The 57,671-nt window shown below is 41.9% G+C and carries 54 protein-coding genes (2 of these 54 cut by a window edge); 22 read left to right on the forward strand and 32 right to left on the reverse strand.

What is annotated here, in order from left to right; all coding sequences use genetic code 11:
* Position 1, forward strand: partial view of a hypothetical protein gene (locus SFU91_07490; protein ID MDX2128860.1) — a 1-nt sliver only. Its footprint begins 1,982 nt before the window's first position; only 1 of the gene's 1,983 nt is visible here; its start codon lies off the left edge, out of view; its stop codon straddles the left edge of the window (only 1 of its three bases is visible, at position 1).
* Between the two features lie 160 nt (positions 2-161).
* Here the strand turns inward: SFU91_07490 and SFU91_07495 are convergent, their stop codons facing one another.
* Together SFU91_07495 and dnaG are read right to left on the reverse strand one after the other, a co-directional pair.
* Entirely contained in the window at positions 162-2,258 is a 2,097-nt protein-coding gene (locus tag SFU91_07495; protein MDX2128861.1) for a tetratricopeptide repeat-containing sensor histidine kinase, read from the reverse strand.
* Between the two features lie 84 nt (positions 2,259-2,342).
* Entirely contained in the window at positions 2,343-4,334 is a 1,992-nt protein-coding gene (gene dnaG / locus SFU91_07500; protein ID MDX2128862.1) for a DNA primase, read from the reverse strand.
* Between the two features lie 191 nt (positions 4,335-4,525).
* Here dnaG and SFU91_07505 point away from each other — a divergent pair, with 191 nt between their 5' ends.
* The 7 genes from SFU91_07505 to SFU91_07535 all read left to right on the forward strand — a co-directional run bounded on the left by SFU91_07505 (position 4,526) and on the right by SFU91_07535 (position 13,087).
* Complete coding sequence (locus tag SFU91_07505; GenBank protein ID MDX2128863.1) at positions 4,526-5,008, forward strand: hypothetical protein; 483 nt, start codon at positions 4,526-4,528, stop codon at positions 5,006-5,008.
* Positions 5,009-5,059: 51 nt separating this feature from the next.
* Positions 5,060-5,305: a hypothetical protein gene (locus SFU91_07510; protein MDX2128864.1), complete on the forward strand. Its 246-nt coding sequence runs from the start codon at positions 5,060-5,062 to the stop codon at positions 5,303-5,305.
* A complete protein-coding gene (locus SFU91_07515; GenBank protein MDX2128865.1) occupies positions 5,302-6,108 on the forward strand; it encodes a phosphatidate cytidylyltransferase in 807 nt (268 codons plus the stop codon). Before SFU91_07510 ends, SFU91_07515 begins: the two co-directional genes overlap by 4 nt.
* Entirely contained in the window at positions 6,108-7,145 is a 1,038-nt protein-coding gene (locus tag SFU91_07520) for a small ribosomal subunit Rsm22 family protein (protein ID MDX2128866.1), read from the forward strand. The genes SFU91_07515 and SFU91_07520 overlap by 1 nt, the downstream gene beginning before the upstream one ends.
* A gap of 27 nt (positions 7,146-7,172) precedes the next feature.
* The gene (locus SFU91_07525; GenBank protein MDX2128867.1) at positions 7,173-8,513 is read left to right on the forward strand and encodes an RsmB/NOP family class I SAM-dependent RNA methyltransferase; all 1,341 of its coding nucleotides are present in this window, start codon (positions 7,173-7,175) and stop codon (positions 8,511-8,513) included.
* 55 nt (positions 8,514-8,568) lie between these two features.
* Positions 8,569-11,667 (forward strand): efflux RND transporter permease subunit, encoded by a 3,099-nt coding sequence (locus tag SFU91_07530; protein MDX2128868.1) that lies wholly within the window; start codon positions 8,569-8,571, stop codon positions 11,665-11,667.
* Between the two features lie 112 nt (positions 11,668-11,779).
* Positions 11,780-13,087, forward strand: a complete 1,308-nt coding sequence (locus SFU91_07535; protein MDX2128869.1) for an AAA family ATPase — start codon at positions 11,780-11,782, stop codon at positions 13,085-13,087.
* Positions 13,088-13,103: 16 nt separating this feature from the next.
* Here SFU91_07535 and SFU91_07540 read toward each other — a convergent pair whose 3' ends face one another.
* The 10 genes from SFU91_07540 to SFU91_07585 all read right to left on the reverse strand — a co-directional run bounded on the left by SFU91_07540 (position 13,104) and on the right by SFU91_07585 (position 23,706).
* The gene (locus SFU91_07540; GenBank protein ID MDX2128870.1) at positions 13,104-16,418 is read right to left on the reverse strand and encodes a two-component regulator propeller domain-containing protein; all 3,315 of its coding nucleotides are present in this window, start codon (positions 16,416-16,418) and stop codon (positions 13,104-13,106) included.
* Position 16,419: 1 nt separating this feature from the next.
* Positions 16,420-17,433, reverse strand: coding sequence for a zinc-binding dehydrogenase (locus tag SFU91_07545; protein ID MDX2128871.1), 1,014 nt, complete (start codon positions 17,431-17,433; stop codon positions 16,420-16,422).
* Between the two features lie 18 nt (positions 17,434-17,451).
* A complete protein-coding gene (locus SFU91_07550) occupies positions 17,452-17,985 on the reverse strand; it encodes a peroxiredoxin (GenBank protein MDX2128872.1) in 534 nt (177 codons plus the stop codon).
* A gap of 35 nt (positions 17,986-18,020) precedes the next feature.
* The gene (locus SFU91_07555) at positions 18,021-19,118 is read right to left on the reverse strand and encodes a hypothetical protein (protein ID MDX2128873.1); all 1,098 of its coding nucleotides are present in this window, start codon (positions 19,116-19,118) and stop codon (positions 18,021-18,023) included.
* A gap of 21 nt (positions 19,119-19,139) precedes the next feature.
* Complete coding sequence (gene rnhA, locus SFU91_07560; GenBank protein ID MDX2128874.1) at positions 19,140-19,601, reverse strand: ribonuclease HI; 462 nt, start codon at positions 19,599-19,601, stop codon at positions 19,140-19,142.
* 116 nt (positions 19,602-19,717) lie between these two features.
* A complete protein-coding gene (gene rpmB, locus SFU91_07565) occupies positions 19,718-19,951 on the reverse strand; it encodes a 50S ribosomal protein L28 (GenBank protein MDX2128875.1) in 234 nt (77 codons plus the stop codon).
* A 244-nt stretch (positions 19,952-20,195) separates the two neighbouring features.
* A complete protein-coding gene (locus tag SFU91_07570) occupies positions 20,196-20,492 on the reverse strand; it encodes a YfhL family 4Fe-4S dicluster ferredoxin (protein ID MDX2128876.1) in 297 nt (98 codons plus the stop codon).
* Positions 20,493-20,742: 250 nt separating this feature from the next.
* Positions 20,743-21,453, reverse strand: coding sequence for an alpha/beta hydrolase-fold protein (locus SFU91_07575; GenBank protein MDX2128877.1), 711 nt, complete (start codon positions 21,451-21,453; stop codon positions 20,743-20,745).
* 114 nt (positions 21,454-21,567) lie between these two features.
* The gene (ugpC, locus tag SFU91_07580; GenBank protein ID MDX2128878.1) at positions 21,568-22,686 is read right to left on the reverse strand and encodes a sn-glycerol-3-phosphate ABC transporter ATP-binding protein UgpC; all 1,119 of its coding nucleotides are present in this window, start codon (positions 22,684-22,686) and stop codon (positions 21,568-21,570) included.
* 162 nt (positions 22,687-22,848) lie between these two features.
* Positions 22,849-23,706: a PHP domain-containing protein gene (locus SFU91_07585; GenBank protein MDX2128879.1), complete on the reverse strand. Its 858-nt coding sequence runs from the start codon at positions 23,704-23,706 to the stop codon at positions 22,849-22,851.
* Between the two features lie 307 nt (positions 23,707-24,013).
* Here SFU91_07585 and SFU91_07590 point away from each other — a divergent pair, with 307 nt between their 5' ends.
* The 9 genes from SFU91_07590 (at position 24,014) to SFU91_07630 (ending at position 31,595) form a co-directional block, all read left to right on the forward strand.
* Positions 24,014-25,510, forward strand: coding sequence for a 6-phosphofructokinase (locus SFU91_07590; protein ID MDX2128880.1), 1,497 nt, complete (start codon positions 24,014-24,016; stop codon positions 25,508-25,510).
* 139 nt (positions 25,511-25,649) lie between these two features.
* Entirely contained in the window at positions 25,650-26,192 is a 543-nt protein-coding gene (locus SFU91_07595; GenBank protein MDX2128881.1) for an SRPBCC family protein, read from the forward strand.
* A gap of 38 nt (positions 26,193-26,230) precedes the next feature.
* Positions 26,231-26,593 (forward strand): YciI family protein, encoded by a 363-nt coding sequence (locus tag SFU91_07600; GenBank protein MDX2128882.1) that lies wholly within the window; start codon positions 26,231-26,233, stop codon positions 26,591-26,593.
* Between the two features lie 5 nt (positions 26,594-26,598).
* Positions 26,599-27,900 carry a sigma-70 family RNA polymerase sigma factor gene (locus SFU91_07605; protein MDX2128883.1) on the forward strand — a complete coding sequence of 434 codons (1,302 nt, stop codon included), beginning with the start codon at positions 26,599-26,601 and terminating at the stop codon, positions 27,898-27,900.
* 3 nt (positions 27,901-27,903) lie between these two features.
* Positions 27,904-29,079 (forward strand): acyltransferase, encoded by a 1,176-nt coding sequence (locus SFU91_07610; protein ID MDX2128884.1) that lies wholly within the window; start codon positions 27,904-27,906, stop codon positions 29,077-29,079.
* Positions 29,080-29,084: 5 nt separating this feature from the next.
* Positions 29,085-29,675, forward strand: coding sequence for a hypothetical protein (locus SFU91_07615; GenBank protein ID MDX2128885.1), 591 nt, complete (start codon positions 29,085-29,087; stop codon positions 29,673-29,675).
* Positions 29,676-29,779: 104 nt separating this feature from the next.
* Positions 29,780-30,391, forward strand: a complete 612-nt coding sequence (locus SFU91_07620; GenBank protein MDX2128886.1) for a hypothetical protein — start codon at positions 29,780-29,782, stop codon at positions 30,389-30,391.
* Positions 30,392-30,400: 9 nt separating this feature from the next.
* Complete coding sequence (locus SFU91_07625) at positions 30,401-30,745, forward strand: SnoaL-like domain-containing protein (GenBank protein ID MDX2128887.1); 345 nt, start codon at positions 30,401-30,403, stop codon at positions 30,743-30,745.
* A 4-nt stretch (positions 30,746-30,749) separates the two neighbouring features.
* On the forward strand, positions 30,750-31,595 hold the full coding sequence (locus tag SFU91_07630; protein MDX2128888.1) for an RNA polymerase sigma factor: 846 nt from the start codon (positions 30,750-30,752) through the stop codon (positions 31,593-31,595).
* Between the two features lie 17 nt (positions 31,596-31,612).
* On the opposite strand, the gene SFU91_07635 is transcribed toward SFU91_07630, so the two are convergent.
* From SFU91_07635 to SFU91_07655, 5 genes are all read right to left on the reverse strand, one after another.
* Positions 31,613-32,092 carry a DUF1801 domain-containing protein gene (locus SFU91_07635; GenBank protein ID MDX2128889.1) on the reverse strand — a complete coding sequence of 160 codons (480 nt, stop codon included), beginning with the start codon at positions 32,090-32,092 and terminating at the stop codon, positions 31,613-31,615.
* Positions 32,082-32,510, reverse strand: a complete 429-nt coding sequence (locus SFU91_07640) for a hypothetical protein (GenBank protein MDX2128890.1) — start codon at positions 32,508-32,510, stop codon at positions 32,082-32,084. The genes SFU91_07635 and SFU91_07640 overlap by 11 nt, the downstream gene beginning before the upstream one ends.
* A 32-nt stretch (positions 32,511-32,542) precedes the next feature.
* Complete coding sequence (locus SFU91_07645) at positions 32,543-33,604, reverse strand: acyltransferase (protein MDX2128891.1); 1,062 nt, start codon at positions 33,602-33,604, stop codon at positions 32,543-32,545.
* Positions 33,605-33,690: 86 nt separating this feature from the next.
* Positions 33,691-34,455 carry a hypothetical protein gene (locus tag SFU91_07650; GenBank protein ID MDX2128892.1) on the reverse strand — a complete coding sequence of 255 codons (765 nt, stop codon included), beginning with the start codon at positions 34,453-34,455 and terminating at the stop codon, positions 33,691-33,693.
* 344 nt (positions 34,456-34,799) lie between these two features.
* Positions 34,800-35,924 (reverse strand): saccharopine dehydrogenase NADP-binding domain-containing protein, encoded by a 1,125-nt coding sequence (locus SFU91_07655; protein ID MDX2128893.1) that lies wholly within the window; start codon positions 35,922-35,924, stop codon positions 34,800-34,802.
* Positions 35,925-36,630: 706 nt separating this feature from the next.
* On the opposite strand from SFU91_07655, the gene SFU91_07660 reads away from it, so the two are divergent.
* Positions 36,631-36,879 (forward strand): hypothetical protein, encoded by a 249-nt coding sequence (locus SFU91_07660; GenBank protein ID MDX2128894.1) that lies wholly within the window; start codon positions 36,631-36,633, stop codon positions 36,877-36,879.
* Positions 36,879-37,262 carry a type II toxin-antitoxin system VapC family toxin gene (locus tag SFU91_07665; GenBank protein ID MDX2128895.1) on the forward strand — a complete coding sequence of 128 codons (384 nt, stop codon included), beginning with the start codon at positions 36,879-36,881 and terminating at the stop codon, positions 37,260-37,262. The genes SFU91_07660 and SFU91_07665 overlap by 1 nt, the downstream gene beginning before the upstream one ends.
* 85 nt (positions 37,263-37,347) lie before the next feature.
* Here SFU91_07665 and SFU91_07670 read toward each other — a convergent pair whose 3' ends face one another.
* Positions 37,348-37,533: a hypothetical protein gene (locus SFU91_07670; protein MDX2128896.1), complete on the reverse strand. Its 186-nt coding sequence runs from the start codon at positions 37,531-37,533 to the stop codon at positions 37,348-37,350.
* 102 nt (positions 37,534-37,635) lie between these two features.
* On the opposite strand from SFU91_07670, the gene nadB reads away from it, so the two are divergent.
* Both nadB and SFU91_07680 read left to right on the forward strand, forming a co-directional pair.
* A complete protein-coding gene (gene nadB, locus SFU91_07675) occupies positions 37,636-39,228 on the forward strand; it encodes an L-aspartate oxidase (GenBank protein MDX2128897.1) in 1,593 nt (530 codons plus the stop codon).
* Positions 39,228-39,608 carry a group II truncated hemoglobin gene (locus SFU91_07680; protein ID MDX2128898.1) on the forward strand — a complete coding sequence of 127 codons (381 nt, stop codon included), beginning with the start codon at positions 39,228-39,230 and terminating at the stop codon, positions 39,606-39,608. Before nadB ends, SFU91_07680 begins: the two co-directional genes overlap by 1 nt.
* A gap of 57 nt (positions 39,609-39,665) precedes the next feature.
* Here the strand turns inward: SFU91_07680 and SFU91_07685 are convergent, their stop codons facing one another.
* From SFU91_07685 to SFU91_07730, 10 genes are all read right to left on the reverse strand, one after another.
* Complete coding sequence (locus tag SFU91_07685; GenBank protein MDX2128899.1) at positions 39,666-40,598, reverse strand: hypothetical protein; 933 nt, start codon at positions 40,596-40,598, stop codon at positions 39,666-39,668.
* A 15-nt stretch (positions 40,599-40,613) separates the two neighbouring features.
* Positions 40,614-41,228 carry a phosphatase PAP2 family protein gene (locus SFU91_07690; GenBank protein MDX2128900.1) on the reverse strand — a complete coding sequence of 205 codons (615 nt, stop codon included), beginning with the start codon at positions 41,226-41,228 and terminating at the stop codon, positions 40,614-40,616.
* Complete coding sequence (locus SFU91_07695; GenBank protein MDX2128901.1) at positions 41,225-41,803, reverse strand: helix-turn-helix domain-containing protein; 579 nt, start codon at positions 41,801-41,803, stop codon at positions 41,225-41,227. Before SFU91_07695 ends, SFU91_07690 begins: the two co-directional genes overlap by 4 nt.
* A 138-nt stretch (positions 41,804-41,941) precedes the next feature.
* Entirely contained in the window at positions 41,942-42,244 is a 303-nt protein-coding gene (locus SFU91_07700; protein ID MDX2128902.1) for a hypothetical protein, read from the reverse strand.
* 8 nt (positions 42,245-42,252) lie between these two features.
* A complete protein-coding gene (locus SFU91_07705; GenBank protein ID MDX2128903.1) occupies positions 42,253-43,299 on the reverse strand; it encodes a sodium-dependent bicarbonate transport family permease in 1,047 nt (348 codons plus the stop codon).
* A 17-nt stretch (positions 43,300-43,316) separates the two neighbouring features.
* Positions 43,317-44,003: a carbonic anhydrase gene (locus tag SFU91_07710; GenBank protein MDX2128904.1), complete on the reverse strand. Its 687-nt coding sequence runs from the start codon at positions 44,001-44,003 to the stop codon at positions 43,317-43,319.
* A gap of 225 nt (positions 44,004-44,228) precedes the next feature.
* Positions 44,229-45,371, reverse strand: coding sequence for an ATP-dependent 6-phosphofructokinase (locus SFU91_07715; protein ID MDX2128905.1), 1,143 nt, complete (start codon positions 45,369-45,371; stop codon positions 44,229-44,231).
* Between the two features lie 124 nt (positions 45,372-45,495).
* Positions 45,496-47,673, reverse strand: coding sequence for a M1 family metallopeptidase (locus SFU91_07720; protein ID MDX2128906.1), 2,178 nt, complete (start codon positions 47,671-47,673; stop codon positions 45,496-45,498).
* A gap of 76 nt (positions 47,674-47,749) precedes the next feature.
* Entirely contained in the window at positions 47,750-51,805 is a 4,056-nt protein-coding gene (locus SFU91_07725; protein ID MDX2128907.1) for an alpha-amylase family glycosyl hydrolase, read from the reverse strand.
* 96 nt (positions 51,806-51,901) lie between these two features.
* The gene (locus tag SFU91_07730; GenBank protein MDX2128908.1) at positions 51,902-53,143 is read right to left on the reverse strand and encodes a DUF4386 family protein; all 1,242 of its coding nucleotides are present in this window, start codon (positions 53,141-53,143) and stop codon (positions 51,902-51,904) included.
* A gap of 113 nt (positions 53,144-53,256) precedes the next feature.
* Here SFU91_07730 and SFU91_07735 point away from each other — a divergent pair, with 113 nt between their 5' ends.
* Complete coding sequence (locus SFU91_07735; protein ID MDX2128909.1) at positions 53,257-54,261, forward strand: AraC family transcriptional regulator; 1,005 nt, start codon at positions 53,257-53,259, stop codon at positions 54,259-54,261.
* A gap of 90 nt (positions 54,262-54,351) precedes the next feature.
* On the opposite strand, the gene SFU91_07740 is transcribed toward SFU91_07735, so the two are convergent.
* The 4 genes from SFU91_07740 to SFU91_07755 form a co-directional block, all read right to left on the reverse strand.
* Positions 54,352-54,651, reverse strand: coding sequence for a YfhL family 4Fe-4S dicluster ferredoxin (locus tag SFU91_07740; protein ID MDX2128910.1), 300 nt, complete (start codon positions 54,649-54,651; stop codon positions 54,352-54,354).
* A 210-nt stretch (positions 54,652-54,861) separates the two neighbouring features.
* The gene (locus tag SFU91_07745; protein ID MDX2128911.1) at positions 54,862-56,037 is read right to left on the reverse strand and encodes a thiolase family protein; all 1,176 of its coding nucleotides are present in this window, start codon (positions 56,035-56,037) and stop codon (positions 54,862-54,864) included.
* Positions 56,038-56,169: 132 nt separating this feature from the next.
* Positions 56,170-56,616 (reverse strand): tudor domain-containing protein, encoded by a 447-nt coding sequence (locus tag SFU91_07750; protein ID MDX2128912.1) that lies wholly within the window; start codon positions 56,614-56,616, stop codon positions 56,170-56,172.
* 153 nt (positions 56,617-56,769) lie between these two features.
* A protein-coding gene (locus SFU91_07755; GenBank protein MDX2128913.1) for an OmpA family protein crosses the window boundary here: on the reverse strand, positions 56,770-57,671 show its 3' portion. 706 nt of this gene lie beyond the right edge of the window; 902 of the gene's 1,608 nt are visible here — the last part of the coding sequence; the start codon falls outside the window, past its right edge; its stop codon occupies positions 56,770-56,772.

The raw sequence follows: 57,671 nt of genomic DNA on the forward strand, positions 1-57,671 counted from the left end.
ATTTTCATTTCCGCCTTTTATTTTTTTTCTAAAAATTGTAAAGTGATTGGGAACTCTATCATACCTTGAAAGTGATAAGTATTGTTTTCATTTTAGAGATTGTAGAGGTTCATTTTTTAGATTTTGCTTTTTATTTTCTTTGAATTTTTTTTTGGGATCATTTAAGAATTCACCGGGAAGTAAATGGTGAATTCCGCGCCTTTGTCCTTTCCTGCCGATGTCGATTCTATTAATCCTCCCATTCTCTCGACCAATTGTTTGACAATCGAAAGTCCAAGCCCGCTTGATGACTCTCCAGCGGTTGGCCGAGCAGAAAGTTTTTGAAACTGCCCAAAAATCTTATCCTTTTCATGTTCATAAAACCCTTGCCCTTCATCGATGAATTTTATTTCAATAGCCTCAGAATTTGTGGAAGGCATTGCGCTCCTTTTGGCCTTTATCCAAATGCGCTTAGCGCTTGGAGAGTATTTGATGGCATTGGAAAGAAGATTTTCAAAGACTTGAGTCAACCTTTCTGAATCGCTTTGTAAGGTTAGTCCGGATTCGATTTCCTTTATCATTTCCTGATTTTTTGAGGTGCATTTCGCTTCAAAAGTTGAGGTAATTTCTTCAAGCAATTGGGAGATATTTACCCGTTCTTGTTTCAATTCGATGTACCCTTGTTCGAGGGCGGCGTTATCAAGTAAATCAAGAATCAGTTTATACATTCGGTCGGTCGAGCTCAAAATTTTTGAGGATAATTTTTTTATTGATTCATCGGCTGCTTTACTGTCATGAATCAACTCGGCTAATCCGAGAATAATCTGTAGGGGGTTTTTCAAGTCGTGTGAAGTAATGGCCAAGAGATTGCTTTTAACTTGATTGGCTTTCACGAGTTCCTCATTGAGTTTAATCAGCAGCGCATTTTGTTTTTCGAGTTCAAGTGCCGCCTTTTTCTTTTGGCGCACATTGATTCCAAGCAAGAGAATAATTGCCCCAAGCCCAAGCCCGCCGCCTAAAAAAATGATTCGTTCTTGTTCCTTTTCAAGCTTAGCGATGGTTGCTTGGTTGGTGAGAGCTGAAATTTCAAGTTCCTTTTTTTCGGCTTCGTAGAGTGCCTTTAATTCTTCAGTGCGTTTAAACATTCCTTCATTGAAGATGGAATCTCGGATGCCGACATATCGGCCAATCCAATAGTTGGAGGAATCTGGTTTGCCAATCTTTGAGGATAAATCGAAGAGGGCGAGATAGACTTTAGGTAATTCCTCTCGAAGCCCGATGGATTCGGTTATTTCGCGTGAGCGCTGAGCATAGAAATAGCTTTTTTGAATTTGACCTAGCATTGAGTAGGTCGTTGATATTGCGCGATAACTGATTGCAAGGCTGCGTTTATCGCCAATTTCTTCTTGAATTTTGATTGCCTTTTGATCGTAAGTAAGAGAGAGATCCAGCTGATTTAAGGCTCGAAAGGAATTGGCAAGGTTTGAAATCGTAACCGCAATCGAGCGTTTATTTCCGGTTTTTTCTTTTATGCTTAGTGCTTCTTCATAAACTTGAATCGCTTCATGATATTTTTGAAGCCTTTCACAAATGATACCAATATTGTTTAAGGTTGCGGCAAGGGGGGTTTGAGCGTCAAATTGACGCGCAATCTTCTCCGCTTTTCGGTAATACGCTAAGGCCTCATCATATTTTTCAAGTTTTTCATAAATCAACCCAAGGTTATTGAAAATGCCGCCCATTCCGAAAGTATCTTGTAAGGCATCTCGAATTTTGAGTGCGTTAAAGTAGATTTCCATCGCTTTGACATATTCTCCACGATTGGTGAGCAGCAAGCCATAGTTCATATAAACTGAGGCAATGCCTCTCTCTCCTTTTTCACCACCATTAAATCGATATTCTTCAATCGCCTCTTTGTAAAGTTTTTCAGCCATTCGATATTCCCCTTTATCGGAGCGGCTAATCGCTTCTTCTTGCAAACTTCTTCCAAGAAGCATAGAATTATTGACTTTTTTGGACACCTTTTGAGACTCTTGCGCGAAGTAAATCGATGAATCAAAAAGGCTTTTGCGATTATATATCGCGGCGAGATCGTTCAAAATTTTTGCGCGGGTTGAATCGGCAATATCCGTCTTTAATTGGCTGAGGAGTGAATCGGCATTGAGCCCTCGAACCGAGGTGGTTTGGGCATAAAGTCTGCTTGACTTGTTAAAGTTCTGAAGTAAGTCTGTTCCGATTAAACACGCAATACTTAGAAGCGAAATTGATATAAACTTCATAGTAATCTTTGTGATGATTCTCAAAATGGGCTCTGATGATGAAAGAAAATACACAGACTTTCATTAAGGCAATAACTTGATAAGCTAAATCAGAAGTGACTTCAAAGCCCCATTAAATTTCTGTTGCGCTTCATTTCGTTGCTTGATAAGGGAGGCCAATTCTTTCAATTGCCCTTCTTGCTCTAAGCTATTTTCCAAACCCTTTTGAACGCCTTCTTCCATTTCTCTTTTTTTTGCGTGAATGCGTTCATCATAAGGAATGATGAGGAGTTTAAGCCCTGCGTCCCAAAATTCATTTAGACATCGCTTGGCATAGACATGTGGCGGGTCGGTTTGCCAACGGTCGCTTATGGGCGGCTCAACCAAAAGACCAGTGAGATAGTCTCGAAGTGCTTCTTCTTCGGCTTGATTCAATTCGGTGACGACATTAAACTCATCAATTCGATTTTCGGCTTCTGCTTGTGCAAATCGTGAAAGAATGAAATCGATTGCCCTTCCGACATCGGAGTGAGGCAACGGGAACAGATCTCGATGAAACCTAAGAAATTCAAGGATTGCCGTACCGTGATAAGTGCTTTCGAGAAGTGATTTTAATAGTGATTTTTCTGCCGCGGTAATTTCTGAAAAAGGCAATTTTTCTTTGACCGCGAGTTCTGCACCGGCATCACCGGCTCTCTCTTCGGGGGAAAATTTCTCGTAGCGGCGAATTGTACCAATCTCAGCACCGGGCTGAAGCGGGCCACGATTTGGGCGGAAGCGGCTTTCGCGATTGCTTTTGCCCTTCTTTAACTTTGAAAGCTCACGTTCTAAGGCACCGTAAAGCACGCCCGTTTTTTCAGCAGCTTCTTTGAGATAAAATCCTTGTGTGATTTCATCCGGAATTTTGAAAATCATTTGGACAATTTCTTTCACCGCCTCTGAAGAGCGCTCAGATGTCTCGAAGTAGCCTTCACGGTGATAAAACTCCAATTTGAAATCAAGAAAGCTTTTTTTGTTTTGGGCGGCAAATCGATTCAGTTCCTCTGCGCCAAAGGCTTTTACGAAGCTATCGGGGTCGTGCCCATCGGGCAGTAGTAAAACTCGCGGAGTAAGGCCTTCTTCGAGTAGGATATCAATCCCTCGGAGCATTGCTTTAATTCCTGCCGAATCTCCGTCATAAATAAAAAGTACGTTTTTAGAAAGCCTTCCAAGCATTCTTGATTGCTCGGCTGTGAGGGAAGTGCCGCTTGAAGCCACAGCAGTTTTGAACCCTGCCTGATGCATCGCCAAAACATCCATATAACCTTCTACCAAAATTGATTCGTTTTTACGGCGAATGTCATCTTTAGCGAAGTTATAAGCATAGAGCACTTTTGACTTTTCATAGAGCTTGCTTTCCGGCGAATTGATGTATTTGGCAACTTCGTTATCCTTTGTTAAGATTCTTCCCCCAAAAGCGATAACCTTCCCCGCGGGGGAAAAAATCGGGAACATCGCTCTTGCCCGAAAAACATCGTAATACTTTTCTGCCTTATCGCTAAAGGCAACAAGGCCTAATGTTTTGAGTTTCTCGAAGGGAATTTTTTCACGTTCTGCTTGATGAATGAGCCAATCCCAAGAATCACGAGAGTAGCCGAGTCCAAAGGCAGAAATTGTATCTTTGCTTAGCCCACGCTCGAGAAAATAGTCTAACGCAATTTTTCCTTCGGGTTCGCTTAGTGCACGGTGGAAACATTTTGCAGCCCAAGTGAGAACATCGTGATCGGTGTTTTCTTGATTGGCTGCTTGATCGGATTTTTCAAATTTTGATAAATCGATTCGAGCACGTTTTGCTAAATGCTTCACGGCTTCGATATAGGTCATTCGCTCTAACTTCATCACGAAGGTGAATACATCACCTCCGATACCGGTTGAAAAACACTTAAAGATTTGTAGTTCCGGATTGACAAAAAATGACGGTGTTCGTTCGGTGGGCTTAAATGGAGACTTTGCTTTATACCGTTTCCCTGCCGGCTGAAGCGCCACATAATCTGAAATAACATCGACAATATCCGACGCTTGTTTAATTTCATCAATTTTGGATTGTGGTATTAACATGAGTATTTCAAATTCAGTATTCGGTAAGTAAAAGAAAATTACGATTTTGTTACCCTTCTTTATAGAAAGTAAACGCTTGGTTTCGTCAAATGAATGAAATATTCATCGTATCAGTTAAGTTCACATTGAAAAAATATTAAAACACAACCGTGAGAATTTCATTCCTTTTGACATTCATTGGTTTCACACTTTTGTCATTTTCCTGCGGGCGTTCGAACCGTGTGATTGATCGTGAAACATATACAATTTACCTTGCCTTACAAGACACGGTTCAGAAATTACAAGTCTATGGCTATGCGCGACTTCGCTATTTTAGAATTGCAGAAAGCGCGCTTTCAAAAGGGATTGAATCCACAGGTTCAAATGCCTTTGGCAATACAAAGCAATCCCTTCTTGATTCGCTTTTGACATCCTTAAATGAACTTCGAGAGGGAACACAACTCTTTTCGGTTATAACATCTGAGATTCAAAATTTGAAACCAAATTCTGATCATCCGGATTCGGTGGTTCGTTTTATTTTACATGCGGATTCGCTTTCAACGATTTTTCATCAACAGCATGATGCCATAAACCAAGAAACAAAAAGGGCAGAAAAGCTTTACCTCGCATACACCGGAAAGCGTTGGTCGCTCGATTCGCTACCACGACAAATCCCATTAAAACAATCACAATAAATCAGAACTCACGTATTTTAGGCGTGCTATTTACAAACGAATGAAATCAACATGCAGCAAATCAACGGTTGGATTGATGTTTTCACTTCACCAACAGAGCAAATCGCGACATTGGTTCGTGGCTACTTAAATGATTTTGAAATTCCAGCGCAAGTCTTTTCAAAGCGCGACCAAATGCTTCACTTGGTGATGAGTGAGCATTTTACCGTTTATGTTCCTTTAGAACATCAAGAACGTGCGATGGCATTAATTCTTTCATTCGAGAGTGAATCGCAAGATCAAGGAGATAACGGGTGAGTAATTTACTTCAACGGGTTATTGTAGCCCTTATTTTTGTGCCTCTAATTGTTCTTTCAGTCAAAGCCGGGGGATGGTGGTTTTTTATTTCCGTGAGTGCATTTGCATTGCTCTCACTTTATGAGCTTTCTGAAATGTTTGAGGTCAAACAAAGTTTCCCATTGAAAGCGATTCTTTTCCCTTCAGCCACACTTCTCCTTTATAATTTTTTTCAACCCTTTGCCGATCAAAGCGCTCTTCTTGCAGTGATTCTTATGATTTTTTCTGCCATAGAACTCTTTCGCTCGAAAGGCTCTGCGCTTCATAACTTAGGGGCTACAGCCCTTTCATTGATTTACATTATACTTGCCTTTGGGCTTTTGATTCCTTTGCGGGCCTTTGATGAAAAGGGGGATTTCGTTCTATTGATTCTCTTTTCGGTGTGGGCTGCAGATACCTTCGGCTATTTTGGAGGACGGTTTTTTGGGGGGAAAATGATAAAGCAAAAACTCTTCGAGAAACACAGCCCGAAGAAAACGTGGGAAGGCTTTTATGCTGGTTTTGCAGCAAGTATTGGCGTGGCAATTTGGTTTTCAAAGTACTTACCGAATATTCCCCTTTACCATCTTATCATTGTCGGAATCATCATCGGCTTTTTTGGACCTTTAGGAGATTTAATCGAATCGATGTTTAAGCGCGATAGCGGCATGAAGGATTCTTCAACTTTAATTCCGGGTCACGGCGGCTTTTTTGATCGCTTCGATGTTTTATGTTTCGTATCACCGCTTGTCTTTTTTTATGCGACTCACACCTTTTTTAAGTAATGCAACAGCCTAATTCTGACGCCCCTACTCCCGATTCACTTGACTTTGCAAAACTTCACGAGCTTCGAAACGCTTTTCTCTTACAGCGTGCAGGGAAAAATGATTATTGGACAAGCGAAAAACTTCTCTCAGATTATCACCGTACCTTTGGCCAGCGCATCAAATGGAAATGGAACGCTGTTTTAAGACGGCTTCGCGCCCTTCATTGGCAACCCAAAACCTCGCACTTTCTTGATTGGGGATGTGGAAGCGGAGCGGCTTCGGAGGCGATGGCCGAGTCATTCAATTCTTCGCTCTTTTTTCAACAAAGCCCTGAACAAAAACCTTCATTTAGCTTCTTTGATCGTTCATCACTTTCAAGTTCATTTTCAAAGAAAAACTTTAAAGAAAAATTCCCTCATTTCATTATTCAAGATGAGCTTCCTAAAAGTGGCTATACCTTGCTTTTGAGTCATCTTCTGAGCGAACTCAGTGCCAATGAGGAATCGTCATTAATCTCACAAATTCAGAACGCTGAACAGGTGATTTGGGTTGAATCTGGAGATAAAGAAACAAGCCGTAGGCTGTCATCGGTTCGTAATATTTTACGTGATAAAATGACAATCATAGCTCCTTGCACCCACCACGCATTTTGCGGCGCGTTGGCTGAAGGGAACGAACGGCATTGGTGCCATCAATTTGCCGAAGTGCCTTCAGAAGCATTTACAACCGCGTTTTGGAGGAAATTTTCAGAGGCTTTTGAAATTGACTTAAGGTCGCTTCCATTCAGTTTTTTGGTCCTTGAAAAATTTCGGGATTCGCATTCGCTTGTTGAAATGGGTAATATGCCTAAGGATACAACGCGCCAAACCATACTCGGAATGCCGAGAGTTTATAAACCTCATGTCTCGCTCTTTACTTGCAGCGAATCCGGTTTACATGAAGCCAATATTCCAAAACGGCATTATCCGGAAGATTACAAGCGGCTTAAGAAAGGAACGCTTGCCACCCATCTTGAAGAACATGCTTCGGGTGAAATTACAATTCAATACGAATAGACTTAAGCGTAAAAAATAATTTACTACATGAATGCATTTTTGATTTCTCATACGCTTGAGGCTTATCAATTGGTGAGCGGCTCTTCGAAACCTGCAGATGCGATTATGACATTTTATATGAGAGGTCATAAACATTTGGGCGCAAAAGATCGCCGTTTCATTAGCGAGCATGTTTATGCCATTTTACGATTTGAGCCAACTCTTGAGAAACTCTCAAATGAAATCACCGCTTTTCTTCAAATTGACCCTCATCTTGCCGTACCGCTTCGTGTTCTGATTCACTTTGCAAAACTTGACCAAGCAACGGATGAGGAACTTGCAGTGCTATTTCAACCCTTGCTTCAACTTTCCGTTCAAACCCTTCTTGATATTTCTCACCTTGCAAGAAAGAAAAAACCTGCTGACGAACCTACAATTGAACGCCTCGCTACTGCCTATGGATTTACAGAATGGATGACGCGTGAATTCGCTGCTTCGTTTGGAAAAAATGAATTAGAAGCTTTGCTTGAATCACTCAATCATGAAGCGCCGCTTATTTTGCGCGCAAATACGCTCAAATGCACCCGTGAAGAAGCGCAGCAGGCCTTATTTGCTGAGGATATTGAATCGGAATTAGGCAAGTTTTCTCCTTTCTCACTCATCATCAAGAAGCGGCAGCCCATTTTTGCAACAAGGGCATTCAAGAGTGGGATGGTCGAAATTCAGGATGAAGGAAGTCAACTGATTTCGCTGCTCTTAAATCCTAAGCCACAAACGAAAGTGCTTGATGCTTGTGCCGGTGGGGGCGGCAAGACGCTTCATCTTGCGGCATTGATGGGAGGGCGGGGTAAAGTATTTGCCTACGATAAATTTGAATCGCGCTTTGGTAATATTCGCGATCGGATTCGGCGTTCAGGGGCACAAAATATTGAAGTGATTGAATCGCCCGATGCTTTTGATATGTTTGAAAAAAAGCATCGAGGAACACTTGATTCTGTTTTGATTGACGCCCCTTGCACCGGATCGGGGACACTGCGTCGCAATCCGGACATGAAGCTTCGCTTAAAGCAAAGTTCATTAGAGACTCTCCCTATCGAGCAGTTGCAAATCCTGACCCGATTTTCTTCATTCTTAAAGCCGGGTGGGCGGGTGGTTTATGCCACTTGTTCATTGTTTCAAAAAGAGAATGAATCGGTTGTTGAATCTTTTCTTAAAGCAAACCAAGATTTTACACTTTTAAGCCCCTCGGAGGCAATTTCTACGATTAAATTATCGTTTGATTCGGAGTCTCTCGCCAAGCGTTTTTCTGGCGACTCTTATATGCGGCTTTCTCCTCACAAAGATGATACTGACGGCTTTTTTGCCGCTATACTTCAAAAGAAAACTTAGCCGTTAACATTACTATATTTTCGAGTTTTTTGTAACTGTTTGAAATCATGAGCCTATGAGTTTATCCTCGGTCAGCATTCGTCGTCCGGTGCTTTCGATTGTAATGTCGCTTGTCATCATTCTTTTTGGGGTTATTGGGTTTTTCTATTTGGGAGTTCGCGAGTATCCAGCGGTTGACCCGCCGGTTATTACGGTTTCGACGGGATATACAGGCGCCAATGCCGATGTGGTGGAGTCTCAAATTACGGAGCCGCTCGAGGAATCGATTAACGGTGCACCCGGAATTCGCTCACTCACATCTTCAAGTCAAGATGGGCGCAGTAATATCACGGTCGAATTTAATTTGGATGTTGATCTCGAAACTGCTGCCAATGATGTCCGGGATAGAGTTTCAAGAGCGATTCGAAGTTTACCGCCGGAAGTTGACCCACCTGTTGTCACTAAGGCTGACGCCAATTCCGACCCCATTGTCTTTCTTTCAATTCAATCGCAAACCCGCAATCTGCTTGATTTGACCGAGATTGCTAGAAATGTTTTTCGAGAGCGGTTGCAAACAATTCAAGGCGTCAGCGAAATTCAAATTTGGGGTGAAAAGCGATACTCAATGCGGCTTTGGATGAATCCGGCAAAGCTCGCTGCCTACGGTCTCACGCCCTCGGATGTACGTAATGCACTGAACATCGAAAATGTTGAACTACCCTCAGGAAGAATTGAAGGCAACACAATGGAGCTTTCTATTCGCACAATGGGAAGGCTTGAAACGGTGTCGGATTTTAACGACATGATTATCCGCCAATCCGAAGGTCGCGTGATACGCTTTAAGGATGTTGGCCGCGCGGAAATGTATCCTGAAAATGAACGCTTTGCTTTAAGGCGCGATGGTATTCCAATGCTTGGGCTTGTCATTGTTCCACAGCCCGGTGCCAATAACATTGCCATTGTGGATGAATTCTATAAACGGGTAGATCAAATTCAAAAAGAGCTGCCTTCTGACATTAAGCTTGGGATTGGCTTCGATGTTACAAAGTTTATTCGCGCTTCAATTAGCGAAGTTGAAGAAACCATTTTTATCGCGTTTGGACTTGTTGTCTTGATCATCTTTGCATTCCTTCGCGACTGGCGCTCAACATTAATTCCGGTTCTTGCAATTCCAATTTCGCTCGTTGGTACATTCTTTATCATTTTCATTGCAGGCTTTTCGATAAATGTTTTAACACTGCTTGGAATTGTGCTGGCCATCGGACTTGTGGTTGATGATGCGATTGTTGTATTGGAAAATATCTACACGAAGATTGAAGCGGGTATGAACCCGATTGAAGCGGCGATTCGCGGTTCGAAAGAGATTTTTTTTGCCGTTGTTTCAACAACGGTTGTACTTGCAGCGGTGTTTTTGCCAGTAATTTTTTTGCAAGGATTAACCGGAAGATTGTTTAGGGAGTTTGGTTTGGTTGTTGCGGGTTCGGTAATCATATCTGCTTTTGTGGCGCTGACGCTCACACCAATGCTCAGCAGCCGATTGCTCAAAAAGCATTCTTCAAACAATTGGTTTTATGATTTTACGGAGCCATTCTTTTCAGCCCTTACATCGGGCTATGCCCGCTCCCTGAATTCATTTATGAAGCACAGATATGTCGGGCTTGTGATTGTCATTATTTCAATTGCCATTATTGTTGGAGTTGGTGGCGTTTTAAAGACGGAACTTGCGCCGATAGAAGATCGCAGTTCCATTCGAATTATGTCCACAGCGCCTGAAGGGGCTTCATTTGAGTATATGGATAATTTTTTGATGAGCCTTTATGCGAAGGTCGATGCTGCTTTTGGCGAACAGTCTCAAGCCATTGTAACGGTTACCGCGCCGCGCTTTGGCGGGGGCGGCGTCAATACGGGTATGACCCGTTTTATTCTTACTGATCCTGAGAAGAGAACTCAAACGCAACAACAAATTGCTGAATCGATTCAGCCTCTAGCACAAAGCGAATCCGGTGCTCGTTCGTTTGTGATTCAAGAGCAGTCGATTGGCGGAAGCCGCGGTGGCTTACCGGTGCAGTATGTGATTCAAGCCCCGAATATCACAAAACTGAAAGAAGTATTACCAAAGTTTTTGGCACAAGCTTCTCTTCGCCAAGAATTTCAGGTGGTGGATGTCAATTTGCGATTTACAAAGCCGGAGCTATATGTTGAAATCAACCGAGATAAAGCGCGAACAATGGGTGTTTCTGTGGCTGATATAGGGCTTACGCTTCAATTGGCATTAAGCGGGCAGCGCTTTGGCTACTTTATAATGAATGGCAAGCAGTATCAAGTCATCGGCCAATTTGACCGTCAAGATCGCAATGACCCGCTTGATTTAAGGTCACTTTATGTGCGAAGTTCGCAAGGCAACTTGATACAGCTTGACAACTTGGTATCACTTTCGGAGCGCGCTTCGCCGCCACAACTCTTTCGATTTAATCGCTATGTTTCTGCAACCGTTTCGGCAGGGCTTGCCCCGGGTCGAACGATTGGTGAGGGAATCGCTGCAATGGATGAAGTTTCAAAAGAAATTTTGGACGATTCGTTTACCACTTCACTTGCAGGTGTATCGAAAGACTTTGCGGAAAGCTCTTCAAGCCTCGCTTTTGCTTTCCTTCTCGCATTAATTTTAATTTACCTTGTCCTTGCGGGTCAATTTGAAAGTTTCCGAGATCCGTTTATCATTCTATTCACAGTTCCACTTGCACTCGCCGGATCGCTGCTTACCCTTTGGCTATTTAATCAAACACTCAATGTCTTCAGTCAAATCGGAATCATTATGCTTATTGGGTTGGTGACGAAAAACGGGATTTTGATTGTTGAATTTGCAAATCAACGAAAGGAAGAAGGGCTGACAATGCGTGAAGCCATTGAGGATGCAGCGGCGTCGCGCTTCCGCCCCATTTTAATGACAAGTCTTTCAACCATTCTTGGCTTCTTGCCGATTGCACTTGCCTTAGGAGCAGGCTCGGAGAGCCGAATGTCAATGGGGATTGCTGTTGTGGGTGGAATGACTTTTGCGACCATATTAACACTATATGTTGTTCCTGCAATTTACTCCTATCTCTCTAATGCAAATTCCGGAGCGGAGACGCTTCAAATGAAGACGCTTTTCAAAAAAGCAGAAGAAGAGCCGGTATAACTTTTTGTATAACTTTTTTTTGAAGGGAGTTCATAAATGAACTCCCTTTTGATTTAACTTACATTTAATTTTCCTACATTTTTCCATCAGTTTTTAAAATCCTTCAACCTAAATGAGCAGTCCATCGCAACTTGATCTTACATCGCTCGATCTGACACCAGAGTTTTCAGAAGCTTTTCGGTTAATGGAAAAAACGACGGATTGTCTTTTTATCACGGGCAGTGCGGGAACGGGGAAATCGACTTTGCTCACTTATTTCCGCGAAAACACAGTGAAAAATGTGGTGGTTTTGGCGCCAACCGGAATCGCTGCGCTTAATGTTGGTGGGCAGACCATTCATTCCTTCTTCAAATTTCCCATTGGCGTTATTACGGGCCAAGCCATTAAAAAGGCAGAGAAACCGGAACTCTACAAAGCCATTGATACACTCATTATTGATGAAATCTCGATGGTTCGAGCGGATATTATAGACGGGATCGATCACTTTATGCGCACGAATGGCCGGGATAAAAAACTTCCCTTTGGCGGGGCTCAGGTGATTATGATTGGCGATGTATTTCAACTTCCGCCTGTGGTTACGAGCGAAGAAGAACAGACACTTTTCGGGTCGTATTATGAAACACCTTACTTTTTTAGTGCAAAAGTTTTTGACTCCCTGCTCCTTCGAAAAATTCGCCTCAATAAAATCTTTCGCCAACGAGATCCCCATTTTATTGAAGTACTTCAAGCAATACGAAGCAACACAGCAACCAACGAAACATTGCAGACGATTAACCAACGATTTTTTCCCGAGTTCATTCCCGATGCAGAAGACTTTTATGTTTGGCTCACATCCACCAACGATTTAGCGGCTCAAATCAACACTTCAAGGCTATTGCAATTAAGGGAGAATGAGTCTCGCTTTACAGCAGCGATTGATGGACGATTCGACAAGAAATTTTTTCCTGCAGAAGAAACGCTTGTATTGAAAAAAAATGCACAGGTGATGTTTTTGAAAAACGATCCCTCGAAGCGCTGGGTGAACGGGACGATTGGAAAGGTGAAGGAAGTTTTATCGGAATCGGTGAAGGTTGAAATTGAAACCGATGGTATCCGAAAAATTGTAACGGCTGAACGTGTGGAGTGGGAAATTTTGAAGTATGATTTCAATTCTAAAACCAAACAGATTTCATCGCAATCCGCTGGGAAGTTTATTCAATTTCCTTTACGCTTGGCGTGGGCGGTTACGATTCATAAAAGTCAGGGAAAAACATTTGACCGCGTGGTGATTGATATGGGGCGAGGCGCTTTCGCCCACGGGCAACTTTATGTGGCATTGAGCCGTTGCCGAACATTGAATGGCATTATGCTTCGTTCAAAAGTTCGACCGAGGGATATCATTGTTGATGAACGTATTGTGCGATTTGTGAATGAGCTTTGAATTAAGTTAAGTAGATTTATTTCTTCAAGGGCAACTCAATATAAAAAGTGGTTCCTTTTCCGCTTCCTTCAGATTCAGCCCAAATTATTCCTTCGTGCATATCAATGATTTTCTTTGCAATCGATAAACCAAGTCCGGTAGAACTTTCTCCGCCGGTGGGCTTTGCCGAAAGCCTCTGAAATCGTTTGAAGAGCCTTCCGAAATCAGTTTCAGAAAGTCCCAACCCTTCATCTTGAACCTTGAGCTGAACTGCCGCTTTCTCCTTTAACAGTTTAGACGGTGGCGAAACCATCTTTAAACTGATGTAAATGGGTTTGCCAACCGGTGAATATTTTATGGCATTTGAAATCAAGTTATCGAAAGCCGCGTAAATCCGCTCAGAGTCAATTTCTGAAACCAAGTTTTGCTCAATATGGGTTGAGATGCGTTGCTCCTTAGCCGCTGCTTGAGCCGATGAGCTTTCAATCGCTTGTTCTAGAAGTCGGCTGACATTTGTTTCAGCCGGCGAAATGGACATTACACCTGTATCACTCGCTGCAGTTTGTAAAAGATCAGTCACAATCAAAAACATGCGATCCGATGACCGTTTGATTGCTGAGACCATCGCTCGCAATTCCATTACTTTATTCGCTTCTACCGACTCCACGCCTTCAAGTTTCTCAATAATCAGTGCCGCAAATCCACCGATACTTTGCAAAGGATTTTTTAAGTCGTGAGCCGCAATCCCCAAAAGCTCTGTTTTAAGTTTATCCGCTTCAAGCGCTTTTTCTCTCTCTTGTTCCGCTTCACTCCGAGCAAGCTCCGCTTTCCGCTTTTCTTCTCGCTCACTTCTCGTTCTTTCTTCAACCAGTTTTTCCAATTCTTTTTTTCCGGCTTCAAGAGCAATCGTTCGAAACCGTACAAACCCAAATACAGCCAACACTCCGATTACAATCATCAATGCCTTAAACCACGCAGACTCATATATGAATGGCTTAATTGATATTGAAATGGTTTGATAGGTATCCGGCCAGCGCCCTTCACTATTCGAGGCTTTTACAAGAAATGAATAATCGCCCGGCGAAAGATTGGTATAAGTGGCCTCTCGCAATGTTCCGGATTCAATCCATTTATCATCGAAGCCATTTAATTTGTAACGAAATTTAATTTTTTCCGGAGAGTAAAAAGTTACAGAGGTAAACATAAATCGAATCCGATTTGTCCCTGCGTCGAAATCTCTTTCCTGATGCTCTCTGGGTAATACAATTCTTTTCGTTTCAGATTGAATTTCGATCACTCGGGCAACTGCCGGTTCAGGAAGATCCTTTAAGTTTTTCGGTTGAATAAGCGATACCCCACGATTGGTCGGAAACCACAATACCCCATTCGCACCGACCGCCCCAGTTGCAGGAACTGTGCACGCATCGGTTCTCATCCCATCCGCCTTTCCAAATTGCCGAACATCCAACTCCGCTTCAGGCAAATTCAACACTGATTTCTTCACACGCATAATGCCTTGAACTGTTCCTAACCATAACATTCCATCGTCATCTTCAAGGATTTGAAACACCGGTGTCGATAAAAGAGGATTCCGTTGCGATAAATTTTCAATTTCCCCCTCTCGTAAACAAAAGAGCCCATCCTTTGTGCCAATCCAAACAATTCCTTTCGCATCTTCATGAATCGTAAAGATAAATTCAGAAGAAAGCCCTTGAGACTCATCAAACTGTATCGCAACACTGTCTTTCAGCAACCAAACCCCGGCACCATCACTTGAAACCCACACCCCTGACTTACCAACTGAAAGTGAATTAATAGAAACTGATTGCAACTTAGAATTCGAAAGCAGTTCAAAGGCGTCACGCAGAGGATTATAGATTGCAATTCCTCGCCGTGTGCCTACCAATAATTGGCCTGCTGTATTTTCAACGATTGAGCGTATCGCTTTGCTCGGAAGTCCTTGATCAGTATCATACGCTTTGAACCGATTACCCACCCGCTTGTAAAGTCCGCGGCCAAATGTGCCAACCCAAAAGTCGCCGTTTTTCTGTTTTGCAAGTGCACGAATGACATCTGTTGGCAGTCCTACATCACTATTAAATCGAACAATCTCACCGCTCGGCATCACTTTTTGAAGCCCACCATACGCGCCAATCCACATTTCACCATTTGATCCCGGTAATATGGCGTAAATACTATTTCCCGCAAGTCCTTCTCTTGTGGTGATTGTCGTGATACTGCCATCCGTTATTTTATTTGCACCGGCACGCGCTGTTCCGACCCAAATATTTTTTTCACTATCCTGCGCGATATCCGTGATCTCTGAACTTGACAGCCCTTCTGACTCTCCAAAGTGAGTAAACCCGTAGGCATGACCTTGAGCCGCAATTTTCAATGAAAGCCTGTGAACGCCGTCTGTCGTGCCAACCCAAACATCACCATCGGCCGCAGTTTCCACATCTAAAATGGCATTTCGCTGCGGTCCATTCGGAAAAGCATCATAATTGGTTAATCGTCCTTTCAAAAAACTTGACAGTCCCTTCAATCCGCCAATCCACAATTCGCCAACTCTTCCAACATGAAGAACAGAAATGGTATTGCTTTGAAGCCCCAAAGCTTCAGTGAAATGAAAGCGCTCTGCATTGGCCTCACCTCTACAGATTCCGTAAAGGCCCTTAAAATCTGTTCCTATCCAAAAAATACGTTTCTGCGAAAGCGAATCCCGATTCTCGGCTAGCGCACGAACTTCCATCCCTTGAAAACGTGAAAGAAGTGAATCAGAATTTAGGGGAGCTAATTCAGGAAGCTTTGGTTTTGGGAAAAGCATCACTTTCGCAAGCCCTTTGCGTGTTCCAACCCAAAGCGCCGTGTCACTCGTTTCATAAATGGCGGAGATATTGTTATCAGGCAAACCTTCTTTGGTTGTGAAAGTCACAAAGCGTTCAGGGGTCACTAAAATAAGGCCGTTTCCAGTCGTTCCCAGCCATAGATTCCCAAATGAATCTTGCATAATCTTCCGAACCACATACCCTTTGAGCGTTTCACCATACTTGGTTTGAAGTTTGGCAAATTTAATTCCATCAAACACAAACACACCCTCGTATGTCCCGAAGTATAAAAAGCCTTCCTTGGATTGAAGAATGGAAAGCACCCCCGAAGGCAAACCATTTTCACTCTGCCACGATTGAAAAACATATTGCGTGGGCGCTTTTTCAATCTGCGCTTGTGTGACGTTTGAACAAAAAGCAATTGCAATAATGACATCAAAAACAAAAAGAATCCCCATTCTTGCTCTCGAAGGTAAAGGCCGAATGAAGGGCAATGCGAAGCTTTGTGATGATCTAGGATTCAATTCAGGAAGATTTTAGTTCGGTTGATAGGGTAATCTTTCCGCAACTTTCACCGCTTTCGATGTATTTCAATGCTGCCGGTAATTCTTGAAAAGCAAAAGTCTTTCCCATAATGGGTTGATAGTTTCCTTTTCGATAAAGCTCAAAAAGACTTTGATATACCGATTCAAACCAAGGCGGGTCTGCGGTTGCGGCCCGCATCGAAAAGCCTAAAATTTGATGGGAATGAAAAACCAATTCATAAGGGTTAAATGGCGGAATATCTCCGGCAGAATTTCCGTAGAGTACAACCTTTCCAAAAAGCCGCAGGTATCGGAAGTTTTGTGAAAATTCACTTCCCCCGTTTCCATCAAATACAAGAGATACACCACGATCTCCGGCACACTGATGAATTTCGTCCTCTTTTTGAGCCCGCCCCGAGACCACACACCACTCCGGTGGTTCAAGTTTTAACTTTTCTAAAAACCACGCTTTTTTTTCTGCTTTCCCCACCAATGCCAGCACTCGAAACCCAAAATGCTTTGCCATTTGAACCACGGCTGTACCGGTTGCCCCAGCCGCTGCATGAACAAGGCAGACGGCATTTTGATGATGCAATTCCTTCACTCCCTGAATATGCAAAAGATTATAAGCGGTTTGAGCAGCCACACCGAACCCGGCGGCTTCAGTAAAACTCATCCCAATCGGAATTCGCTGAATCGCATATTCCGGAACAATCATTTTTTCTGCAAATGCCCCTCCCCAATGATTGACTGCGAATACGCGCTCTCCAATTCCAAATCGGAAAGCATCGCGGCCAGTCCTGCTTACCACCCCAGAAACTTCCGAACCCGCTTCTTGCGCTTTTCGCGTACCTCGTTCAAGTGAGTGGCCGGCTATCTGAGCACGAAGAATTTTGATATCGGCATAATTTAACCCTGCAGCTTTAACGGTAATTTCTACTTCATTATCGTGAAGCACGGGCACATCAATCTCTTTCAACTGATAATGCCCATTTTCAAATACCCACTTTTTCATTGCCTTTAACGAATCACATTATTCAATTGCAAGCCCTAATGCTTTTGCCGCCGACATCACTTCCTCTGCATGACTTTCCGGTTTTACTTCCTGAAATACTTTTCGAATTATGCCCTCTCGATCAATCAAAAAAGTCACACGCTTCGCTAATCCAATTGATCCCAAAACCCCATACCTTTTACTCACTTCCTTGCTTTCATCCGAAACCAAAGTGAAATTAAGTTTCTCATTTTTCCTGAATTCTTCATGTGATTCAATATCATCGGTGCTGATTCCAATCACCTCAATTCCAGTTGCCTCAAAAGCATCCATTTTATCCCGAAATGAACACGCTTCTTTTGTACAACCCGGAGTCCCGTCTTTAGGGTAGAAATAAAGGACAACAGCCGATTTCCCCTTAAATTGTGAAAGGGTTACTGTATTCCCATTGTCCGATTTTAGAGCAAAGTCCGGCGCTTCTTGATTTTCCGAAAGAATTACAGCCTGCTCGCTGCAACTTGCGGCAAATATCACCATCATCACGAGAGTGAAATATCTAAAGTTCAATGTCATATCGAATTCATTTCATCATTATTGAATCACGCCAATTACTTGGTTTCAGTTGCAAGAGGCGTGATATCTTCCTTTTGACTTTGCAAATCATTGATGAGTTTATTGGTCAAAGAAATATCAAATGCCAAGGCTTCTAAATTTTGCTTCACAACAATTCGCTCTAAAAGCTCTTTTTGCGCAGGTGTGGTTCGAGAGCTAAAGAGTTTTGCAACACCTATGGCAATATTAATAAGACCTCCCGCAAAAAAAGCACTCGTTCGATTTCGATAAATCCATTCCGTTTGCCCTTCAACTCCATCGCCAAACCTCATTGAAATCACCATCTTTTGAATTTTGGCAATATTTCCGGTTTCAGCAAGCGATTGATTGCTGCTTGTCAGCCCGCGAAGTGCCGCAAGGCTCCACTCTGCCACACCGCCGACCAACCACATTTGCGATTTATAGCGAGCCGTTTCAACAAGCGGTCGCAAGAGAGTATCACTTTCCCAAAAACTTTTGTTTCCTGAAAGGTACTCTTCCGCAAAGCGCGTTTTACTTGAAACAAGCAGCCGCCCTTCATCTGTAATTGCAGCGAAAAGCCGTGGCTTAAGCCTTGTAATCCGTGGGTCACTCCAAGTTTTTTGAAGTGTATCTTTTTGTGAAAATCCAGTGAGTAGGAGCGATAGCTTTTCAATCGGTAAACGACCGCTTACAAGCAAAAGGAAATCCGGCTCATACCCTTCCCTTGCCTCAGCAGCATAAATTAGTGTATCAAGATCGCGCAGAAGCACAAAATCAAGCGATTTCGCAAGCGAATCCAACGATGCTTCCCCCAAAGTGGCACGCGAATCTTTAATCGAATCCGGAATAATCTCTTTCCAAAACACCGTTTTCCGAATATCATGAAGGCTTAAAAAAACGATGAGATTGACGCCTTTAGGTAACCGATCAAGGCTTTGGTACATTGCCGGAGAAATGGATTCACAAGGCAAGCGCTCTAATTCCCAATTGATTCGAAGTGCAACGCCCATAAAAAGCATTGAAATTATAGATACAAAAATCAGAACGCCATACCGATTTTTTTTCGGCAGCATTCCTCCCATTGGGTCACTGCTTGGGTCAAGTGGTGGTGGCGTTTGTAAGTCTTCAGGCATGTTACTTCTATTTGAAATGAATCAGTTTCGATGGTTTGAAATTGCAGAGGTTGCAAGGAAATCCGCGCGGTTATTAAGTTCGTCGTCACTATGCCCTTTCACTTTTACAAAAGTCACCGTGTGCTTTTCGGTCAGCGACTCCAGCTGTTTCCAAAGGTCTTGATTGAGAACGGGAGATTTTTTTGCGGTTTTCCAACCGCGCGACTTCCAGCCTTGAAGCCAGCCTTCGTTAAAGGCTTGAACAATGTAATTCGAATCGGTGTGAAGGTGAACACTGCAGCGTTCCTTTAGCTCGGAGAGCGCCATTATGGCAGCCATCATCTCCATTCGGTTGTTGGTGGTTTCCTTGACATACCCAGAAATTTCTCGTTGAGTTCCGTTGTAAATCAGAATTGCTCCCCAACCGCCCTCGCCCGGATTTCCGCTACAGGCGCCGTCGGTATAAATGATGACCTCTTTTTCTTTTGTTTGAGATAATGCCATAATAAAACCCGTTATCTCGAAAGATAAAAAGATTCCGATGATCTCCTTGAAACCATCGGAATCTTTTTTTATTCTGTTATGATTTGACTTGAAAAAAGAAACTCGTAAAGTATCCCTTAGAGTTTTCCTTCAGATCTTAAATAGGCCGCAAGTTCAGCTGTTCCGTTTTTGCTGATGTTCTTGATTGCACGGGTTGATAGGCGCACGCGAACCCATTTTTTTTCATCTTCAAGCCAAATTCGCTTTTCTTGCAAATTCGGTTCGAAACGGGTTCTGCTGTGATTGTTTGCATGTGAAACGGTGTTTCCGTACATGTGCTTTTTTCCGGTTAAAACACAAACTTTAGACATAGTAATCGTAGTTAAGCCGTTGATTCAAAAAATTTTGCCCGGGAGCACGCTTTTTTTAAGCGGACTGGGTTCCCTAGATATTCTCCAAAAATAAGGGGGCAAATATACGCCAATTTCTTTATTTTACAAGTCGTTTTCACATAATTAAAGCTCCACCATTATTCTTCATTAATTTTCAGCCGCCCGAAGCGCTAATAAAAAAAGCCCTTTATCCGGGCTTTTAGATTAACGTATAAGAAATGCTTTATTTCCCACCATTGAGCGATTCTTTTTTGGCTAAGAGGGCCTCTTTGGTTTCCGGAAAATTTGGGTCTTTCACACAAGCGTCAACAGGGCAAACCGCCGCACATTGAGATTCTTCATGAAACCCTACACACTCTGTGCATTTCGCCGGGGTGATATAATAATGATCATTGGAAAGTGCCGCATGCTTTTCTCCACCAAGCTTCCATTCATAACCCGGTTCGTAAATTGCTGTATTTGGGCACTCCGGCTCACAAGCGCCGCAAGTAATACAATCATCTGTGATGTGTAACGCCATAGATTACTCCTTTTTACTTCATTTTTTTGATTAAATGCCCGTCTCCTTTTCGGGCGAAACTTAGCAAAAATACCAAAAAAAGATTTTTTAATAAAACAGCTCCTAAAATTGTGAACACACGGGGTTTAATGATGATTTCGCCCCTGCGGGGCTTGGGGCTTTCTTTATAATATTTTTTAAGCAAAAAAACGAAATCCCGTAATGCAACAGGATTCCGTTTTCTAACAATTAAGAATTAAATAATGATCAACTACAAATACACCCTTACCATTCGGTGCCACGACGGCCAATCGTGAGGGGCATCGTTCCAAATATCACGCTGATTCCAGATGCCTTTGCTCCACATTTTATGAGAAAGCTGGATTGTGGTTTCGCGGCATTCTTCAATATCCCACGTGCTTGTTACCAATTTCCAATCAATGCCTCGGATTCGCTCAAGGGTGTAATGATCGTGCATATTCGGAATGTACTCTAAAGGCGAATTGAAATAAATATCGCTGCTGTGATAACCTCCAAAGAAATCTGTCTCATAGCCGCCTGCCATTGCTACAACTTTATTGACATACTCGGGATGTTTCAAAGCAAAATTGACAGCTAAAAAAGCACCAAAACTTGCGCCGGTTAAAATGGTAAAGGTATTCCAATTTTTATATCGCATAAAGGGATAAACTTCATGCATCACATATTGTTCCCATTGATTATGATACCACATTCGGGTATCGGGGTGCGCATTGTAATTATACCAAGTGGCACCTGCAAGTGAATCGATAAGGTAAAATTGCAAATGACCATTATCAATCTTATCGCCCAACGTATTCATCATCCCTTGGTCTTTCCATTCATAGAAACGGGCGTATGAAGTTGGCAATACCAAAACGGGAACACCGGTGTGGCCGTAAACGAGCAATTCCATATCGCGGTGAACGCGGTGACTATACCATTTGTGATACTCGACGTGCATAAAAGGTTGTTTTATTTCTTAATCTCTGATTTGACGCGTGAAAAAAAACCTGATATTATTTGGTTTCCAAAACTTCCGCAAAAATGCTGAACTTTTGTACGCTTTGCTTGATTTTTAATTAAGCGTGACTTCGGTTTGCTTATCAAAGAAAAGAATTTTTGAAACATCCATTGCAAATTCAAATTCTTCGCCAACCTTTGGAACATGTCTCATATCGACACGGCTGACAAACATATTATTCATTTGCGAGCTTTGGAGGGCATAATAAATAAAGGTTTCATTTCCCATCGGCTCCACAACATCAATCGGCAATTTCGCTTTTACAACATTTGAAGCCCTTTGAGAAAAGCCTGCGTCATAAATGTCTTCCGGCCGAATTCCCATTACAACTTCTTTACCGACCATTTGCTTGACTTTTGCCGCCACTTCTTGAGGAAGTGTAAATTCCATCTTCCCGTTTTTATCTTTGAAACCCACGCCGCCGGTATCGACAATCATGCCATCAACAAAATTCATTGCCGGACTTCCGATAAAGCCTGCTACAAATTTATTGACCGGATGATTATACAAATTAAGTGGTGTATCGATTTGTTGAACACGTCCATCCTTCATGACCACGATTCTATCGGCCATTGTCATTGCTTCAACTTGGTCGTGTGTGACATAAACCATCGTTGCGCCAAGCATTTTATGAAGCCGCGAGATGTTGGTTCGGGTTTCGACGCGCATTTTGGCGTCGAGATTGGAGAGGGGTTCATCGAAAAGGAAGACTTTGGGTTTGCGGACAATGGCGCGTCCGACGGCAACGCGTTGCCTTTGACCGCCTGAGAGCGCTTTCGGCTTGCGATCCAAGTATTTATCAAGACCCAAAATACGGGCAGCTTCATCGACTCGGGTTTTTATTTCTTCTTTAGGATATTTTCTCAATTCAAGCCCGAACGCCATATTTTCAAATACAGTCATGTGCGGGTAAAGAGCATAATTTTGAAACACCATTGCGATATCTCTGTCCTTTGGTGGCACATCGTTCATTCGAACGCCATCTATCAGTAAATCACCACCAGAAATTTCTTCTAACCCAGCGATCATTCTTAAAGTGGTTGATTTGCCGCATCCTGACGGCCCTACCAACACCACAAATTCTTTATCGGCAATTTCGAGATTGACCGCATGCACGGCTTTGACACCGCCTTCGTAAACTTTTTCGATTTGATTGAGAACAACTGTTGACATAGGTTTTTTGCTTAGCGGCAATGCCGATTTCGCTTAAGTTAATTGGAAAAGTAATGATTGAATATATCCTTATAAATGTTCTTCAACGCTTATTGAAGCAAATAACCGCTTAAGTTTCTCTTTCAAGGTTTTTGAAATTTTTATTCGTTTCTCTTGAAATCTTTACGCAATACAAAGCCTGTTTTTCAATTTTTGTACCCAACTGTATGGCACCGTAAGCTTACCAAAATTTTCATCATCTTGAGGCTTAACACCGTGATAATCAGCGCCGCCGGTCATTACCAGAAAATACTCGTTTGCAATTGCACGGTAAAACTCACGCCTCTCTTCGTTGTGAGAGGGATGAACAATTTCCATTCCATCAAGCCCCTCATCGATGAGGTAACGCACTGTATCATCCGGTACAAACCGACCGGGATGTGCCAGCACCGAAAGTCCACCTGCTTCATTAATTAAACGAATCACTTCAGCTGGCGCTGTCTCAATCCCCTTTTCATAGGACTCACAGTGCGTTCCGATATAGCGGTTAAAAGCTTCATTAAAACTTTGAACATACCCTTGCTCTTGAAGCACAGCGGCAATATGAGGTCTTCCGACCGAGCCGTTTCCGGCTTTTTTCAAAATTTGCTCAACCGTGATATTGATGCTTTCGCGCTTTAAATTTTCTACAATTCGATCGGCACGCTTCAAGCGTTCTTTTCGGCAATACGCGAGGTAATCGACAAGCGGCGAATGATGATAATCGATATAATATCCTAAGACATGTATATCGCGCCCTTCATGCGAAGTGCTCACTTCAACGCCCGGAACCAATTCCATTCCAAGCTCCCGCGTGCGTTCAAGCGCAATATCAATTGCGGCGAAATTATCATGATCGGTGATGCTAATGGTATGAAGCCCGGCGTGATAAGCCTTCTCTACCAATTCCAATGGCATCAGTGCCCCGTCCGAACAAGTGGTATGCATATGCAAATCAGCCACAGCACCATTGGGTACTGCGCTGCCTACGTCCATAGACATTTTTGTTTAGGTTAACGTTATGTAAAATTAGTTTCATGAGAATATAATAAAATTCAGTTATCAGAATTCAACAAAGAGTTATGATTGACGAATAATCTTGAGGAGATAAGCGTTTTCAAGTATGGATGATTGATTGAAAGATGTAAAGGCGTCGAATTTTAACCCCAGTAAAGAAATAGAAAATTGTTTTGGCTCGCGACTCATAAGCAGAACTCTCAAAAAGGAATGTTATTTTGACCTCTGTTCGAAGAGCGGCTTCAAATGAAGTGCTCATAACGAAATGTCATTCACCAATCAAATCTGCAGTATGCCGAAAGAAGTATCCTTTTCAGCCGAATCTCACGAGACGCTCACGCTCCTCAAAAGCCTTCCGATATTTAAACGATTTTCAGATACCGACTTGCTTTCAATCGGAAAGTTGATGCTCCGGTTTGAATACGCAGAAGGTGAGTATGTTTTTCATGAAGGTGAAACCGGAAAGGAGCTTTTCATTGTCGAAAGTGGAAAGCTTGCCCACGAGCGGCATCATCATACCATTTTCTTTTATACCGAGCGCGAAGTATTTGGCGAGGAATCAATGTTTCAGGGTCGCCACCATCAATATTCGGTTAAGGCAGTTCAACCAACCACCATTTATTCAATTTCCTCCGATGCTTTAACGAATGGGCAAGGGTTGCCATTAGAAGTATATGCCAATTTCTACCGAGAAGTCTGCGATTTTATGACCGTTCGCTCTCACGAAGAAGAAATGATTTACCGCGAAATGGATGTGCTCTTGGTTCAAGACGGAGGCTGCGCACCGGGTTATAATCCGGTTACGGCTTTTTTGACTGAGTTTCTTGAGCAAGCCGGTCGCCGTGTATTTATAGCCAAAGAAGGCTTTAAGTCGCTTGTCAGTGGGCAACAAGACGATTATCGCTACTTGGTTTACAGTATGGGGCTATACAAACAATTGGAGCGAATTCCGGGCGTGATTTTTTCTCCACCGCTTCGCGAAGCACGCGGGGCCGACTTTCGCACAGAGCGTTACGGCGATTTCAAGCACGACGAAAATATCCGCAAAGCAGCAGAGAACTTGATTCAACGCAAAGTAAAAGTGCTTATCGGTATTGGTGGAAACGGCACTTTCAAGGGAATTGATCGGCTGAGCCAACTTTTACCCGAAACCGTTCAAACTTTCTTTATTCCGGTGACGATTGATAGCGATATTATCGGCACCGAGTGCATTGGGCAACATACCGGTGTGGAAGTTGGGGCAGAAAAAATTCGATGCTATATGGCCGACGCGCGCACGCATCACCGATGCTACATCATTGAATTGATGGGTGCCGCCGGCGGTTACCACGCCTTGCACTCATGCTTAGGCGCGGGGGCTCATTTGGCTGTTCTTCCACAATCGAATTATGACCCTGTAAAGCTTTCTCAAGCACTTAAAAATAGAACCTCAACGGTGATTGTTGTGGCTGAAGGATATAAGGCAGACGAACGAAAGTCAAAAGGATATCAAGGAAACGCGGCTGAATACTTCCGTGATCAATTGCTTGCGGCAGGCCTTCAGACGCGTCAACGGGTGATTTGCGAACCCTTTTCGAGAGATGTGCGCGGCGCCCGACCCAATAATAACGACATTACGCTCGCTCAGCGGATGGTTTGCAAACTCACCGAACTTATCAAAGACAAACATAATCGTATGATGCCCGCTGTGCTTTCGGGTAGAGATTACGCCATTCCATTTTATGAAATCAGAACCGAAAATTCGGTTGAATCGAATTTAGCCGAGCTTGCAAATCGTTTGGGAGTGTAGGTTTCAAAATCAAAAAGGTTTGTTAAACTATTTTTTTACAAAAAAATCTTTTTGAATGAGTCCGAATCAAACTATCCTCTTCGTCTTGAGAGTGTAGAGCATAAAGTTCTACATTTATCAACAAAAAAGGAGAAAAGTTATGATTTTAATAATGAAAATTTCAGGTTTGGTTATCCTCTCATTTGGGTTAATCATTTTCCTTCTTTCATTGGTTTCACCAAACTCAATCGTCATTTCAAGAAAAATTTACATAGATGCACCAAGAGAGCAGGTTTTCTTTACAGTGTCTCAATTAAATCTTTTTCCAAAATGGTCACCATTTTTAGAAAATGATCCTCATCAACAGTATGAGATTATTGGTGAAGATGGAAAAATTGGAGCTCACTATCGTTGGGTTGGCGTCAATGAAACAAGTGAAGGAATTCAACGGCTAACGGAGTTAAACCAAAACGAAAGCATTGCATTCACTTGTGAAATAACAAAACCTTTTGAATCAAAACCTTCGTTTGATTATCGATTTGATGTAAAAGGAAACGGCACATTAGTGACACAAACATTTAGGACTCAACTCCCATTTCCTTCCAACATTATCTCTAAATTAGTTTCGCTTTCAGAAAAGATTTCTGTAACCAATGAAAAAGGATTAAAAAACCTAAAAAAGTACATTGAAATGAAAAAATAGGATTGTTCCATCGTTCTAAATCTTAAAACAAAATCTATATGAATAAATACATGCTTTTATTTCGCGACTTAAAAATGAATGATGAAGCCTTTGCTTCTCTTTCTCCAAAAGATATGCAAGCCTCTTTAGAAGAATGGGGCAAATGGATGGGCAAACTTGCAGCAGAGGGAAAATTACTTGGTGGAGAACCCTTGTTGCCATTTGGGAAAGTGATACGTGGGACAATTAAAAAAATCACTGACGGCCCGTTTATGGAAAGTAAAGAAATCGTTGGTGGATATTTAATTATCAATGCTGCATCGCTTGAAGAAGCAACAGAGTTGGCCAAAGACTGTCCAACTTTGAAATCCGCGGATGGGAGCGTTGAAATCAGAGAAATAATGATCGTTAACCAACAGTAACAGAAGTGGATTCCTTCTTAAAAGGTACTAAGATTAATGAAATCACTGACCATCTTTTCAGACGCGAGTCTGCGAAGATGGTCTCAGTGCTTACTTCAATCTTAGGGAATGATCATTTCGACTTAGCCGAAGATGTGGTACAAGAAACTTTGCTACAGGCTCTAAAAGAATGGCGTTTTAAGGGCGTACCGGATAACCCAAGTGGTTGGCTTTTTACGGTAGCGAAAAACAAAGCCCTTGATGTTATTCGTAGAGATAAAAAACACATTCAATTGAGCGCAGCATTATCTGACTTAATTGAAGAACGCTCAACTCAATCTAATCCTCATCCGCTTTTTGAACATGATTATTTTTTGGATGAAGAAATTAAGATGATGTTTGTTTGTGCAAATCCAGATTTACCGCAAGAGTCACAAATCGCAATCATTTTAAAGGTGCTCTGTGGGTTTAACAACAAAGAAATTGCAAATGCCTTTTTAATTTCCCCAATTGCTGTAGAAAAAAGACTTACTAGGGCAAAAGAGATGCTCAGAGAAACTAAAATATCATTCAACCCATTATCTGAACCTGAAGTAACGGAGAAAACGCAAACGGTTTTAATGTCTTTATACTTACTCTTTAATGAAGGATATAATTCAAGTATTTCAAGCTCTATAATCAGGGAGGAGCTTATGGATGAAGCGATAAGACTTACTGCGATGCTCTTGCATATCGAAAGTACTTCTATTCCGGAAACATACGCTTTGCTTTCTCTGATGCTCTTTCATTATTCTCGAACGAAGAGCCGATTAGATGAGACAGGAAATATCATTTTATTAAAACATCAAAATAGATCTCGATGGGACCAATCAATGATTTCTTTAGGTCTCAATTTTTATAGAAAATCATTGTATGGAAATAATATTAGTAAATTTCATATTGAATCCTCCATTGCTTTAGAACATATCAAAGCAGAGACCTATGAAAAAACTGATTGGAATCAACTCATACATTTATACGATATGCTTTATTCGTTGGAACCATCTCCGATTGTCGCCTTGAATCGTGCCGTAGTCTATGGTGAAGTATATGGGCCGGATTATGCTCTAAAGTCTATTTTTTCCGATGAAACTACTTCTAACCTTAAAGACTCTCATTTTCTCTTTTCTGTTATCGGAGAATTGTACTTAATGAAAAATGACATCAACAATGCATTGATTAGTTATGAAAAATCTTTAGTACTCTGTAAATCAGAAAAAGAAAAGTTTTTAATTATTTCAAAAATTAATGACATTATCGAAAAGAATTCTAACCTTAATAGTTTATAAAACATGAAAGAAAGGACTGAATGGATTAATAATCTAAGAACAGCTATTACAATTTTAGTGGTTGCCCATCACGCTTCACTTTCATACACAACTTTTGCTAAATTTGACTCAACTAGGTATATTAATTCAACTCATCCAATTGTTGACACTCAACGATCATTAGCTTTAGATATCTTTGAAAATTTTAATGATATCTTTTTCATGTCCTTGATGTTTTTGATAGGCGGTTTTTTTTTGAATCAAAGCTTTATAAAAAAGGGTTTTTATGACTTTCTGAAAGACCGATTTTACCGCTTAGCCATTCCATTTATTTTCAGTACTTTTTTTATGTGGATTGCTTATTTTCCTCCTTATATTGTAGCCACAAATTCTTATGACTTTATCTCACATATATTTGATTTTTTTTCACAACAAGATTGGCCTTCTGGACCTCCGTGGTTTATATGGGTTCTTTTTGTATTTAACTTTATTTTTGCCCTTACTTACAAGTTTTTTCCTTTTCTTCCATCTAGTTATAACTCCATTGGCTATCCTTTAAATAACAAGCGTATCTTGTTTTCCCTTTTTATTTTCTTTCTACTCATTTACATCTCTTTTGTACCCTTAGCAATGTCAGTTGGTATAGGAACTTGGATTGGGTATGGTCCGTTAGATTTTCAATTACCACGAATTTTACAGTACTTCTTATTTTTTGCTTTAGGGATATATCTTGGAAAAATTGATTTTAATAATAATCTTTTTTCGATAAATTCCTTTCTCGTCAAAAATTCTTTTATTTGGCTAGCAGTTTCAATATTTTTTTATTCTCTTCTTACATTAAATGATTACTTCGGGTTTTTACGATCCTTGGTTCTCAACAACATCCTTCCTGAACTTATTGCTTGGTTAGTTTATTTTTCTATTTACCTACTGAGTTGTTTATTTTCCTGTTTAACGTTCCTTACTATCACCAAGAAGTATTTCAACTCATCAAATCAATTTATTGAATTTTTGAATAATAATGCATACTTATTATACTTAATTCATTTTGTTTTTTTAATTTGGTTTCAATTTTTATTTACATTTTTTTCTTTACACCCAATAATTAAGTTTTTCTTTGTTTTTATTTTTTCTTTACTTGCCAGTAATTTACTATCTGTTTATTTGCGCAAAATTAAAATTATTCGAATTTATCTTTAGCCTTCATGAATCAAGATCAACCAAAACAAACGCATAAACTCCTTACCCTTTTTAAACATTTTTTTTCAATAATAATTCCTACACTGCTAGGTGTTTTTATTGGTTTAGCAGGAAGTAATTATCAGAAACAAAAGGAATTAATGACTTATCAAGAAAAAATATTGGTTGCTATTTTGGAGGAACATCGTAATAATTCAATTGAGATAAAACACCAATTAACCCTTCATAATTTGTTAATTGATTCGTTATCTAAATATAATTCTGCAACAAATGTAAAGGTTATTGACATTATTCAAACTCTAAAGGGATTTAAAACTCCTACTATTCGATCAATCTTTTGGAAGTCTTTGGTTTCAGTGAATCTTCTTACCATAGAACTTGCTCGATTTGAACTCCTATCAAAAATTCAAAGTGAAACCGATAATTATTATTATCTCGAAAAAAAAATTGCTGATAAGCTTTATAACTCTTTGTATTCTTCATCAAAAGAAGATAAGGCCGTATTGGCTATAATGATAAGTGATTTGGTGTTTTTTGAAAACTCGCTATTGTCCTATTATCAACAATACGAGACGCTCTACCTGAAGTATGATTAGTGTATTTTGATAATTTTTTCACTTTTCTCATCCGTTTTGCTGGGGAAGTTTGTCTTAAATGTGTTCTCAAGTTCTGAGAACCTTGTAACACAACTTCTTGATGTATGAAAACGAATTTAAGATTAGCCATTCGAGGCATATTGTTTATGCTCGTTCTTAGTGGAAGTGCTTTTGCACAGACCAATTCTCAACCATTAAAACATAAACTTGAAACCCTGCACGGGACTTATTCCGACCAAATTGCTGTGGACTGGGGGAGAGGCACTTACGGCAAAAGTGTTTTTACTTTTAACAATGGGCACTGGACACTTCATTTCACTCTTGCCTTGGATTCACTTTTAAAAAATCCGGTGTTCGTTTTCCGAACCGTGGGTTTCTATAAAGTCATTGAGCCCAATTCTTCACTCCCGAATACCTTCAATGCCATTTTTTATGAAGATAAAAAGTGGGTGACACTTAAAACATCAGACCCTAAATTGGCTGAAGCCTTTGGCCTTTCGAGCTGCGGATTATTGCCAAACATCGAAAAGGATATTTCTGAAACGGGTTGCTCATTATGGAAACCCGTAAAGGCGTGCAATGAAGATCATGATTTGCTTTCGCTTGACAGCGAAGGCCGACTTTACTTTGGCTTAAGACCACCGGACAACGATATGTGCACCCCAGAAAAACGCCCCAAAACATTGTATCTGCCGGTAATTAAACAAAAAAATTAAGGAGCAAGGATGAATCATATCGCAAAGAAACTTGTCAACTTGATTGAAAAACAAGATTTTAGTGGTGCTCGGCAAAGCTTGTACCATCCAAATTGCAAAAGCATAGAACCCGGTAGCGAAGCCTTAATTGGAATTCAGGCACTTGGCGAAAAAGAAGCAAAGTGGCGAAGCGGGATAGAAGTTATTAACTCTGTTCGATGTTCTGAACCGATTTATGGTGGGCGTTATTTTGCAATTGGCATCACTTGGCAAATTACTTATAAAGGGCAATCGCCAACATTTTGGGAAGAATTAGCCTTATTTGAAGTTCAAAACGAAAAAATAATTTCTGAACAGTTTTTTTACACCGCTTGAAACAATGAATAGCCAATTTCATAGTCATGAAGAGGCATTGAAAGGCGCAATGGATGGTAACATCCACGCCTTTCATTTTTTATTCGACGCCTTTCGTCCACAGCTCAGAAGTTACATCTTTCGGCTTACAGCCAATTTTGATGATGCCGAAGATTTGGTTCACGACACTTTTCTTCGCGCCTTCGATCATATTTCCACATACCGTGGGGAAGCGGCACTGAAATCGTGGGTGTTCCAAATCGCAACGAATTTGGCGTTGAATCTTCTTTCTACGCGAGCCCGTTGGGTGCCGGATGTGAAGCAACGCGCAAAGGCTTTAGCACTGAGCAACTCGGAGGTAATGGATTCAGTTCTTAACACATTGAAGGAGAATCCTGCTGAAAAGTATGAACTCACCGAGCATATTGATGCATGTTTTACTTGCCTTTCTAAAACACTTCCATTAGACGAACAAATCGCTGTGATTTTGAAGGATGTTTATGATTTTTCACTTGCAGAAATGTGTTTGATTTTGGAGAAATCGGAAGGTAAAGTGAAATATTTGCTTCAAGGTGGGAGAAAAAAATTGATGGAAATTTTCGAGCACAAATGCGCACTCATCAGCAAAATGGGCGTTTGCCATCAATGCAGCGAGTTAAATGGAATATTTAATTCGAAGCAGCAAGCCGAGGAGGAAGAATCGAAACTTGATTTAGTCAAAAATCGGGAAAGATATGAACGAGAAGCGCTTTACAGTTTAAGAGTGGAACTTATACGCGGCATTGACCCGCTTCAAAGCCGGGGGCCGCGGATTCAAGCGGCGTTGCTGAAGGTTGACCGAATGGCAATGGGTGAAGTCAGCCTTCCCTGATTAGGGTTTTACCAACATCACTTTTTCTTCTTTGTGCTTTCTTGTTTTTGAATTGAAGATTGATAGCGTTCTACCCAAGTTGAAACGGTAATTTTTGTAGCAAGTGATTTGATCAAGTCATAGGGAATGGCGTCGGGCTTTTTGAATCGAAGGCAGCTTTTCCCCATATCTAATTTTGAAGAGACCGATTTCGCATACTCCTCTTGAAACCATTTGAGAAGGGATTCATCGCTATAAAGCGCCATATGATAAAGCGCGATATGGCTTTTCTGAGACGCAATAGAAATAAATGGGAGCGGGTCTTTGGGGTTGGTGTGGTAGCCGTCAGGGAAAATCGTGTGTGGAACGACATAACTAATCATGCCATATTGCATCACTTCCTCAAAACCTTTCGGAAGAGCCTCTTTCACTGTTTTGCGAAGCTTTGAAATCGCGGCTTTTCGGTCTTCAGGTAAGCTTTCGATGTAGGCATCGGGGGTTTTGGCTTCATTTTTCATTTGATTTCATTCGATTTGTTTTTCTTACCAAAAGAAAAATACTTAAATGAATGAAAACAAAACCCAAAAATTCCAACTTACTCCAATCCATTCCTTCTGAAATTTGCCATTGGGTGAAATTAACTTTAGAATAAAGGAATAATAAAAAACTGATGCTATTCCAAAGAAAAATGGTGCGAAGTGTTTGTGGTGAATAAATTTCCTGAATTTGAATCACCCTAAAAATCAAAATGGCACCAATCACACCAAGAAACTCCTCGCAAAAGCCCAAAAAATGGGTTTTTTGAAACGGAAATTCATATAGCACGTTTCTTACAAACAGATAGGATGAAAGGAGATTTCCATTCAGAAACGGTCTTAAACTAATCGCCAAAAGTGCACTAATAAAAAAGTACTCAACCCAATTTTCCTTTTTCATAAATGTTCATCAAACTCTCAATTATAATGTTATTAGTAACCAAAGAGTAATTTGCTTCGGCTCGGGAAGTACGCTTTTGCAATTTCTACAAAGAGAAAACTATAGGCAAACGTGAATACGATAAGTATGAAGGTATTATTGCTAATGGCAAGCGATTCATATCCAACGGCTTTTTCTAAAATCATAATCACCCATTGATGCAGAAAAAATATGGGAAGGCTTCTTTCAGAAATAAATTTTAACGGAGCACTCACCTTGGTTACCCATTTCGTAAATAATACCCACAAAAAAATGATGATGAAACCTTCTTTCAAATAAAAAAGATCAAACCCGTTAAGGGTCAAAAATGACTCCTTATGCAAATTCAAGTGGGTTTGAAAGAGGTTTACTTGTATGAATGAAAGAAGGGTTGCCGAAATGCCAAAATAAATCAAAGCTTTTTTTGGCATATTTAGAATTTTCATTTCATACTTCGCAGCTAATATTCCCATCAAATAAAAAACGCTGAATGTAATGGAAGAATGAATTGGCGAAATATTATCGAACGATTTTTGCGAGAATCCTGAAACAATGAATAATATAACGAGAATCGAAATCTGCCACTTTAAATCAATCCGACTAAATCGAATAAACAGTGGCGATAGTAAAAAAAAGATAAAAATGGTGGGAATAAACCAATAAGGAATGGCAATTCTTCCTGTCCATAAGTAATTGAAGTAAAGTTCTATCCATTCAAACAAAGAGTAATTAGCCTTTTCTTCTGTAAAATGCCGGACATAAGGCGGAAGTTTCTCGAAAATAAAATAAAGCGATAAAAACACACCAGTTAAAACGGCATAGGGAATTAAAATTGTTTTTGCGCGTTTGGTTAGGAATGTTAAAAAATTAAACTCTGATTCCGACCCTTTTTGAAATAGAAATCCGGAAACAAAAAGAAAAATGCTTGAACCTCCCGAAATGAGCCGCAGAATTGTCATTTCAAAAATGTTTTCAGCATTTTTCCCTCCAATGCAGTGCGTTACGACCACCATTATCACTGCGATCGCACGAATTCCATCGATTGATGCATTTCTTCTTTGTAACTCTTGATTCATTTTTTTCAAGTTTACTTCGGTGCAAAAAATCAGGCGCGAATCCCTCACGCCTGATATTTGATACAATTAGATCGCTTTAAGGCTGTTTATTCCGCAGTTTCACCATTTGTAAGATTGACCGAATAGGACTTTCCATTGACGACAACCGTTGCGGCTTGATTGCCTAAGAAGGTTATTGATACCGTGTAAGTGGCCGAACTTCCTGTTGAAAGTGCAACAGCAATTGTGCCCGATGCGGTGCCGCTAAGAATGCGTTTGGTTGCTCGGCTGACTTGCAGGTTAGAAACCGTTAAGGAAATCGTGCTTGTAAACACTGCTTTTTGACGCACCTTTGAAGTTTGACTGCCATTTCTGGTGTAGGTTCCGTTCACACTAAAAGCCGTTGCGGTAGGGAGAATGCCGCCGATTGTGAGGCTTGCGTTTGCACTATCGTTTGAAGAAACACGCGGCAAGTCGTAAGTGCCTTTCATTGAATAGGTGAAGGTTGCGGAAGTTGGGGGCGTGTTTAAGGCGTAGGCATAAGAAAATTGATAATTATAGGTTCGTGTACCTGTGTTTTTGACCTTTGAAATGGTGGTGTCAAAATTGCTGAATTCAACTGAAGGGATTTCGATGCTTTTCAGGGTTTCGCTTGATGCCGGTTCTGAGAGAATGACGGCGTCGCTCATTTGCGCTGCCAAACCGTTGGTTGCATCGCCATCACCTAAGCTTGCAGCAACTGCGTCCGCAGCATCGGCTTCTTCTACGCCGGCGGTTTCAAGGCCATTCTCTTTGCAGGAGCTTAGTGATAATGCAAAAACCAGAAAAATAAAAGTGTGTTTTAAGACGGAGTGTACAATTTGGCGTTTCATATTGATTTTATGTTAAGTAATGAAAGACGCCTATTGGAGTGTTGAGAGCCTTATTTTGTTTAATGTGATTTTGAATTCATTGATGAAAATCACAAAAAAGTTGTTCAATAATATTTTTCCTAAATGCGATTAAACCCTTCGAGATTTATCACCGTCTAAACGCATTTCTTCCTTCTTTACAGATTTTGACTGACCTGCCCAAAGTTTTTGATACCCCTCTATTCAAATTGCCAACCTTAAATAGATCTTGATTTTTTGCAAGTGATTGAATCGAAATGAGAAATGATAATGATGAGAGTCTTGAAATGGGTTAAGAACGGAAAGCAGAATCAGGCATTGAAGGGTTACTTTTTGCCGGCATTCTCTTCAACTTCAAATTGAACCCCCATCTTCCCTAAGTCGCTAAAGAAAGTCACGGGTTCGATATAAAGGCCTTGAAAATGCAAGCCGGGTTCGCGTTTACCTTCGAGGTATTGAATAATGCAAGAAGCAACCGATGCAGCGGTAATGGCATAACCATCTTCGTGGAAAAGGGACATCGTGATTTTCGCGGGCTTATCGTTTCGAATTCCCGAAGCAATGAGCTTTAACATCACTCCGTAAGGCGGGCGAGCAAATTGATCGAAACTCCACCGAAGCAATTTTCCTATCGGATTAAAAACTTGGGCGTGCCCAACTTTAACCGCCGCGACACTCACAGGCAAAACAAGAAAATCTGAAATCCAATTAAATCCTGCAATGTAAAACCCTGTTTCTTCCAAGCTCGGAATCAATACGGGCAGTGGCCACATTTCCTCTAACTTAAGCGGGGCACAGCGGCGATGTCCGAATTTTTTTCCAAAATCCACCCGTATCGAATGACTCCAACTTTCCTTCCACTTTTTCTTTTCAAAGTACGATGGGTGAAAGTCATCCAATTCTTCAGCCAATTCACGCGCGGCGCTTTCCGTGATTTGATTGTTGTTGCTATTGAGTTTGATTAAACTTGCCACATTGGCCTTTTCCAATTTTGAAAATTCGTTGGCGATAAACCGCACCATTGCGGAGGGAATTCCGGGATGAAACCCGCAATCGGTGATAAAGCATCTGCCGCTTTGTTGAATTCGTGGGGCAAGCTTTCTTAGGCCTTTTATCTTTTCTGTCGCAGATAAATTGAGATCAAAATAATCGATGTTTGCTTCTAAAGCAGCCTTCGCGATTTGCGGGTCATTATCCATTGTGCTTGAGGCAACCACAACCATATCCACCTGAACCAGCAAGCGCATTAATTTTTTTGTATCAGACGCATCCACAACCACACAATCCACTCGATTACCGCGATGCTTTGCAGAGAGCGCCGCGACGGCTGCCTCAATTTTAATTTTGTTTCTTGCCGCTAAGATGACAAGCATCGAGGTATGTTCTAAGAGCAAATCCGCTAAGCGAATGCCGACATTGCCGTATCCGCCAAGGATAAGTACGCGTTGCATAAATGTTTGGGTATGATGAATTCAACTCTATTCCATAAGGTAGAGGAGAGCAATGACATTCAAGATTAAATTTTTGTTTCCTAACCTATATTAGCCCCTTCGCTCGCCCATCGCCGTTGTTTTCCTTCGCTTCACCTCTTCTTAGCGAATCTCATTCATCCATCGAGACTTTCGTGCATATCGCGCTTTCATAAAGGAGGCTGAGAGTTGTTTTCAAAGGCTTTCTAAAGCAATAAATAAGGCTTCCGAAAATCGTTTTAAGCTTAAAAACAAAAAATTTATAACCTTAAAACAAATTGTTTTTAGCCTTAAAACAAAATGATTTAAGGTTAAACACTGCTTATTTTTAGCCTAAAAGTCATTTAAAACTGCGTGTTCATTTTGCTGGTAAAAAGCGTAAGATGGCGCATGATTCCACCTCTCCGCCAAAGTGGAAGCCAAATGAAACGAGAAATGAATTGGGATTTTTGAATTTAAGTTTGAATTGCTTGCCCTTGATATCTAAGGCATAGAAACGGTTGAAGTCTGTATTGTATAGCCGCATTCTTAAGTTCCATAATTTGCCACCCGGTTCGTTATTTTGAAAGATATAATAACCTTTTCTTACAAACATTCGCCCAAAAGCGCAGAATTTTTGATAAGATTTTATAATCGCTTTGATTATTTTGTACTTTGTTTATCTCACCATTAAAAATTCTCTAAAACTATGGCAATACAAATCATTAAGGGTAAAGACGGGTTAAACACAGGCGTTTTCGTTCCAATTGAAGAATGGATAACCATTATTCAAAAACATGAAGATTTAAAAAATTTGGTTGACTTGGAACAGAAACCCAAGCGAAAGATCTCTGAGCTTGCCGGTACTCTTTCCCCTGAGGCTGGTGAAGCATTATTGAAACATGTTGCTGATTCTCGAAATGAGTGGGAGGAAAGATTCAACCGTGAACTGAAGTAATGCTATACCTTTGGGATACCAATATCGTGATTCAATTTCTCGCAGGTTCTTTTCCTGAAAATGCAAGGTTATTTTTGACTTCAATTTCAAATGAAGAGCCTTCTCTTTCAGTTGTTACACAAATAGTAGCCTTAAGTTTTAATTTTTTTTCCATAAATGATGAATTGATTATGAATTCATTTATTGATGGGTCAAAAATTATCCCCCTAAATGACTCAATTATTTTAAGAACAATCGAACTAAGGAAAAGTATTAGGATTAAACTCCCAGATGCTATAATCGCTGCAACTGCTTTAGTTTATGATTTCGTATTGATTACGAGAAACACTTCTGATTTTAAGAATATTGAAGGAATAAATCTCTTAAATCCGATTCAATTATGAAATCTTCAAATTATGCCTACTTATTTATCTACTTTATCGACAACCCTCAGGTGATATTTATTCAGAGGGCATAAGATGAGAATTGCTAACCCTTTGAGTTTAAGGCATAGAAACGGTTGAAGTCGGTGTTGTAAAGTCTCGCTCTAAAGTTCCAGATTTTGCCCTCGCCTTCGTTTTCTTGGCCGGAGAAGTAATAGCGGTACCAAGGCGTAGCTCCCCAACCTACAGAACTTGGTGGAAGCATCCAACGCCCAAAGGTATTCTTCCTCAATGGCGATTTATCATTATTAATTTATTTACCCTATTCCTTCACTTTCAGTGCATCGCATTTCCCCGCCTTTTCATACATTGCCCCTCAATGAATTTTTGAAGTATGACTGAAACCATCAAAACCGATATTCTCGTCATCGGCAGCGGGATTGCAGGGCTTTTCTTTGCGCTGAAGTGCTCCGAATTTGCCGATGTTACCATTATCACCAAAAAAGAACGCTCCGATTCCAATACCAACTGGGCACAAGGGGGAATCGCGGCCGTGCTTACGCCTGAAGACTCCTTCGAATCGCACATTGCTGATACGCACGATGCCGGCGCCGGACTTTGCAACAGCGCAACGGTCGAGATTCTCGTGAAAGAAGGGCCGGAGCATGTGCGCAAGCTCATCGAGCTTGGGGTTGAATTCACTCGGGAATCGGGGGCACTACACCTTGTGAAGGAAGGCGGACACTCGGCTTATCGAATTGTGCACGCGGCTGATCTTACCGGAAAGGAAGTTGAAAGGGCGTTGCTTGCACGCGTTGCGGAAAACCCACGCATCACCGTGCTAGAGCATCATGCCGCGATTGAACTAATTACAGAGCACCACTTAGGGAAGAAAACCAATGACATTAATTGTTACGGCGTTTTCGCGCTCGACAGCCAAACCGGTTCTTTCAAAAAAATTCTTGCACGATTTACAATGCTTGCCACCGGCGGTGCAGGTCATGTGTATTTGCACACCACCAACCCCGATATTGCCACCGGCGATGGCGTTGCAATGGCCTACCGCGCCGGAGCGGAAATTCACAATATGGAGTTCGTTCAGTTTCACCCCACTACGCTTTATCATCCCAAAGCCAAATCGTTTCTTATCTCCGAGGCAGTTCGCGGATTTGGCGGCATTTTGCGAACAAAGAACGGCGATTCATTTATGAAAAAATATGATGCGCGCGAATCGCTCGCACCCCGCGATATCGTTGCCCGCGCAATCGATTCAGAACTCAAGCGCACCGGCGATGAATTCGTGTATTTGGATATCACCCATAAAACCGAACATGACATCAAAGAGCACTTTCCTAACATTTATGAAAAGTGTCTTTCCTTTGGAATTGATATCGCGCGTGAAATGATACCCGTTGTCCCCGCGGCACATTACTTCTGCGGCGGCGTAGCAACAGACTTGAAAGGCGCAAGCACCATTCAGCGGCTTTACGCGTGCGGCGAGGTTTCTTCAACCGGCGTTCACGGCGCCAACCGATTGGCAAGTAACTCGCTTTTGGAAGCGCTTGTCTTTTCACACCGAGCCTACCGAGATATCATTGTCAATTTTGATACCGTTAAAAATTCCGTTGATTTTCCCGATTGGGATGAAAGCGGCACCGAAAGCCCCGAAGAGTGGATTCTCATTTCTCATAACCGCAAAGAAGTTCAGCAGGTGATGAACGATTATGTGGGAATTGTCCGTAGTGACTTGCGGCTCGAACGCGCTCGGCGGCGGATTGAATTTTTGAAAGATGAGACCGAGGCATTCTACAAAAAAACCAAAGTTTCATCGGAACTGATTGAACTGCGCAACATTATCAAAGTGGCAAAGTTGGTTGTGGAAGCAGCAATGAAACGGCGAGAATCGCGCGGGCTGCATTACACTACCGATTACCCTCAGCGAGATAACAAGCATTTTCTTCATAATACCATTCTCCGTTCCTTCTGATGACGACACACTATGAGCGGCTTGGCGGTGAAGCTAAGGTTCGCGAACTCGCCGAGACTTTTTACCGAATTATGGATACAGACCCAAACGCGAAAACCATTCGCGCCCTGCATCCTTTTTCGCTGCATGAATCCACAGAAAAATTTTTCTATTTCCTTTCGGGTTGGACAGGCGGGCCGCCGCTCTATACCGACCGCTTCGGTCATCCGCGTTTGCGGGCAAGGCATCTTCCCTTTCCTATCGGAGAGAAGGAGCGCGATGAATGGCTTTATTGTATGCAAAAAGCACTGAATGAAGTTGTGGCAGATGAATCACTCAAGTTCGAACTCTTGGGCTCCTTTGCTCGCACGGCTGATTTTATGCGGAATAAAGAAGGATAATTTTTCTTCGATTCAACCGGTTTCTTTTTCACATCTCAATTCATCTTTTCACCAACATCATTTTTCAGAAAGCCATTGCATAACTTTTGGGAAGAGTTGATGAATGGCGTGAACGCTTCTAAAAGAATCGCTCTCATTTCCATACACCAAAAGCGGAACGGGGTTTAGTGTATGCTGTTCGGTGGAAAGGTCTTCAAAATTTCCGTGATCGCTGGTTAGAACAAGAAGTGTATGGCGAGGGTCGATTTGTGAAATGATTTCGCATAAAAATCCTTCAAGCCGCCGAATAATTTCAGATGAGGGAAGCTTTACGCGGGCGTGCCCGGCAAGGTCGGGGAGAAAGAATTCGAAAAAAACAGCCGTACCATCTTTTGCACAGTTCATCGCATTTCTCGCGGCTTCTTCAGGTGAGATTTCTTCGATCTCGGGATTTCCGTGTTCAAGATTTTTTTTCCACCACGCGCCTGTAATATCTCCCGAAACGGCTCTACCCGCCTTCAATTCCGGCACAGAAAAAAAGGCTTGACCAGCCAAAGCTGCGGCTTCAAAGAGAACTGAGGAACGAATTTTTCCTATCTGCCGAAGTTTCAGGCATGTTTCAATAAAGATGTTTGGATATGCATTCAGGTATATCGTTTTTAACCCAAGTTCGTTTAGGCACGTGAAGGGATTGAATTCACTTAGGAGCGGCTTTAAGCTTGAAGGCAGATGTGGGCCGAAGTGCCTTCCAAACCGCTCTGCCCCATTGATTCCGGTATAAATCGAAAACTGCCCTGTGCCGCTTTGACCAGCACCGGCCACATCAAGTCCGGCGTCGATTGGGAGAAGAAGAAAATCGTGAAGGGTTGATTTCGCAAGTGGTGTTACAAATTCGGTTCCGGTTAAAGCCTTGAGCCGTTTCATTGGAAACACGGAGAGTGGATTTGTTTCAGAAGCAGAACCAAGCCCAAGCCCATCCACAAAAATGAAGATGAGATTTTTCTCCCTCATTCAATCGTTCCCTTTTCAGTTTTTCTGCGGCGAAGCCTTTTGGCGTCGAAACAGTACCCAATTTTTCATGATATAACTATAAACACCGTAGCTCACCATTGCAGCAAAAATGCCAATCACAAACCCACCCAACACATCGCTTGGATAATGAACCCCCACATAAATTCTTGACCAACCTACAAGCAGGGTATAAACCCCGAGTGTCCACACAAAGGCTCGATCAATATTTCTTTGCTGCTCGCTTGTCTTCCAAAAGAAAAAGAAAATGATGGTGAATACTGCCATTGTATTCGCGGCGTGAGAGGAGGCAAAAGAAAATGAGCGAGATTGATCGACCAAAAGCCGAACATTTTCAAGCGCAAAACAGGGGCGGGTTCGTGCAACGAGCGGCTTAAAGAAACCGGAAGCGATTTGATCGGCAATGGCAATGGAAATCACAGCAAGAAGAACAATTACCACACCATCCCACTTTCTTCGGTAAACCGTGAAGAGTGCAACACCCGCAGCAATCCACCACGATTTCTTCAATGTTGTGAGATACACCAAGAGCGTATCCCAAAAGGGATTCGAGAGGGTTTCGTTGAGAAATCGAAACAGCCCAACATCAACCTGATATAGCCACTCTATCATTTCTTTGTTGTTTCGGCAATTGGATAAAATGTGGCGGTGATTCCAAACGTCTGTTCGCCATTCTTCTGATTTGATTTTTCACATTCTTCAATCCACGCCTCAAATTGTGCTTGAAGTTTTGTGGCTTTCTCTTTTGAAGTGCGAATTTGCAGGCGCCGAAAAAAGGGATGCGAACCACTGCTTTTAATCAATTTTTTATTCAAGCTCTCTTTGAGCTCAGAAAGTGTGGCTTGCAAGGCCGAAGAGAATGTCAGTTCAGAACTTTTTGATTTCTCTTCATCGGTATCGAGCCTTACTTCAAAAAGAACGGGAGAGAGGGTGAAATGCTTGGCTATAGCTTGATAATACTTTTCAAGCGTTCCGCGGTTTTGTTTCGTGTGTGTGAGTTTAATGAGTCCGGCGGATTCGAGGGTTTCAACGTGATGATACAGTTTATTCACGTTCTCGCCTAAGTATTCTGCCACTTGTTTTGTTGTCATGCTTTGCTCGCTCAGGACATTTAAAATCTTTAGCCTTAAAGGATCCGCAATGGCTTTGATTTGCTCTAATTCGCGTAGCATGTAGATATCGGTCATAACTCTTCTTTCACTTCTTTGGTTAAGCGGCGAATATAAAACAAAAAGCCCGCTTGGTTTTTGCAGGCTTTTTGTAAAGAATTTTTCCCTGAGTTTTGTTGAAAAATCAAAAAAATTCGCTTTTCCAAATGCAATTTGTCATAGAAATTTTTCTCCGCGAATCACCTCAGCATCAGTGAGATAAGCAATGAGACTGTAACGGTTGAAATAGTCTTGTGAAAGTTTTTCAACAATTTTTTCCGCCATTGCCTCTCCAACCAATACTTCCAAGCGAATATTTTCTCCTTCCCACTCACTCATTCGTTCCATTGCTTCCCCTTTTCCAGTTGCCTTTTCGATGGTGTAACCTTTCACACCGAGAACAGAAAGTTCATTTGTAAGTGAACTTTGAAGCGTGTCTTCGGCAATAATGGTAATGCACTTTAGCTTAACCGTTTTCATTTCTCCTCCTACACATGATAAAGTAATTTTGCAAAGTAATGATACAGCGGCAACCCAACGATGATGTTGAATGGGAAGGTTATCGCTAAAGAGGCGGTCAGATAAAGCGTTGGCGAGGCTTGCGGTAACGCTACACGGCAGGCCGCAGGTGCGGCAATGTAGGAAGCGCTAGCAGCAAGCACACCAAGGATAGTTGCACCACCTAAGCTTAGCCCCGCAAGTTTTCCTAAGTAAATACCGAGCATTGCGTGAAGAATGGGCATCACAATCCCAAAGCCAAAAATAAACGGGCCGACTTTTTTCAAATCGCTAAACCTGCGCCCGGCAACAAGCCCAGCTTCCAAAAGAAAGAGCGTAAGAATGCCACGAAACGGTAAATCGAAAAACGGTGAAACTTGCTCCCATCCACGTTTCCCACAGGCAAGCCCGATGATCAGAAAACCGATCATCAGATAATTACTTTTCCCAGCAATTAACTCTTTAAGCACTGAAGTAAGTGATGCGTCTACACTTTGACTTTTTCCATCCGTTTTTTTCAAAGCAATTCTCGCTGTGAGTATCGCAATGATAATCGCCGGAAACTCCATAATAGTTAAGAGCCCGGGCATAAAGCCTTCATAGAGTGCACCACTTGCTTTGAGCATCTCATCGGTCATCGCAGGGTTTTGCTGAAGAAATGCTGCTTTAAGATTATCATGAAAGGCAAGGGCTTCTGCAAAAGTTACGGCAGAAACAGAGCCGTAATGTGCTGCCAAAGCTGCGGCATCGGCGATTTCAAATTTCCCTAAGTGGCGAAGCAACTGATACGACCAAATCGGGATCACGATTCCCAGAATCAATGCTGCAATCGCTGGAAATACAATTTCCTGAAACGGTGTAATCGAAAGCTTATATCCACCCTTAATCCCAATGGCAATTAGAAGATAAATGGTTAGCGAAGTGTAGAGTTCTTCCGGAAATTTTAGATCGCTTTTAATCATTGTTGCCACAATACCCAGCACAAAGGCTAAAACCATCGGCGAAAGCAGGGCAACTAATAAAGCTTGTAATTCCATAGTTTATGTGATTGTGGTTATTTCAAGGTTTCGGGTAAAAATTCCACTTCACCCGTTGCGAGGTTATACACTGCCCCTACAATCTTCGATCGTCCTGAACGCATTGATTCTGCAAGAATGGGTTCCAATTGGCGAAGCTGCTCAACTTGCATCCGTACGTTTTCTCTCACCGTTGCATTCAGGACATCGGGCTGTTTGATACGCCCTGCTTTGAGTTCATTTTCAATTTTGAGCGCAGCGGGTTTAATCGCATTCACTAAGGTGATAATGTTTCCGGGCACGGCATTTTTGTAATTGCACGCTGCATTTACAGCCCCGCACTCGGTATGGCCAAGAACCACAATCAAATTTGCACCAAGAACCGCCTCAGCGAATTCGATACTGCCATACGAAGCCCCGGCCGAAACCTGACCCGCAGTGCGAACAATGAATAAATCGCCTAAACCTTCGTCGAAAATGATTTCGTTTGGAACGCGGCTATCGGCACAGCCCACAATGATGGCAAAAGGCTTTTGGCCTTTGGCGACTTCGCGAATTCGCTCCGGGTTTTGACGCGGATGAATGGTTTTGCCTTCCATAAATCGCTTGTTGCCCGCTTTTAAGCGTGCGATGGCGCTATCGGACGAAAGCGGACTGCGGTTCTGAGCCACAACAAAGACGGAGGTGAAAAGGAGGACTGCCAAAATGAAAAGTTTCTGTTTCATATTCGCTTATAAGTTATTATTAAGATTTAATTTAATAAAAGTGACCGCAATTTTATTAAAGTTTTCCTTAATAAACAAGTTTTCACAAATATTTTTAAAAAAACGAATGCTTGAATCTGCTGCAATTTTATAGTTGTATGAAGCAGGCTATGAATTGAAGTGCTTATGTGTGAAGATGTAGGAGGAAGTGGCGATGTTAGAGAGAGGGAAAATGGGGGAAATCAATTAATCTCCGAATGAAATACCCAATGATTTTCCGGAGCGAATGAGGTCGTGTGTGGGTGGTACAAATTTATTTTTTCCGGCTACTTCCGAGATTGGAACGGCCACCATTTGTGCGCCACGCAAAGCAACCATTTTCGCGAATTCACCGCGCATCACCATATGAGCGGCGTAAGAACCAAAGCGTGTTGAAAGAATCCGGTCGAACGCCGTTGGTGTGCCGCCGCGCTGTAAGTGGCCAAGGATTGTAACCCGTACTTCAATGTCCTTTAGAAACTCTTCCAATTCGGCCGCCAAGCGATGACCGACACCTCCCAAACGCAATTGATCGAAGCTTTCCTTCACCATTTTTTGAACCACCAGTTTTCCATCCGTGGCTTTTGCGCCTTCTGCAATGACAATGATTGTAAAGCCTTGTCCTTGTTTATTTCTGTTTTTGCATACTTCAACCACCTTTTCGATATCATATGGGATTTCGGGTAAGAGAATGACATCAGCGCCACCGGCCATTCCGCCGTAAAGCGCGATCCAACCCGCATAACGACCCATCACTTCAATCACCATTACCCGATGATGCGACATCGCGGTGGTATTAATACGATCAATTGACTCACAAACGATTTGAACCGCTGTATAAAACCCGAAGGTTAAATCGGTGGCCATCAAATCATTATCGATGGTTTTCGGAATCCCTACGGTTGGCAATCCCATTTCTGTAAATCGTGCCGCCATCGACATTGTGCCATCTCCGCCGATGGCAATGAGTGCATCAATTCCTAATTTGTGCGCGTCTTCAACAACCCTTTTCGATACATCTTTGAAATCGCCGGTTTCGGGCTGATACTGGCGAAAAGGGTTCGCTTTATTGGATGTACCCAATATGGTTCCTCCAATAGAAAGAATTCCAGAAACATCTTTATTCGTAAGCTCTCGATATTCATTTTCAATCATTCCTCGAAACCCATCGCGATAGCCAATAACCTTGACGCCATAATCAGCAAGAAGCGTTTTTACGGCTGCTCGCAGGGTGGCATTGAGTCCGGAGCAATCTCCCCCAGATGTTAGAATACCAACCGTTTTAATATTCTTTTGAATTTCTCCACTTAATTGCTCTGATGAGCCTTCCATAACAGGTGTAACCGACATTGATAAATGAATTGGTTATGAGCGTTTCAAAAAGTCGCCGTGAATTTAAAGCAGCCGAAGGAATTAAATGAATCTAATTTCAAGAATTCTCTCCCTACACTTGCAAAAGAAGAAATCAAATCATTCAAGGAATATTATTACCCTTTGAATTCCACAGATTGTTTTCAGGATTGATATCCGGGAATTTCTTTTCGGGATCAAGGAGTATCGATTTGATTTTTTTTGGAATAAAAAATCCTGAAAGAAATCGGTTCCCCTTAAACCAAATTTCTACCGGCAAGTCTTTTCGCGCTGTAGTGCCGTCCTCAAAAGTGAGTTCCATTTTCACAGGCATCACCATTGTCCGGAGATTGCGCAATTCAATTTGCACATAATACTTACCGAGCGAATCGCTTTGCATGACGGTATCAATCGACTGATCTAATAATGCGGTTGTATAATACCATCCTCTCCAAAACCAAGCCAAATCTTCGCCTGCCGCATTTTCCATTGTTCTGAAAAAATCTGTCGGTTGTGGATGTTTGTACTTCCATTGTTCAATAAACTCCTTAAAGGCAAAATCGAATTTTTCTGGGCCAAGAACTTCTTCCCGAAGAGTAATCAATGAAAGCGACGCTTTATCATATGCGTTGGCGCCTAAATCCAATATTTCTTCCGGATGTGTTAAAAGCGGTTGATGATTTTCGGAGAGCATATACGGTACAATGGCTCGCCCTTTCGAGACTTGCGCCATCAACTCTGGATACTTTTCCACGGTTCCATAGTGCTCTAAAAATGAATTCAAGCCTTCATCCATCCAAGCATAACGCCGCTCATCATTTTGAACCACCATTGGAAACCACGTATGACCAATTTCATGAAGGGTTACACTGTAAAGGAAAAAATCATTGAAGCGCTCACGACAAAAGATGATCATCGGATATTCCATTCCGCCGGGAACAGCCCCATTGACATTAATCATTGTTTCATACGGGTACGGCATCCATCGAGAAAGATGAATGAGCGATTCACGAACCATTTGAGTCGAGTTTTTCCAAATCTTGGCGGCTTCCTTAGGATAAAGCGACGCTGCGAGAATCGATCGTTCTCGTGCACCATCAATGATCTTCGCTGCCGCGGCATCCCAAATGAATGCAGCTGAACTTGCCCAAGCAAAATCTCTTACATTTTTAGCGGTGTATCTCCAAGTGAGCAAGCCGTTAAGCTTGGGCCTCACAGCGGATGTCGCAAGTTCACTTTCACCAACAATGACAACGGTCTTTTCAGATTGCTTTGCCTCTTTCAATCGGCTTTGAACAAGCGGGGTGAGCACCTCGCTTGGGTTTTGCAAAGTTCCGGTTGCAAGGCAAATATGTGTGGCTGGCACTGTGAGCCTAACATCAAAGTTTCCAAATTCGGTATAGAATTCACCGGCACCAAAGTATTGCTGCGTGTTCCACCCATTTACATCGTCATAAACGCACATCCGAGGATACCACTGAGCAATTTGATAGACCCATCCGCCGCTTAATTCTTCCCTTCCTGTCCGGCCGGTAAGCTGAATCGGGTATTCCCACTCCATTACGATTTCTAACGAATCGTTTGAACTTAGTTCTGTCTTTAGATCGACCCGAAGCATTGTGTCGTTGATGTAATAGCCCGGCCTGTATTTTCCTACTTGCACTGTGTCCTTAAAAGACTCCATCGCTAGCATTTCTTTGGATGAAAGGGCCTTCGGTAACGCTCTCGGAAATCTTGACCGTGCCTTGAGTGGAACATTCACTTCGGGATTTTCCGGCAATTTCTTTTTTGGGAATGATTGAATTTCAAGGTTCGTCAGTGTTAAACCACCTTCGAATTCAAATTCTTTTCGTGAAAAAAGCCCTTCCAAATCCTCAGGTTCAGGCAGGGCAAGTTTCACCCTTCCGTTGGGTTGAAGCTGGTTTTGATCAAGCTGAAGCCAAAGGTAACCCAAGGCATCGGGAGAAAAATTGAAGTATCGAAGTTTCATTTTTCCTTTTACACGGTGCTTGGAAGTATCGAGTTCAGCATCGATAGTATAGTCGGCTCTTTGCTGCCAATAGGCATTTGTCGGAGAACCTTTGGCATTGCGCGTTATACTGGGCGGTGCATATGGCAACGGTCGAAAAGGTGAGGCGTTTTCACTTTCAGGCACAATTCCGGTTTCGCTCGAAATAAACTTTCCCACTTCAATCGTCAACTGATTTTTATCTGTTTGAATTACCGATTCCGTTTTACAAGAAGCAAAAAACAGAATTGAGATCAATAAGAGTGCACGCACGGCACGATGCAAAAAAATCATTTCAAAATTGGTTTGTCGTGAATTAGAAAAATCAGATGGCAACCTCACGCTTCTAATGAAAGGTTGCCATCATCGCTTATTTGGCTTTTGAAGAGGACTTCTTTTTTTGGCTTGTTTTCGTGGAAACCTTTTTCACGCTTACCGCTTTTTTTGAAACGCTTTTAGCGGATCCCTTCACATCACTTTTTGTTTTGGCTTTCGCCATAGCAACTTTCTTCACTGGTTGAGAATTACTTGTGCTTTTGGTTTTTGATGTAGTCAATTTAGACTTGCTTTTGCTTTTCGTCGCTTGATTCACTTTCAATGACATCACCTTCTTTTTTGCTACCGGTTTCGGAGATTCCTGAACGACTGTTTTCTTCGATTTCACGCTTGACGATTTTGAACTTGATTTTTTCGGCACGGTACTCACCTTTTTAGCGAAAGGTTTTTGCTCCGTTTTTTTCTTTGCGGGCGTTGCCGCTTTGCTTTGCGAAGCTTGACTGACTTTCAAGGATTTCACTGTCTTACCCTTCTTTGAAACTGCCTTTTTTTCCGGCTTTACATCTGCTGTGATAACTTGTATCGGCTTCGGTTTCTTCGTTTCAACTTGTGCAACACTGACTTTTTCATTCACCGATTTCGCTTCTTTTAAGTTTAACTCTGTGAGAAGTTGAATGAATCTCGCCAATTGAAACTCGCTTTGGGCAATTAAAGACTCCACTTGTTTCAGTTCCAAAATAGAAAGTGATCTTCCCAATTGAAGTGCCGCCATTACCATTATCCACTTTAGATGGTACTCCGCGGCTTCTTTATTAAACCAAACAATACCATTATGCAGATTTGAGCCAATCAACGCTTTTAATTCGTTGGTTGAAAGTGCCGTGAGTATGGAGTCATAAAGTGAAACAGGTGCAGTTAACAGCATTTCCGAAAAGACGGCAGCGAGCGCCGCTTCATAATTGGCACGGCCTTCATCAGCCCCGCATTCGCTGAAAAATCGGCGTGATAGCTTTATTAAGTGCCACTCGCGTGCCAAATTCTTCCTTTCTCCCTTATGAAGCAGTGATACTTCATGCATCACAAGTGCCGCATAGAAAACTCGCCAACCTTCTCCTGACTTATTTTCTTTGGGGAAAAAGGTATTTACGAGTGCCGTGAAGTCTCCTCCATTTTCAGCCTTCAGGATTTCTGATAGGGTTATTAATTTCTTTTCAAGTAACATTCCTGCCTCTTTGGATTGCAGTGGAGCGTGCGAAACTTCTGCGATGGCCTTGGCAAGTTTCTCGAAGTGGGTGTTTAATGTTAGGACTGTTTCTTTGTCACTTTTAAAAGATGTTGCATTTTGAATTACCTTCATCAACAGTTTAGGAGAAAGAATCTCTTGAACCGATTCATGAACCGGCCTTAAACTAATTTCTAGGACCGCCTCTTCAATTGAAGGAACCCCTCTACCTCCGAGCAAATGCTCCAATTCGTCATAAGGGCGCAATTTTGAGGGCACCACTTCTCGCCAATCTAAAAACACATGACTTTTGAAACCGCCAAGTTCAACAAACATTCCCTTTGCCCAGAGTTCTTTAATGGAACGGATATATTCAAGACCCGAAACTTGATCCCGAAAAACAGCAAATTGATTGTTATTATGTGAGAGCCCTAAACCCTCTCCCAATTCTCGTTGAATGACTTTTCCACCGTGAAGAAACCCGGCCGATGTTTTTATCCATCCCGATGTAGAATCATACTTGTTATTGAAAAAAACCAACGCCCGCTCTTCGCCATATCGGTTGCTGAAAGCGAAAACGTTTTCATTGACAATCCCTTCGTCATAAAAGTCATAGAGGTGGTAGTTATCAACATTGGCAAAGAGGTATCGCTTTTTTAGCAGTGGGAAGATTTCTCTTTCGTGCCGCCTAATCAGGTGTTCATCCGGAATTTCATTGTAATACGCCTTTTTGTATTCCATTCCATACTTTTCCGAAAAGCCCTCAATTTGCCCGTGCCCGAACATCGGTAAGCCCGGAAGAGTCGCCATCATCACACAAACACCAAAATATTTATCATCCTTTCCAAATTGATTGACAGCAGTTTCTTCATCAGGGTTATTCATAAAATTGACATACCGCTGAAGAATTCGCGGGTCAAACTCAAGGGTGTTTTTAATGAGATATCGGTACTCTTTATTCTCTTCTTTTTTGAACATGTGCATAAATGCACTGTTATAGACGCGGTGCATTCCCAGTGTACGCACAAAATATCCTTCAAGCATCCAAAAAGCTTCGGCGAGCAGAAGCGTATCCGGAGCTTCTTTTTGCACCCGATCCACCACCTCGCGCCAAAATTCTTCGGGCATTAGGCGGTCGAATTCCTCTTTTGTCATTGCAAATGCCGAGCGAGAAGGGATTGCACCACCTTTACCGGGTTCGGGGAACCAAAGCCGCTCGACATGAATCTTCGCAAGCACCATTGCGGCATCAAACCTGATTACGGGAAACATTTTTGCCACTTTCAAAATGGTTTGAATGACAACTTCTCGCACTTCTTCTTTCAAAAAGTTCAGTTGTGCAGTATCGTTCCAAGGCAATCCGGTGCCATCGTTGCCGTGATAAATAAACTTCACATCACCCGTCCATCGATCGAGCCGAGCAAAAACCACCGAGGCGTCTGTTTTTCTCCAGTAGCCATCTTCAAGAAATATTCCGATGCGAGGGTCTTTTGAAAGGTCAGTCCCGTTGAAAGTATAGTTAGGAAAAGGAGGATAGTCTGTGGAAAGAAACCATTCAGGATGATTGATGACCCACGAAGAGTCAAGCCCCATATGATTTGGTACCATATCGCTTGCTAAACGAACTCCAAATTTTGCAGCACGGGTTTTCAGATTTTCATAGGCTGAAACACCGCCTAATTCCTCAGCGATTTCGTATGAATCAAGTGAATACGCCGAAGCAACGGCTTCAGGGTTACCGTTGATATTTTTTATTTTTTTGGAAGCGTAACTGCGTTCCCAAATTCCAATGAACCAGAGGCCGGTAAATCCATAGCGTGAAAGCCGTTCAAGCTCTTCATCAGGTATTTGATCAAGCCTTATAATCGGCCTCCCGTATTGCTTTGAGAGCTGATCAAGCCAAACATAGGTTGACTTCGCTATGAGAACCAATCGTGGCATCCAGTTTTCATCTTTGGTATAACGCTCCGGTGCGCTGCCGTAAAGCGGGTCTGCATAATCAGCGACTTGAGGCGTTGGTTTTTCGCCCCAGCCCCAAAATTCCACGCCGCGAATTTCTTCAGGCATCTTGGCCTTATCATCTGCCGCTGCGGAAATCATCCAAAAATATTTTCCTTCTTCGCGGATATAATCCGTTGAAAGCAGAAGTTTCTTTTGAAGCGGCGTTCTTGCAATCAACTGTTCCCACTTCTGAAGCACAAATTGCAATTGACCCATAATATTATCGGGAGAGGCAAGTGCCGGCGCAAGAAGCATTTTAAGAAGCGGTTGAGAATCCGGTCCAAAAGGTGGTTGCTGGTCAAAAAAGGCGTCAGCCGTTTTGATAGATTTCGAGTATTCTGTTTCAAGCAAAAGTTCGTTATCGTCGATAAGGTCGCGAATCATTCGATAGGCAGGGTTTTGATTTTCTACCCAAAGCAGCAACATTTCTTCGAGGTTCAATTCACGATTGGGCACACCCTCCGAGCTATGGCTTAAGTAATCGTTTGCTGTAAGTTCACCGCGATACACTTGAAGAGAAGGAAAATCGGAGGCAAAGCGGCGAAAGAGCCTCTCCCCGCTTTCATCGCCAAGTGTTGAGAGAATTGCCTTTTCGCAATTTTCCATCGCCTTTGGGTTCACATCTTCTTTATATAGCCCAATGACAAAGTGAAGCACTTCATGTAGCAAGCCCATTGCATGAAGTTCCGCAGTTCTGACCAAAGCTGTTTCGGGAAGAGCTTGCGCTTTACGATATGTGTTAATCGATTCAGCGAGCTTAAGAGTGGTTTGAAAGTTTTCAGCAATTACGGTTCCTTTGATCGAAAAAAACGATTCATCGAATTGGTAAGTATCTCTCGCTTTTTTGGAAATATGAAATTCGAATTTTGGGGAAAGATTTTTTGCAGAAGTGGCTTGCAAATTCGCTTGAATGCGGCCTAAACTCATCGCTTGAATGTTTTTAGTGATAGAAAACCGCTTAAGTTAAACGGGGCGGCTCAATTGGCAAAAAAATTCATCCGCCCCGTCGTTTCAAGCAATCTTCTAGAAGAAAAAACTATACCCAACGCCGGGGTTCGGGCGCAATTTTGGTTGATGACCGGGCGCTACAAGAACCGAAGCACCTAACCGGACATTCAAGCCTTTCCAAAGAAAATAACGGGTGCCTGTTTCAAACATAAATCCACTTTCTCCTTCATATTGCTTTGAGAGTCCAAATACATAAGAAATCCCGCTGTAAAGCGCGAATTTACGATCCGATGTCACGGGCAGCCAGCCTGTAATTCCAACACGAATAAAAGTGGTACTCTCATTTTCGTTTTCGCTGTTGGTGCTGATAATCGTGGGGTAAAATCCGATGTGAAATGAGATTGCGGATATCCGATATTCAGCGCCAATAGAGGGATTTCTAAAAAAGTTAAACCCAAGTTCACGGTCAGGGATGTATGCATTTTCTTCTGTACTGCTCTGGCTTTCTGTTTGCGCAAAACTCTTTTCATTGAAGAGGAAACTTGATAAAAGAATGAAGGAAACCATCAACGCTCTTGGAACCTTGTTTTGAACTCGGCTTTTCTCCAACTCTGAATTTTCCTCTTTCACAAGCATTAAAAATACCCCCACCCCAAGCATCCAAAGAATGAAGACCGTGCTTCCCAGTTGCACTGAAATCGACGCCCATTCAATTCCAAACGCTTCAAGAATTCCAATAAGCGTCCCTATGGCACCCAAATAAGCAGGCCACGACATCCATTTCGGTAAAAAATCAAACTCACCTGATCGAATTTTGTTGGCAAAAACTATCCCATAAACCCCAAGAGTTAAAAACCCTAAGTGCTCTCCAATACTGAAACCGAAGTAAGTATGAAAAGCTTCAAAAAGAATTTCAATGGATTCTTGTTTTGTTTCCGTAACCATTGGCATCATGTATTCCTTTGCCAACATTGGGACTAAAAACACCCATCGCATAAAACCAAGCGTATTGAATAACCCCGATAACAACCCAATGCCGCTTAGGAACTCCCAATTCTTGATTCCCCTTTCATTGAGAATGCTTTGAAACAAGAGTGTTCCAAATGTAAATGCAATTGAACCCATTGTCATCAAGTACCACCATAGTTGAATTTTAAATTCATTTTGGTGGTAAACCTTTAATGTCTCCTTTGCGCCTTTTCGGAGAATATCGGGATAGGAAAATTCAATTTCCAACATTGTGAAACCCGCAAAAAGAATGAGGGAAAAAAAGATGAAAAATATTCCTGTTATTTTTGATTTCGTTACAAGAGTCATGATTATTATTGATTCGTTTTAAAAGACGTTACTTCCTTACGATTCAAAACTACCGATGAACCCACTTTTGTAACTTGACACTTTGTACCATTTCTTTGACTTATCACGACATTATGGACATATCTTCTGCCATCATCCGCGATATCCTTTTCTTTGCAGCCTCAAAAGGCACTCCGATTGAAAAGTTGACGCAATCCCTTGGCATCTCTCTGAATGATTTACACAACGATGATTATCGATTTCCCCTTGCCTTGGCAGATTTAACGTGGAGGGAATCAGTGGCTTTTACCGGAGATACTCTTCTCGGTTTGCACTCAGGTATTGCAGCGGATTTTTCCAGTGCTGGCCTTGTTGGGTTCTTAATGCAAAACAGCCCGACTCTCTACACCGCCTTACTCCGCGCATCAGAATATTATTCACTCTTCAGCAATCTGATTCATATTGAACTAATTAAAAATGGAGAACACACCGCTTTAACCCTTACTCCTATTCCTCAATTTGAATCCTGTTTCGGAGCGAAACATGCGGTTGAAGGAACAATGAGCTTCACGATGAATGCAGTAAGAAAATTGACTTCAAAAAAAATTATTCCAACCTATATTTCATTCACCACTTCATTTCCCAAGGAGATAGAATCATACGAATCAATTTTTCAATCAAACATTGACTTTGGGGCAAAATCAAACTGTATTCGTTTTCGCAATCAGGATTTAGAGCTTCCAGTGATTACCTATAATCGACATCTCTATGACCTTTTAAATCAAGAAGCATCGAGGTTACTTGTTACTCAAAAAAATCTCCCGATTTTGGTTTTAGAAGTTCAACACTGCTTAAACCAATTATTTCAATCTGAATTCCCTCACCTTGAGCTTGTTGCTCGAAAACTTAAAAAAAGCACTCGTTCTCTTCAGCGCGAATTGCAAGAACTTGGCTTTACTTTTCAGGATATTTTAGAAGAAACGCGGAAGGAAATCGCTTTGGCTTATGTGCAAAATCCGAAATATTCGTTTTCTGAAATTGCCTTTCTTTTAGGCTACGCTGAGTCAAGTATTTTCACTCGCTCTTTTAAGCGTTGGACCGGTAAAACACCAAAAGAATTCAGGGAATCGAAGAAATAGGGTTTATGATTGGATAAAGAGCTTGAAGAATTCACCTTTTCTTAGAAACAAAAACAGCCTCTTGCGAGGCTGTTTTTGAAAAAAAATAATTTACTTCTTGTCGGCTTCGAGTGCATCTTTTTTGGCCAAAAGTTCTTCCTGTGTTTCAGGGAAGTTTTCATCGGCAACGCAGCAGTCAACCGGGCAAACTGCTGCACATTGCGGTTCTTCGTGAAAACCTACACACTCTGTGCACTTATCCGGCACAATGTAATAGATGCTGTCAGAAAGCGGTTCGTAGGTTTCGCCGTAAAGTGACCAGTTTTTTCCGCCTTCATAGATAGCGGTATTTGGACATTCTGGTTCGCATGCACCACAATTGATGCATTCTTCAGTAATCTTGAGAGCCATTTTTATTCCTCCTAGGATTGATTGATGATTGATAACAAGAAAAAAAACTCCTTTATTCTCTGGCTTTGGATGCGAGAGAGATTCTCATAAACTTTTATGTTCTAGAGATTTACGACGCGAATATTAAAAAAAATTCGTTCATAAACGTTCTAAAAAACGCTTTATTTCGCTTGTTTTCGCTATTTGGAAGAAGTCTAAATTGGAATTTTATTACACGGTTTCAATGAGCATTGCACAGGCTTCGCCGCCGCCGATACAAATTGCCGCGATACCGCGCTTTAACCCTCGCTCATGAAGCGCATGAACCAACGTCACCAAAATTCGATTTCCTGATGCACCGATAGGATGACCTAAAGCAACTGCCCCACCGTTGATATTGACTTTCGTATGATCTATGCCAAAACTTTTTTGTGCTGCCATAGTTACAACAGCAAAAGCTTCATTGATTTCGAAAAGGTCAATCTCTTTCGGCGTAAGCCCTGTTTTTTTGAAGAGCTTTTCCATTGCATCAATCGGTGCGGTTGTAAATCGAATCGGGTCTTTTGCTGCCGCTGTAAAGGCAATAATCTTTGCAAGTGGTTTTAATCCTCGCGTGCGAACGGCTTCACCTGAGGCCAATACGGTTGCAGATGCGCCGTCATTTATTTTAGAAGAATTCGCGGGTGTTACTGTTCCATCTTTCGAAAAAGCAGGCTTTAATTGGGGAATTTTGTCAGGCTTAAAGTTTTTGGGTTCATCATCTTCAATAATCGTCACGGTCTTTCCTTTTTCCTCCCACGAGACCGCGGTTAATTGCGAAGCAAATTTACCCTCCGATTGTGCTTTTCTGGCGCGTTCATAACTCATAACGGTAAATTCATCTTGCGCTTCACGAGAGATTTGGCATTCTTTGGCGCATAGATCGGCTGCATTACCCATCAAAACTTTGTTATACACATCAGTTAAGCCATCGTATTGAATGCTGTCTAACACTTCGGCATTGCCATAGCGATATCCGTTTCGTGCTTTTGGCAACAAATATGGCGCATTCGACATTGATTCCATTCCCCCGCTTACGCCAATGGCAACCTCGCCCAATTGAATATTTTGAGCCAGAAGCATCGTTGCTTTAAGCCCCGAACCACAAACTTTATTTACAGTTGTGGCAACGGAAGAATCGGGCACACCGGCAAATTTCATTGCCTGCCGTGCCGGTGCTTGTCCTACCCCAGCAGTGAGAACGTTCCCCATTACACATTCTTCAATATCACTCGGTGAAAGCGCTGAAGCCTCAATGGCCGCTTTTATAGCAAGAGATCCTAATTCCGGGGCCGTTTTAGTAGAAAGGCTTCCCATAAGGCTGCCAATAGGGGTACGTTTTGCAGAGAGAATAAAAACTTCGTTCATTGTTCTTTTATCACCGTTAAAGTTTGTGGGCAAAAGTAAAAAAAATTATGCGTTGACCAAGCCTGAAGTTACTTTCGTGGAGATAAAAAAACCTCGCCGGAGCGAGGCTTCAAAATGGCAGATTTTGAGATCCTACGGTTGAATTCGAATCACCTTGATGGTTGTCCATTCTTTATCGCCATCGTCATATTCAATATAAATTTGGCCGTCGTTATTTATCTTGGCGATTTTCCCCCAATAGTAAACTTTGCCATTTTGCCAACGTGCATTTACCCGAGTGCCAATATCTACTCTAAGCGGCATCAAATCTTTATAAGTAACCCACGCGATGTCGCCATCTAAATACTTAACATGAACTTTCCCGTCAGCAATTTCATCGATAACTGCCGGATAAAAAAATGGCTCGGTAAGCCAACGCGCCATTACCGGATTCCCTACTTTCCATTCCGTGTTTTCTAAACCCGAACTGCTCCCTTTTTCTTGTGCAAAAAGAAATGAAGTTGAAGGAATTAGGAGAACAATGAGATAAAAGAACTTCCTTAACGAAAAAATTTGAGAAGACTTTATTTGAATAGGCATCGTTATTTCTGTTTAAGTTAAAAAAAACATGAAAACGAGTTGCCTGAGAAGAAATGTATAAGAAAGCGGATAAATAATATTGTAATCTATTTCAATAAAATGAAAAAACCTCGCCGGAGCGAGGTTTTTAAACATTGAATCACGTGAACTCATTTACAAGGCCTTGAATTCGATGCGTCGATTTCTTGCACGCCCTTCCTCAGTGTTATTGTCATCAATCGGTTCATCTTGACCCGCTCCTCGAATCTGTAATCGACTTGAATCTACTTTCTTTCGAACCAAATAGTCTTTAACTGCTTTAGCGCGGTCTAATGAAAGCTTTGCGTTTAATTCCATACCACGCTTTGCATTTTGCTCGTCCGTTTCATTCCCCCTTTTTGCCGGGCCTGTGTTATCGGTATGGCCGGAGATTTCCAACTTCAATTCTTTTCGAACATACATTTTAAGTGCAATGCTATCCAATTTTGGCAAAAATGCCTTTTCAATTTTTGCACTTCCCGTTGCAAATTCCACCTTAATGGTTAGGGTTTCGCCGGATTCGATATTTGCGATATCTTTCGCCTTTACCTCTTCAGAAAGTGTTACCGGCCCGCCGCCCCCTGTGGCAGTAAGCGTAAAGGTTGTGGTTTCATCAACTGTAACATACTTATACCCTGAAGCAGAAACTGTTCCAACACCCGATATTGAAACGGATTCGGCATTTTTGGATTCCCATTGCAATTTTACCTGTGTCCCTTCACCACGAGCGACAATTTTCGGATAAACGGTGAATTTTGTAACGGAAACCGGTTCTTTAACCTCAACTGAAACTGTTTTGGTTACGGGCTTCCCGTCTTTTCCGGTTGCAGAAATTGTAAAGGTTTTGTTCTCTGTTACAGGCACTTCTTTCGATCCTTTTGTGGATACACCCCCAAGTTCAGCAATCATCGCCGTATCGGCACCGGTGACTTCCCAAGAAAGCGTTGCGGAAGTTTGTTTTCCTCGAACCAGCGACGAAGGCGATGCAGTGAACGACTGAATCACAGCCGGAGGCAAAACGGCGGCAATTGGTACGG

The organism is Chloroherpetonaceae bacterium (assembly GCA_033763895.1).
Taxonomy (GTDB): Bacteria; Bacteroidota; Chlorobiia; order Chlorobiales; family Thermochlorobacteraceae; genus JANRJQ01.

Bases quoted from the DNA above. Each gene is read 5' to 3' on its own strand.
- SFU91_07595 (MDX2128881.1), top strand. From the start codon at position 25,650: ATGATTTTAATAATGAAAATTTCAGGTTTGGTTATCCTCTCATTTGGG.
- SFU91_07690 (MDX2128900.1), bottom strand. From the start codon at position 41,228: ATGATAGAGTGGCTATATCAGGTTGATGTTGGGCTGTTTCGATTTCTC.
- SFU91_07610 (MDX2128884.1), top strand. From the start codon at position 27,904: ATGAAAGAAAGGACTGAATGGATTAATAATCTAAGAACAGCTATTACA.
- SFU91_07680 (MDX2128898.1), top strand. From the start codon at position 39,228: ATGACGACACACTATGAGCGGCTTGGCGGTGAAGCTAAGGTTCGCGAA.
- SFU91_07535 (MDX2128869.1), top strand. From the start codon at position 11,780: ATGAGCAGTCCATCGCAACTTGATCTTACATCGCTCGATCTGACACCA.
- SFU91_07620 (MDX2128886.1), top strand. From the start codon at position 29,780: ATGAAAACGAATTTAAGATTAGCCATTCGAGGCATATTGTTTATGCTC.
- SFU91_07630 (MDX2128888.1), top strand. From the start codon at position 30,750: ATGAATAGCCAATTTCATAGTCATGAAGAGGCATTGAAAGGCGCAATG.
- SFU91_07735 (MDX2128909.1), top strand. From the start codon at position 53,257: ATGGACATATCTTCTGCCATCATCCGCGATATCCTTTTCTTTGCAGCC.
- SFU91_07530 (MDX2128868.1), top strand. From the start codon at position 8,569: ATGAGTTTATCCTCGGTCAGCATTCGTCGTCCGGTGCTTTCGATTGTA.
- SFU91_07705 (MDX2128903.1), bottom strand. From the start codon at position 43,299: ATGGAATTACAAGCTTTATTAGTTGCCCTGCTTTCGCCGATGGTTTTA.
- SFU91_07600 (MDX2128882.1), top strand. From the start codon at position 26,231: ATGAATAAATACATGCTTTTATTTCGCGACTTAAAAATGAATGATGAA.
- SFU91_07720 (MDX2128906.1), bottom strand. From the start codon at position 47,673: ATGATTTTTTTGCATCGTGCCGTGCGTGCACTCTTATTGATCTCAATT.
- SFU91_07655 (MDX2128893.1), bottom strand. From the start codon at position 35,924: ATGCAACGCGTACTTATCCTTGGCGGATACGGCAATGTCGGCATTCGC.
- SFU91_07740 (MDX2128910.1), bottom strand. From the start codon at position 54,651: ATGGCTCTCAAGATTACTGAAGAATGCATCAATTGTGGTGCATGCGAA.
- SFU91_07715 (MDX2128905.1), bottom strand. From the start codon at position 45,371: ATGTCGGTTACACCTGTTATGGAAGGCTCATCAGAGCAATTAAGTGGA.
- SFU91_07695 (MDX2128901.1), bottom strand. From the start codon at position 41,803: ATGACCGATATCTACATGCTACGCGAATTAGAGCAAATCAAAGCCATT.
- ugpC (MDX2128878.1), bottom strand. From the start codon at position 22,686: ATGTCAACAGTTGTTCTCAATCAAATCGAAAAAGTTTACGAAGGCGGT.
- SFU91_07545 (MDX2128871.1), bottom strand. From the start codon at position 17,433: ATGAAAAAGTGGGTATTTGAAAATGGGCATTATCAGTTGAAAGAGATT.
- SFU91_07575 (MDX2128877.1), bottom strand. From the start codon at position 21,453: ATGCACGTCGAGTATCACAAATGGTATAGTCACCGCGTTCACCGCGAT.
- rpmB (MDX2128875.1), bottom strand. From the start codon at position 19,951: ATGTCTAAAGTTTGTGTTTTAACCGGAAAAAAGCACATGTACGGAAAC.
- SFU91_07555 (MDX2128873.1), bottom strand. From the start codon at position 19,118: ATGCCTGAAGACTTACAAACGCCACCACCACTTGACCCAAGCAGTGAC.
- SFU91_07525 (MDX2128867.1), top strand. From the start codon at position 7,173: ATGAATGCATTTTTGATTTCTCATACGCTTGAGGCTTATCAATTGGTG.
- SFU91_07640 (MDX2128890.1), bottom strand. From the start codon at position 32,510: ATGAAAAAGGAAAATTGGGTTGAGTACTTTTTTATTAGTGCACTTTTG.
- SFU91_07625 (MDX2128887.1), top strand. From the start codon at position 30,401: ATGAATCATATCGCAAAGAAACTTGTCAACTTGATTGAAAAACAAGAT.
- SFU91_07745 (MDX2128911.1), bottom strand. From the start codon at position 56,037: ATGAACGAAGTTTTTATTCTCTCTGCAAAACGTACCCCTATTGGCAGC.
- SFU91_07510 (MDX2128864.1), top strand. From the start codon at position 5,060: ATGCAGCAAATCAACGGTTGGATTGATGTTTTCACTTCACCAACAGAG.
- SFU91_07685 (MDX2128899.1), bottom strand. From the start codon at position 40,598: ATGAGGGAGAAAAATCTCATCTTCATTTTTGTGGATGGGCTTGGGCTT.
- SFU91_07550 (MDX2128872.1), bottom strand. From the start codon at position 17,985: ATGACATTGAACTTTAGATATTTCACTCTCGTGATGATGGTGATATTT.
- SFU91_07520 (MDX2128866.1), top strand. From the start codon at position 6,108: ATGCAACAGCCTAATTCTGACGCCCCTACTCCCGATTCACTTGACTTT.
- SFU91_07730 (MDX2128908.1), bottom strand. From the start codon at position 53,143: ATGACTCTTGTAACGAAATCAAAAATAACAGGAATATTTTTCATCTTT.
- SFU91_07700 (MDX2128902.1), bottom strand. From the start codon at position 42,244: ATGAAAACGGTTAAGCTAAAGTGCATTACCATTATTGCCGAAGACACG.
- SFU91_07590 (MDX2128880.1), top strand. From the start codon at position 24,014: ATGCCGAAAGAAGTATCCTTTTCAGCCGAATCTCACGAGACGCTCACG.
- SFU91_07725 (MDX2128907.1), bottom strand. From the start codon at position 51,805: ATGAGTTTAGGCCGCATTCAAGCGAATTTGCAAGCCACTTCTGCAAAA.
- SFU91_07585 (MDX2128879.1), bottom strand. From the start codon at position 23,706: ATGTCTATGGACGTAGGCAGCGCAGTACCCAATGGTGCTGTGGCTGAT.
- SFU91_07495 (MDX2128861.1), bottom strand. From the start codon at position 2,258: ATGAAGTTTATATCAATTTCGCTTCTAAGTATTGCGTGTTTAATCGGA.
- SFU91_07750 (MDX2128912.1), bottom strand. From the start codon at position 56,616: ATGCCTATTCAAATAAAGTCTTCTCAAATTTTTTCGTTAAGGAAGTTC.
- SFU91_07710 (MDX2128904.1), bottom strand. From the start codon at position 44,003: ATGAAACAGAAACTTTTCATTTTGGCAGTCCTCCTTTTCACCTCCGTC.
- SFU91_07635 (MDX2128889.1), bottom strand. From the start codon at position 32,092: ATGAAAAATGAAGCCAAAACCCCCGATGCCTACATCGAAAGCTTACCT.
- dnaG (MDX2128862.1), bottom strand. From the start codon at position 4,334: ATGTTAATACCACAATCCAAAATTGATGAAATTAAACAAGCGTCGGAT.
- SFU91_07650 (MDX2128892.1), bottom strand. From the start codon at position 34,455: ATGAAACGCCAAATTGTACACTCCGTCTTAAAACACACTTTTATTTTT.
- SFU91_07570 (MDX2128876.1), bottom strand. From the start codon at position 20,492: ATGGCGTTACACATCACAGATGATTGTATTACTTGCGGCGCTTGTGAG.
- nadB (MDX2128897.1), top strand. From the start codon at position 37,636: ATGACTGAAACCATCAAAACCGATATTCTCGTCATCGGCAGCGGGATT.
- SFU91_07645 (MDX2128891.1), bottom strand. From the start codon at position 33,604: ATGAATCAAGAGTTACAAAGAAGAAATGCATCAATCGATGGAATTCGT.
- SFU91_07665 (MDX2128895.1), top strand. From the start codon at position 36,879: ATGCTATACCTTTGGGATACCAATATCGTGATTCAATTTCTCGCAGGT.
- SFU91_07615 (MDX2128885.1), top strand. From the start codon at position 29,085: ATGAATCAAGATCAACCAAAACAAACGCATAAACTCCTTACCCTTTTT.
- rnhA (MDX2128874.1), bottom strand. From the start codon at position 19,601: ATGGCATTATCTCAAACAAAAGAAAAAGAGGTCATCATTTATACCGAC.
- SFU91_07660 (MDX2128894.1), top strand. From the start codon at position 36,631: ATGGCAATACAAATCATTAAGGGTAAAGACGGGTTAAACACAGGCGTT.